General features: G+C 63.7%; 52 protein-coding genes (2 of these 52 running past the window's edge). 30 read left to right on the forward strand and 22 right to left on the reverse strand.

The window, feature by feature from the left end; translation table 11 throughout:
* Positions 1-928, reverse strand: the 5' portion of a protein-coding gene (locus IVB45_RS10700) for an SMP-30/gluconolactonase/LRE family protein (protein WP_247360029.1). The gene continues 41 nt to the left of window position 1, outside the view; only the first 928 of its 969 coding nucleotides appear in the window; it begins with the start codon at positions 926-928; its stop codon lies beyond the left edge, outside the window.
* A gap of 89 nt (positions 929-1,017) precedes the next feature.
* Here IVB45_RS10700 and IVB45_RS10705 point away from each other — a divergent pair, with 89 nt between their 5' ends.
* The gene (locus IVB45_RS10705; RefSeq protein ID WP_247360028.1) at positions 1,018-1,839 is read left to right on the forward strand and encodes an NAD(P)-dependent oxidoreductase; all 822 of its coding nucleotides are present in this window, start codon (positions 1,018-1,020) and stop codon (positions 1,837-1,839) included.
* A 38-nt stretch (positions 1,840-1,877) separates the two neighbouring features.
* Here IVB45_RS10705 and IVB45_RS10710 read toward each other — a convergent pair whose 3' ends face one another.
* The 3 genes from IVB45_RS10710 to IVB45_RS10720 form a co-directional block, all read right to left on the reverse strand.
* Positions 1,878-3,149, reverse strand: a complete 1,272-nt coding sequence (locus IVB45_RS10710; protein WP_247360027.1) for an MFS transporter — start codon at positions 3,147-3,149, stop codon at positions 1,878-1,880.
* A 141-nt stretch (positions 3,150-3,290) separates the two neighbouring features.
* Positions 3,291-4,121 carry a potassium channel family protein gene (locus tag IVB45_RS10715; protein WP_081747937.1) on the reverse strand — a complete coding sequence of 277 codons (831 nt, stop codon included), beginning with the start codon at positions 4,119-4,121 and terminating at the stop codon, positions 3,291-3,293.
* 108 nt (positions 4,122-4,229) lie between these two features.
* The gene (locus IVB45_RS10720) at positions 4,230-5,204 is read right to left on the reverse strand and encodes a transglutaminase family protein (protein WP_247360026.1); all 975 of its coding nucleotides are present in this window, start codon (positions 5,202-5,204) and stop codon (positions 4,230-4,232) included.
* Positions 5,205-5,365: 161 nt separating this feature from the next.
* On the opposite strand from IVB45_RS10720, the gene IVB45_RS10725 reads away from it, so the two are divergent.
* Positions 5,366-5,779, forward strand: coding sequence for a hypothetical protein (locus IVB45_RS10725; protein ID WP_247360025.1), 414 nt, complete (start codon positions 5,366-5,368; stop codon positions 5,777-5,779).
* A 66-nt stretch (positions 5,780-5,845) separates the two neighbouring features.
* Here the strand turns inward: IVB45_RS10725 and IVB45_RS10730 are convergent, their stop codons facing one another.
* Together IVB45_RS10730 and IVB45_RS10735 are read right to left on the reverse strand one after the other, a co-directional pair.
* The gene (locus IVB45_RS10730; protein WP_247360024.1) at positions 5,846-6,262 is read right to left on the reverse strand and encodes a DUF1236 domain-containing protein; all 417 of its coding nucleotides are present in this window, start codon (positions 6,260-6,262) and stop codon (positions 5,846-5,848) included.
* A gap of 180 nt (positions 6,263-6,442) precedes the next feature.
* Positions 6,443-7,144, reverse strand: coding sequence for a GntR family transcriptional regulator (locus IVB45_RS10735; RefSeq protein WP_027568858.1), 702 nt, complete (start codon positions 7,142-7,144; stop codon positions 6,443-6,445).
* A 175-nt stretch (positions 7,145-7,319) separates the two neighbouring features.
* Between IVB45_RS10735 and IVB45_RS10740 the strand changes: the two genes are divergently transcribed.
* The 4 genes from IVB45_RS10740 to IVB45_RS10755 all read left to right on the forward strand — a co-directional run bounded on the left by IVB45_RS10740 (position 7,320) and on the right by IVB45_RS10755 (position 12,164).
* Positions 7,320-9,038: an IlvD/Edd family dehydratase gene (locus tag IVB45_RS10740; protein ID WP_247360168.1), complete on the forward strand. Its 1,719-nt coding sequence runs from the start codon at positions 7,320-7,322 to the stop codon at positions 9,036-9,038.
* Positions 9,039-9,100: 62 nt separating this feature from the next.
* Entirely contained in the window at positions 9,101-10,096 is a 996-nt protein-coding gene (locus tag IVB45_RS10745; protein ID WP_247360023.1) for a TRAP transporter substrate-binding protein, read from the forward strand.
* A 149-nt stretch (positions 10,097-10,245) separates the two neighbouring features.
* Positions 10,246-10,827: a TRAP transporter small permease subunit gene (locus IVB45_RS10750; RefSeq protein WP_027568861.1), complete on the forward strand. Its 582-nt coding sequence runs from the start codon at positions 10,246-10,248 to the stop codon at positions 10,825-10,827.
* Positions 10,824-12,164, forward strand: a complete 1,341-nt coding sequence (locus IVB45_RS10755; RefSeq protein WP_027568862.1) for a TRAP transporter large permease — start codon at positions 10,824-10,826, stop codon at positions 12,162-12,164. Before IVB45_RS10750 ends, IVB45_RS10755 begins: the two co-directional genes overlap by 4 nt.
* A 3-nt stretch (positions 12,165-12,167) precedes the next feature.
* Here IVB45_RS10755 and IVB45_RS10760 read toward each other — a convergent pair whose 3' ends face one another.
* Positions 12,168-12,962 carry an enoyl-CoA hydratase-related protein gene (locus IVB45_RS10760; protein WP_247360022.1) on the reverse strand — a complete coding sequence of 265 codons (795 nt, stop codon included), beginning with the start codon at positions 12,960-12,962 and terminating at the stop codon, positions 12,168-12,170.
* 223 nt (positions 12,963-13,185) lie between these two features.
* Between IVB45_RS10760 and IVB45_RS10765 the strand changes: the two genes are divergently transcribed.
* Positions 13,186-14,406: an FAD-dependent oxidoreductase gene (locus tag IVB45_RS10765; RefSeq protein ID WP_247360021.1), complete on the forward strand. Its 1,221-nt coding sequence runs from the start codon at positions 13,186-13,188 to the stop codon at positions 14,404-14,406.
* Here the strand turns inward: IVB45_RS10765 and IVB45_RS10770 are convergent, their stop codons facing one another.
* Entirely contained in the window at positions 14,407-15,324 is a 918-nt protein-coding gene (locus IVB45_RS10770) for a ribokinase (RefSeq protein WP_247360020.1), read from the reverse strand. It abuts the gene before it with no gap.
* A gap of 18 nt (positions 15,325-15,342) precedes the next feature.
* Positions 15,343-16,236 (reverse strand): sugar kinase, encoded by an 894-nt coding sequence (locus IVB45_RS10775; protein ID WP_007593904.1) that lies wholly within the window; start codon positions 16,234-16,236, stop codon positions 15,343-15,345.
* Between the two features lie 210 nt (positions 16,237-16,446).
* Here IVB45_RS10775 and IVB45_RS10780 point away from each other — a divergent pair, with 210 nt between their 5' ends.
* The 9 genes from IVB45_RS10780 (at position 16,447) to IVB45_RS10820 (ending at position 25,754) form a co-directional block, all read left to right on the forward strand.
* Positions 16,447-17,295, forward strand: a complete 849-nt coding sequence (locus IVB45_RS10780; protein WP_247288531.1) for a VOC family protein — start codon at positions 16,447-16,449, stop codon at positions 17,293-17,295.
* A gap of 220 nt (positions 17,296-17,515) precedes the next feature.
* Positions 17,516-18,175: a TetR/AcrR family transcriptional regulator gene (locus IVB45_RS10785; protein WP_247360167.1), complete on the forward strand. Its 660-nt coding sequence runs from the start codon at positions 17,516-17,518 to the stop codon at positions 18,173-18,175.
* Between the two features lie 241 nt (positions 18,176-18,416).
* A complete protein-coding gene (locus IVB45_RS10790; protein WP_007593901.1) occupies positions 18,417-19,226 on the forward strand; it encodes an ABC transporter permease in 810 nt (269 codons plus the stop codon).
* 62 nt (positions 19,227-19,288) lie between these two features.
* Complete coding sequence (locus tag IVB45_RS10795) at positions 19,289-20,281, forward strand: ABC transporter substrate-binding protein (RefSeq protein ID WP_247360019.1); 993 nt, start codon at positions 19,289-19,291, stop codon at positions 20,279-20,281.
* A gap of 14 nt (positions 20,282-20,295) precedes the next feature.
* A complete protein-coding gene (locus tag IVB45_RS10800) occupies positions 20,296-21,126 on the forward strand; it encodes an ABC transporter ATP-binding protein (RefSeq protein ID WP_247360165.1) in 831 nt (276 codons plus the stop codon).
* A gap of 3 nt (positions 21,127-21,129) precedes the next feature.
* Positions 21,130-22,527, forward strand: a complete 1,398-nt coding sequence (locus IVB45_RS10805; protein WP_247360018.1) for a hypothetical protein — start codon at positions 21,130-21,132, stop codon at positions 22,525-22,527.
* The gene (locus IVB45_RS10810; protein ID WP_247360017.1) at positions 22,524-23,675 is read left to right on the forward strand and encodes a Gfo/Idh/MocA family oxidoreductase; all 1,152 of its coding nucleotides are present in this window, start codon (positions 22,524-22,526) and stop codon (positions 23,673-23,675) included. The genes IVB45_RS10805 and IVB45_RS10810 overlap by 4 nt, the downstream gene beginning before the upstream one ends.
* Positions 23,676-23,685: 10 nt before the next feature.
* The gene (locus IVB45_RS10815; RefSeq protein WP_247360016.1) at positions 23,686-24,891 is read left to right on the forward strand and encodes a dihydrodipicolinate synthase family protein; all 1,206 of its coding nucleotides are present in this window, start codon (positions 23,686-23,688) and stop codon (positions 24,889-24,891) included.
* Positions 24,891-25,754, forward strand: coding sequence for a sugar phosphate isomerase/epimerase family protein (locus IVB45_RS10820; protein ID WP_247360015.1), 864 nt, complete (start codon positions 24,891-24,893; stop codon positions 25,752-25,754). Before IVB45_RS10815 ends, IVB45_RS10820 begins: the two co-directional genes overlap by 1 nt.
* 137 nt (positions 25,755-25,891) lie before the next feature.
* Here the strand turns inward: IVB45_RS10820 and IVB45_RS10825 are convergent, their stop codons facing one another.
* A complete protein-coding gene (locus IVB45_RS10825) occupies positions 25,892-27,112 on the reverse strand; it encodes a cytochrome P450 (RefSeq protein ID WP_247360014.1) in 1,221 nt (406 codons plus the stop codon).
* Positions 27,113-27,219: 107 nt separating this feature from the next.
* Here IVB45_RS10825 and IVB45_RS10830 point away from each other — a divergent pair, with 107 nt between their 5' ends.
* The 9 genes from IVB45_RS10830 (at position 27,220) to IVB45_RS10870 (ending at position 38,698) form a co-directional block, all read left to right on the forward strand.
* Entirely contained in the window at positions 27,220-27,762 is a 543-nt protein-coding gene (locus IVB45_RS10830; protein WP_247360013.1) for a phosphonopyruvate decarboxylase, read from the forward strand.
* Complete coding sequence (locus IVB45_RS10835) at positions 27,759-28,349, forward strand: thiamine pyrophosphate-dependent enzyme (RefSeq protein WP_247360012.1); 591 nt, start codon at positions 27,759-27,761, stop codon at positions 28,347-28,349. Before IVB45_RS10830 ends, IVB45_RS10835 begins: the two co-directional genes overlap by 4 nt.
* Positions 28,350-28,482: 133 nt before the next feature.
* Positions 28,483-29,184 carry a TetR/AcrR family transcriptional regulator gene (locus tag IVB45_RS10840; protein ID WP_247360163.1) on the forward strand — a complete coding sequence of 234 codons (702 nt, stop codon included), beginning with the start codon at positions 28,483-28,485 and terminating at the stop codon, positions 29,182-29,184.
* A 1-nt stretch (position 29,185) separates the two neighbouring features.
* Positions 29,186-30,379, forward strand: a complete 1,194-nt coding sequence (locus IVB45_RS10845) for an efflux RND transporter periplasmic adaptor subunit (RefSeq protein WP_247360011.1) — start codon at positions 29,186-29,188, stop codon at positions 30,377-30,379.
* A gap of 76 nt (positions 30,380-30,455) precedes the next feature.
* Positions 30,456-33,551 (forward strand): MexW/MexI family multidrug efflux RND transporter permease subunit, encoded by a 3,096-nt coding sequence (locus IVB45_RS10850; protein WP_247289093.1) that lies wholly within the window; start codon positions 30,456-30,458, stop codon positions 33,549-33,551.
* A 160-nt stretch (positions 33,552-33,711) separates the two neighbouring features.
* On the forward strand, positions 33,712-36,309 hold the full coding sequence (locus IVB45_RS10855; RefSeq protein ID WP_247360010.1) for a cache domain-containing protein: 2,598 nt from the start codon (positions 33,712-33,714) through the stop codon (positions 36,307-36,309).
* Positions 36,306-36,695, forward strand: a complete 390-nt coding sequence (locus IVB45_RS10860; RefSeq protein ID WP_247360009.1) for a response regulator — start codon at positions 36,306-36,308, stop codon at positions 36,693-36,695. The genes IVB45_RS10855 and IVB45_RS10860 overlap by 4 nt, the downstream gene beginning before the upstream one ends.
* On the forward strand, positions 36,692-37,942 hold the full coding sequence (locus tag IVB45_RS10865) for an adenylate/guanylate cyclase domain-containing protein (RefSeq protein WP_247360008.1): 1,251 nt from the start codon (positions 36,692-36,694) through the stop codon (positions 37,940-37,942). Before IVB45_RS10860 ends, IVB45_RS10865 begins: the two co-directional genes overlap by 4 nt.
* Positions 37,943-37,951: 9 nt before the next feature.
* Complete coding sequence (locus IVB45_RS10870) at positions 37,952-38,698, forward strand: hypothetical protein (RefSeq protein WP_247360007.1); 747 nt, start codon at positions 37,952-37,954, stop codon at positions 38,696-38,698.
* Here the strand turns inward: IVB45_RS10870 and IVB45_RS10875 are convergent.
* From IVB45_RS10875 to IVB45_RS10930, 12 genes are all read right to left on the reverse strand, one after another.
* Positions 38,695-39,582: an ABC transporter permease gene (locus tag IVB45_RS10875; RefSeq protein ID WP_247360006.1), complete on the reverse strand. Its 888-nt coding sequence runs from the start codon at positions 39,580-39,582 to the stop codon at positions 38,695-38,697. The genes IVB45_RS10870 and IVB45_RS10875 overlap by 4 nt on opposite strands.
* Positions 39,583-39,586: 4 nt before the next feature.
* Positions 39,587-40,528, reverse strand: a complete 942-nt coding sequence (locus tag IVB45_RS10880) for an ABC transporter permease (protein WP_247360005.1) — start codon at positions 40,526-40,528, stop codon at positions 39,587-39,589.
* 31 nt (positions 40,529-40,559) lie between these two features.
* Entirely contained in the window at positions 40,560-42,083 is a 1,524-nt protein-coding gene (locus IVB45_RS10885) for an ABC transporter substrate-binding protein (RefSeq protein ID WP_247360004.1), read from the reverse strand.
* A gap of 23 nt (positions 42,084-42,106) precedes the next feature.
* Positions 42,107-43,207 carry a dipeptide ABC transporter ATP-binding protein gene (locus IVB45_RS10890; RefSeq protein ID WP_247360003.1) on the reverse strand — a complete coding sequence of 367 codons (1,101 nt, stop codon included), beginning with the start codon at positions 43,205-43,207 and terminating at the stop codon, positions 42,107-42,109.
* Positions 43,207-44,196, reverse strand: coding sequence for an ABC transporter ATP-binding protein (locus tag IVB45_RS10895; RefSeq protein WP_247360002.1), 990 nt, complete (start codon positions 44,194-44,196; stop codon positions 43,207-43,209). The genes IVB45_RS10890 and IVB45_RS10895 overlap by 1 nt, the downstream gene beginning before the upstream one ends.
* On the reverse strand, positions 44,193-44,903 hold the full coding sequence (locus tag IVB45_RS10900) for a DUF1028 domain-containing protein (RefSeq protein ID WP_247360001.1): 711 nt from the start codon (positions 44,901-44,903) through the stop codon (positions 44,193-44,195). The genes IVB45_RS10895 and IVB45_RS10900 overlap by 4 nt, the downstream gene beginning before the upstream one ends.
* Positions 44,904-44,912: 9 nt before the next feature.
* Complete coding sequence (locus IVB45_RS10905) at positions 44,913-46,718, reverse strand: gamma-glutamyltransferase family protein (protein WP_247360000.1); 1,806 nt, start codon at positions 46,716-46,718, stop codon at positions 44,913-44,915.
* Positions 46,719-46,799: 81 nt separating this feature from the next.
* A complete protein-coding gene (locus tag IVB45_RS10910; RefSeq protein ID WP_027568893.1) occupies positions 46,800-47,789 on the reverse strand; it encodes an oligopeptide/dipeptide ABC transporter ATP-binding protein in 990 nt (329 codons plus the stop codon).
* Positions 47,786-48,772 carry an ABC transporter ATP-binding protein gene (locus IVB45_RS10915; protein WP_027568894.1) on the reverse strand — a complete coding sequence of 329 codons (987 nt, stop codon included), beginning with the start codon at positions 48,770-48,772 and terminating at the stop codon, positions 47,786-47,788. The genes IVB45_RS10910 and IVB45_RS10915 overlap by 4 nt, the downstream gene beginning before the upstream one ends.
* 13 nt (positions 48,773-48,785) lie before the next feature.
* Positions 48,786-49,754, reverse strand: coding sequence for an ABC transporter permease (locus tag IVB45_RS10920; RefSeq protein ID WP_106942637.1), 969 nt, complete (start codon positions 49,752-49,754; stop codon positions 48,786-48,788).
* Positions 49,755-50,735, reverse strand: a complete 981-nt coding sequence (locus IVB45_RS10925; RefSeq protein WP_027568896.1) for an ABC transporter permease — start codon at positions 50,733-50,735, stop codon at positions 49,755-49,757.
* 115 nt (positions 50,736-50,850) lie between these two features.
* Positions 50,851-52,449, reverse strand: coding sequence for an ABC transporter substrate-binding protein (locus IVB45_RS10930; protein ID WP_247288557.1), 1,599 nt, complete (start codon positions 52,447-52,449; stop codon positions 50,851-50,853).
* 305 nt (positions 52,450-52,754) lie between these two features.
* On the opposite strand from IVB45_RS10930, the gene IVB45_RS10935 reads away from it, so the two are divergent.
* The 5 genes from IVB45_RS10935 to IVB45_RS10955 form a co-directional block, all read left to right on the forward strand.
* A complete protein-coding gene (locus tag IVB45_RS10935; protein WP_007593837.1) occupies positions 52,755-53,012 on the forward strand; it encodes a DUF6489 family protein in 258 nt (85 codons plus the stop codon).
* Entirely contained in the window at positions 53,012-53,812 is an 801-nt protein-coding gene (locus IVB45_RS10940) for an alpha/beta hydrolase (RefSeq protein WP_247359999.1), read from the forward strand. Before IVB45_RS10935 ends, IVB45_RS10940 begins: the two co-directional genes overlap by 1 nt.
* Positions 53,813-53,858: 46 nt before the next feature.
* Positions 53,859-55,409, forward strand: coding sequence for a wax ester/triacylglycerol synthase family O-acyltransferase (locus tag IVB45_RS10945; protein ID WP_027568899.1), 1,551 nt, complete (start codon positions 53,859-53,861; stop codon positions 55,407-55,409).
* 10 nt (positions 55,410-55,419) lie between these two features.
* Positions 55,420-56,415, forward strand: coding sequence for an alpha/beta hydrolase (locus IVB45_RS10950; RefSeq protein WP_247359998.1), 996 nt, complete (start codon positions 55,420-55,422; stop codon positions 56,413-56,415).
* A gap of 130 nt (positions 56,416-56,545) precedes the next feature.
* Positions 56,546-57,671 carry the 5' end (the start) of a cytochrome P450 gene (locus tag IVB45_RS10955; protein WP_247359997.1) on the forward strand. The gene runs 2,105 nt beyond the window's last position, so 1,126 of the gene's 3,231 nt are visible here — the first part of the coding sequence; the start codon lies at positions 56,546-56,548; the stop codon falls past the right edge of the window.

The raw sequence follows: 57,671 nt of genomic DNA on the forward strand, positions 1-57,671 counted from the left end.
AGATCGACTGGCTCGCGGCCATGAACAGGCGATTGCGCTTGACGCCACCGAAGCAGAGATTGGCGCAGCGCTCGGGCAGGGCGATGCGGCCGATCATGACGCCGTCGGGCGCGAACACCACGACGCCGTCGAGTTCGGGATCGCCCATGCCCCAGCCGCACCAGAGATTGCCGTCGATGTCGCAGCGCATGCCATCCGGCGTGCCCGGGCCTGCGTCGATGAAGACGCGCTTGTTCGAGATCGTGGTGCCATCCGCCGAGACGTCATAGGCGAGGATCTTGCGGTTCGGCACGCCGCGTGATTCCACGACGTAGAGGATTTTCTCGTCCGGCGAGAAGCACAGCCCGTTCGGCCCGAGCACGCCTTCGGCAACGATGGTCGCCTTGCCGGTCGCGGGATCGAGCCTGTAGACGTTCGGCTCGATCTCGGGCTCGGCCTTGTAGCCCTCGTAATTGCCGAGCAGGCCGAAGGTGGGATCGGTGAACCAGACCGCGCCGTCGGACTTCACCACGACGTCGTTCGGTGAGTTGAGCTTCTTGCCGCCAAAGGAATCCATCAGCACGGTGATGTTGCCGTCATATTCGGTGCGGGTGACGCGTCGCCCGCCATGCTCGCAGGTGACAAGCCGGCCCTGGCGATCCCTGGTGTTGCCGTTGGCGAAATTGGAGGGCTTGCGGAACACTGAGACCGCACCGGTCTCCTCCTCCCATTTGATAATGCGCTGGTTCGGGATGTCGCTGCACAGGAGATAACGACCATCGCCGAACCACACCGGACCCTCGGCCCAGCGCATGCCGGTCGTCAGCCGCTCCACCGCCGAGAGCTTCAACCAGTATTTTTCGAAGCGGGGATCGAGTGCTTTTATCGCGGGATCGGGGTAATAGGTCGCTGGCCGCCAGCCTTGAGTGTGGGACGATGCCTCATTCATGTCGGTTCTCTCGTTTCGTTCCCTCTGGACAATCCAGCTATCATTAGAGACACGTGACGGCAAATCGGTCGCCAAAGACGAGGAATGACATGCGCATCTTGATGACGGGAGCTTCGGGTGGAATCGGCACGCGGCTGCGGACATTGCTGCCGCCGATCTATCCGGACCTGCTGCTCAGCGACATCCGCCCGCCGGCCGACCTCGGCCCCAACGAGCAATTCAAGGCGGCGGATCTCTCCGACCTTGCCCAGTGCGAGGCGATCTGCGAGGGCGTCGACGGCATCATCCATTTCGGCGGCTATTCGGTCGAAGGTCCCTGGAACGACATCCTCCAGGCCAACATCATCGGCGGCTACAATCTGTTCGAGGCAGCGTATCGCAAGGGCGTCAAGCGCGTGGTGTTCGCCTCCTCGAACCATGCCGTCGGATTCTATCCCCGTCACCACAAGATCGGCACCGACGTGACCCCACGCCCCGACGGCCGCTATGGCGTCAGCAAGGTGTTCGGCGAAGCGGTCGGCGCGCTCTATGCCGACAAGCATGGCCTGAAGGTGACTTGCCTTCGCATTGGCAATTTCGGCGACGTACCGCTGGACCTCCGCCGGATCTCGATCTGGCTGAAGCCGGAAGATCTGGTGCAGCTCTGCCGGATCGGGCTCGAGCATCCCGACATTCATTTCGAGATCTTCTACGGCGTGTCCCTGAACGAGCGCGCGTGGTGGGACAACCACCGCGCCTACGAGTTCGGCTACCGCCCCACGGGGCGCTCCGAGGACCACGTGGCGCATGCGATGGCCGAGCAGGCCAAGCTGAAGCCCGATCCGGTCGGCGATCACTATCAGGGCGGCGCGTTCTGCAGCAACGAGTTCGACGGCGACACAAGTCGGATCATTGATTGGAATAAGCGGTAGGAGCGCATTCGCAAATCCAGGGCGTCGGAATCGATGCCCTAGACAACGCGCTTGCCGGCCTGGGCTGCGATGGGCCGCTGCACAAAGTACATCAGGATCAGGGAAATCAACGCAGTCGTCACGACGACGTATCCCAGCCGGTCGAAATGCCGCAGCGTGCCGTCGGCGTCCTGCGCGATCAGCGCGGCGGCGAGCACGGAGCCGAGCCCGCCGGAGAGCTGTTGCAGCGACGCGCCGACCGCGCTGAAGGAGCCGCGTTGCGCCGGCTCGGGGATTGCGGAAATCAGCGCCTGCGACGGGATCATGCGCGAGAAGATGCCGACGAACATCAGGACGTTGACCAGGATCGCGACCGTCAGACTCACCTCGCCGAGATGGGTGTAGATCAGCACCATGACGATGGACATGGCGCTGCCGAAGACGAAGGTCGGGTATTTGCCGAAGGCATCGCTCGCGCGTCCCACCAAGGGGCCGATGACAATGCTGAACAGGCCGGAGACGAGATAGATCGTCGGCAGATGCACGATGTCGATGCCGAGATTGTGCACGGTGTAGGCGCTGCCGAACGGCATCAGCATGTAGCCGCCGGTCGCCAGCAGGGTCGTCACCGAGAACGCCATCCAATAACGCGGCTGCGAGACCGTTGCGATCAGATGCCGAAACGGGTTTCGATCCTGCTTCAGCCCGAGATGGCCGTTCACCGGCTTCATCAGGAACATCACGGCGGCCATGCCGATCACCGACAGGCCGACCAGTGCGCCGAACGCGACATGCCAGTTCCACTGGTTGGCGAGGAAAAGACCGGCCGGGATGCCCAGCACCTGGCTTGCAGCGAAGGCGGTTTGCACGAAACCCATGACGCGGCCGCGCAATTGCAGCCCAAACAGATCGGTGACGATGGCGAGCACGACCGAGCCGATCACGCCGCCGAACAGGCCGGTCACGATCCGCCCCAGCAGCAACAGGTGATAGTTGGGCGCGATCGCGCAAAGCGCCGTGCCAAGCGTGAAGCCGGCGTAGAAGAACAACAGCAGCCGCTTGCGATCGAACCGGTCGGCAAAGCCGGCCGCCAGGATGCCGGAAATTCCCGCGCTGAACGCATAGGCCGAGACCGCCACGCCGAACTGGGCGGCGGAAATATCGAGCGCCGGCATCATGATGGCGCCGAGCGGCGACATGATCATGAAATCGATGATGATCGTGAACTGGACCAGCGCCAGCAGCGCGACGAGGACCGCCTGGTAGCGCGAGAAGCCGCGAGGTGGCGCTTGCCGCTCGGCGATCGGCTCCGTCAGAGTTTGTTCCGTCATGGCATTTCGTTCGGGAGGGAGATGGATGGGGACGCGGGACGTGGCGCCGGAGCCCGGCCCCTATCTATTTCGGCTTTGCGAAATTTCGATGGCTTGACAAACAGTTTTAATGCCTGTCCCGGCACTCGGGCCGGCATGGGCCTAGTCCGCGCCTTCATCGGGAATGTTCAACACGGTCCCGCAGGCCTTGCAATGCACCGCGTCGACATCGTGGCGCTGCAGACCGCAGACAGCGCAGGGGAAGCGTACCTTGGAGGGCGCGAGCAATGCCTTGGCGAGATTCAGGAAAAGGGTCACGCCAAAGATCATGATGACGACGGTTATCAGGCGTCCGACAGTTCCGGGCAGGGTGATGTCACCGAAGCCGGTCGTCGTTAGCGCCGTGACCGTGAAGTAGAGCGCGTCGGCATAGTGGGCGATCTGATTGTTGTGAGACCTCTGGGTCTCGTAGACGATCCCCGTCATCACAAAAATGAACACCCCGAGGTTGGCGACCGCAAAGACGACTTCCTCATTTCGCCGAAAGAAGGGGCTGTCGACCCGCAGACGTGCCACCATTTGGTAGTCGCGCAGCAGTCGCAATGTTCGAAATGCGCGCAGGAAGCCGCCGGCTTCTCCTGTGAGTGGTGCAAGGAACGAAACAATGACGATGATGTCGGTCCAGGTCGAAAGTCGCGCAAGGTCACGCAGCGGCTGACGGCTGATGATCATCCGTGCGGAGAAGTCTGCAAGGATCAAGACACCGAACACAACATCGAGCGACTCAATAGCCCTGTTGCGAGGCAGGAACGACGTCGCAATGATGAATAGAACCGTGACGATATCAAGCACGAGCAAGCCATATCGGAATCTTATGCAGCCGAAAGTGTCGCCTTCATAAAGTTGTCGGATCCTGCTCTTCAGGAGCTCAAATGGGGCGGAGGCAGAGTCGAGCGCCGCACGTTCCCTCGTGTTGTTGCGATCAAGCACCATGGTCAGCGATTGCCGATTGTCTTGCTCGGGCTGTCTGCCCGCCGAGAAAATGAGGTGGTCAAGCAGCGTCAGGAGAGGAAGTGACCGCCGCGCCTATCTCTCGGCATCCTATCCCTCCGAAGGATCGAGCATTTCGCCGATCTTGTTAACGGCGACGTTGATCGACATGCCGAGGTAGTCGCCGGGGTCGCCAAACCACGAGCCGGCCAGCGGCACGGCCTGGCCCGGATGCCGCGCAATGGCCACAGGGATCAGGTCGAAGCCGGCGCTCAGGCTGTTGGTTGGGTCGTAATCCAGCCAGCCGGCACCGGGCAGGAACACCTGCACCCACGCGTGGGTCGCGCCGGAGCCGGTCATGCCGACGGCGCCGCCATCGAGCGCCGCGTCGTAGAGATAGCCGCTGACGAAGCGGGATGCGAAGCCGAGCCGACGCAAGGTCTCGATCATCAACCAGGCGAAGTCCCGGCATGTACCTGATCTCGTGCGCAGTGTTTCGCTCGGGGGTTGGGTGCCTTCGGCCTCTCTTCCGCGATAGCTGAACTCGCTGCGGAACATGCCCAGCATACGGCGCAGCACGTCGACGGTCCGGTCCTGATCGCCGGCGACAAAGCTCTTGGTCCAGCTCGCATGGCTGCCGTCTGCATCGTCAGCATGCGGACGCAGGTAACCTGCAAGGTCGGTCCATTCGTCCGGGGTATACTGCACGGGAACCTCTTCGGCCCGGGGCTCCAGCGGAAACGTCTCCAGACCCTTAATGCCGAAATAGATGCCGCGAACCTTGAACGTGAATGTCAGTTCGCTGCCGGGTTCGCTGAATTCCATCACCGTGACGGCATTGGAGCGGGAGTCGGTGACCCAATGCACCTTTGATGGCAGGCTGGTCCGAGCGGACCAACGAAGCAGTCGGGTCGAGGAGCCGCGCCGCGGCAGGAACATCGCTCGGTGCGTGCCGAACGTAACCGGCTTTGCGTAGCGGTAGGTCGTGGTGTGTGTGATCTCGCCAATGATCGCCATGCATTGATCCGCTTCGATGTCTCGCGCCTGCGAGCTGGCGACGCCGCTTGCTGTGGTGCGGTTGGTCAAGCCAAACGGCGGCTGAATCGTTTTCCCCACAGGGCGAGCGCATACAAGGTCCCGAGCCTTCGCTTTGGCCGTCCCGGCCCATTGATCTAGATCAACGTTGCTCTGGTTATCTGGCTCTCGATCTGCGCGATCGTAATTCGGCATTCGGTGCCTTGATCACAATGAAAATCAAATTGGCAGCCGTCGTACTGCTCGCGCTGATCATGTCGGGACCGGCGCGAGCCGCGATGCTCAGCGACGCCGAGGCGACGTTCCTCGACCAGCTCGTCACCGCGTCCGCGGTGCTCGAACAACGATGTGTCGGCTACGAAGTCAATGGTGCCGGCAGTGTCCAGCTCGGCGCCCGACTTCTCGGCAGCACGGATGCCGCGATGGCGATGATCGAGGCCCATTCTGCGGCCATCAAGGCCCGCGATGGCGAGACCTCCGATCCCGGTAAATTTCGCCCCGAAGTGTCCGACGCGGCCGCCAAAACGTTCAGGCGCGTCCGGACCGATCTGATCAGAAACCCGAAGAGAGCCTGCGTCGACTATGGCGATGCCAGCGTGGATCGCGGTCTGCTGAGGCGGTACTGAACCGGGACTTGAGGGATTTAGATCTGCGCAAACGAAAGGGCCGTCTCGAAAGACGGCCCTTGGTTGTTATTCGACAATCTCGACGACCCGGTGGGTTCGCGGTTCGACCAGAACCGTGCGACCGTTCACCACCGTGTAACGATACTCACGGGCGCCGTACTCGGGTGGCACCTCGTAATAGGTCACGCCCTCCTCCGGAAGAACCGCCCCGACTCTCACATCCTCGCGGTACTGATATGAGGGCCGCCGCTGTTCGACGACGTAGGAGTGAAAGCGAGGACGTTGATCGACGCCAAGGACTCCCGCCACGCCGCCAACGACGCCGCCGACTACGCCACCCACAACTGCACCGACAGGCCCTGCCGCTCGCTCACCATCCCGCGCACCGCGTTCGACGCCTCCGGGAACGCCCTGGGCCTGGGTCGTTACGGGAAGCAGGACGGCGACGGCAACAGCGGCGGCTCCGACTAAACGGCAAATCATGGCAGCTCCTATGGTGGGGGATTGGTGCAAGACCAAGTACCAAGCCGACCATAGGTTCCCCAGAAGTCATGGACTGCGGGCGTTATTGCCCGAATGGGCTCGTGCGGCCTGCAATTGCGGGCAATCCAGCGCGCCCTTACCGCGTAAACTGCAGCACCGCGAGAAGCGAACGTCTCCCATCTATGAACGCGGGCCCTGCTGTTCGGCTTGCTCACCCGCAATCCGCGCCAGGTAATCCTTCTTGCTGAACTGCATGTGATCCACACACAGCTGCGCCAGCGCCCAGCTGTCACGGCCCTTCAACAGCTCGATCATCAGCTCGTGCTGGCGCTGTGATTGCGCGAGGCCGTCTCGGTCGGCGAGGTTCTTGGCGCGCATCGGCAACGTCAGGTTCATGTAGTCCTGCAGCGAGCGCACCAGATAGGGATTGCCGCAGGCCGAGAACAGCGCGAGGTGGAAGGCGTCGTTGGCCTCGTGGATGCCGCGCAGGTCCTGCAAATCCGCTCTCGCGCAATATTGCCGCTGCAATGCGGAGAGCTCGTCGATCAGGCCTTGCGGAGCGGGCAGGGGGATCATCAACGCCGCCTGCCGGGTCAGCATCTCCCGGACCTCGTAGATCTGCCCGACCTCTTCGGCCGAGTAGAACCGCACGGTGGCGCCGACATTCTTCTCGCGGCGGACGATGCCGCGGCGCTCCGCATCCACCAGCGCCTGGCGCACGAAGTGCCGCGAGGTGCCGTAAGCCGACATCAGCGCGTCTTCCGTGAGGCGCGCGCCCGGCGCGAGCCGGCCGAAGATGATGTCCTCCTCGAGCCGCGCGACGATGTCGTCCGGATCGTCGCGCCGGACCGTCATGGCTTCTGCGGTGTGAGTGTCGGACATGCCCTCGGCCTCCCGGCGCTTGGCCGGTCCGTACTGTGGAGCAGGCAAGGCTCAGATTGTCAATAATTTGGTCGTCACCAGGGCGCCAATGGCGAAAATGCCAAGTTTGATGTCTGCCTTATTGACAATCAAGGGGCAGGCTGTACGACAATGACCCGATGATGGGAGTGGTATGATGACGAGTGGGTTGCGCAAAGGGCTGACGAGCTATGGCGATGCCGGCTTCTCGCTGTTTCTGCGCAAGGCGTTCATCAAGGCCATGGGCTATTCCGACGACGCGCTCGAGCGCCCGATCGTCGGCATCACCAACACCTACAGCGACTACAATCCCTGCCACGGCAACGTCCCGCAGATCATCGAGGCCGCCAAGCGCGGCGTGATGCTGTCGGGCGCGATGCCGTTCGTATTCCCGACTATCTCGATCGCCGAGAGCTTTGCGCATCCGACCTCGATGTATCTGCGCAATCTGATGGCGATGGACACCGAGGAGATGATCCGGGCCCAGCCGATGGATTCGGTGATCGTCATTGGCGGCTGCGACAAGACACTGCCGGCGCAGGTGATGGCCGCGATCAGCGCCGATCTGCCGACGGTGGTCATTCCCGTTGGCCCCATGGTGGTTGGTCATCACAAGGGCGAGGTGCTGGGCGCCTGCACTGATTGCCGCCGTCTCTGGGGCAAGTATCGCGCCGGCGAAATGGACGATGTCGAGATCGAGGCGGTCAACGGCCGCCTCGCACCATCGGTCGGCACCTGCATGGTGATGGGCACGGCCTCCACCATGGCTTGCATGATCGAGGCCATGGGCCTGTCGCTGCCTATGAGCGCGACGATCCCCGCGCCGCATGCCGAGCGTTTTCGCCTTGCCGAGGCGAGCGGCAAGGTCGCTGCCGAGATGGCCAAGACCAAGGGACCGAAGCCAAGTGAAGTGCTGACGCCGGCATCTTTCAAGAACGCGCAGGTCGTGCTCCAGGCCATCGGCGGCTCGACCAATGGCCTGATCCATCTCACCGCGATGGCGCATCGCTCGCCGCACCGGCTCGATCTCGGTGTCTTCGACCAGATCGGCCGCGAGGTGCCGGTGCTGGTCGATCTCAAACCGTCCGGCGAGCATTACATGGAGCATTTTCATCATGCCGGTGGCGTGCCGAAGTTGCTGGCGCAGCTTGGCGATCTCGTCGATCTCGATGCGAGGACGATCACGGGCGAGAGCCTGCGCGACGTCGTCGCGAAGGCGGAAGACGTGCCCGGCCAGGACGTGATCCGTCCGCGCGCCAATCCGATCAAGAAGGAAGGCGGCCTCGCCGTCCTGCACGGTAATCTCGCCCCGCGCGGCGCGGTCATCAAGCAGTCGGCTGCAAGCCCGAAACTGTTGCAGCACACCGGGCGTGCGGTGGTGTTCGAATCCGTCGAGGACATGACGCTCCGGGTTGACGATCCCGATCTCGACGTCACCGCCGATGACGTGCTGGTGCTGCGCAACGCCGGCCCCAAGGGGGCGCCCGGCATGCCCGAGGCGGGCTATCTGCCTATCCCGAAGAAGCTCGCGCGTGGCGGTACCAAGGACATGGTGCGCATTTCGGATGCGCGCATGAGCGGCACCGCGTTCGGCACCATCGTGCTGCACGTCACGCCGGAATCCGCCGTGGGCGGGCCGCTGGCGCTGGTGCAGAACGGCGACATGATCCGCCTCGACGTCGCCAAGCGCAGCATCGAGCTTCTCGTCGATGCTACCGAGCTCGAACGGCGGCGCGGCGCGTTGAAACCCGCGGCTACGCCGGACGAGGCGCGGCGCGGCTATGCCTGGCTATTCAACGAGACCATCATGCAGGCCGACGAGGGCTGCGATTTCGATTTTATGCAGAGAACTGGGAAGAAGACGGATAAGGGGTGACCAACCACCCGAACGAACGCTCAGACCGCTAAAGCGGCGAGCGATAAAACAAGGGGGAAACGATGATTGCACGATCCATGCTTGGGCTGGCGGCAACGGCCGCTGTTCTTTTCGTCACGGGCGCATCGGCGCAGGAGGTGAAGCATTATCGCTTTGCCTACGACCAGCCGCGCAATACCGGCTATTCCATCGCGGGCGACCTCTTTGCCGAAAAGCTCAAGGAATTGAGCAAAGGCACCATGATCATCGATCAATATCCGGGTGCGCAGCTCGGGCAGGAACCGCAGGTGCTCCAGCTCGTGAAGGCGGGCGACGTCGAATTTGCGATCATCTCCTCGGCGAACACCGCGACGATCTCGCCGCAAGCGGGCGTGATGTCGTTGCACTTCCTGTTCCGCGACGAGAACCACGTGGTCAAGGGTCTGGCCGATCCAAAAGTGTTCGAGGCGCTCAAGACCATGATCGACGAGACCACACAGGGCCTGCATGTGATCGCGACCGGCTCGCAGGGCGTGCGCCACATGTACTCCAAGAAGGAGATCCACAATGTCGGCGACATCAAGGGCCTGAAGATCCGGGTGCAGGCGACCGCGACCGAGGACACCATGTTCCCGGCCTACGGCGCCCAGACCGTGCACATGCCGTTCGGCAGCGTCTACACGAGCCTGCAGACCGGCGTCGTCGACGTCGCCGAGAACAGCATCAACGTCTACCTCGTCAACAAGCACTACGAGGTCGCTCCGGTCCTGAACATCACCGAGCACGAGGCCAACAACGCGCTGGTATTTATCTCCGACAAGCTCTGGCAGAGCCTGTCGGCCGAGCAGAAGGGCTGGGTGCAGGCAGCGGGGAACGAGGTCAGCTCCAAGGAGCCGCAGAAGGCCTTCGACCTCGAACGCACCGCCGCAGAGAAGCTGAAGAAGATGGGCGTGAAGATCGTCGACAACGTCGACAAGAAGACCTTCACGGCGGTCGCCGATCCCTATCTCGGCAAGCTCGCCAAGGAGCTCGGCCCGCACGCCGAGAAGATCAAGGATTTGATCCGCTCGATCAATTAGGCCGCGTAGCGTTGCCTCCGCGTCGTCCCGGCGAAAACCGGGACCCATACGCCGCGGCGGAGCTTGGGGCAGGATAGCCGCCAGCTTGCTTTGACCACACGCAGCTGGGGGTATGGGTCCCGGCTTTCGCCGGGACGACGGGGATAGTGATGACCATCGCCGACAAACTGCTGGTGCAACGCCAGCGTCACCTCAAATGGCGCGGGCTCGACTGGCTCGAGCTCGCGCTGATGATCCTCTGCGGCGTGCTCTGCTTCGGCTTCTCGCTGTCGGTGACCGCCGACATCGTCACCCGCACCATCGGCCATCCCTGGCTATGGCTCCAGGAAGTCACGTCGACGCTGTTCATCTACGCGATCTTCGTCGGCACCGCGGCTGCGACCCGGCGCAACGACCACCTCTATCTCACCGCAATCTCCGAGGCGATGCACGGCACGCCGCGTCTGATCGTCGAAATCATCATCCGCATCGTGGTGCTCGGCGTCGCCTTCTGCCTGATCTTGTACGGCTATCAGAACTATCTTCGCGGCTTCGGCAGTTTTCGCCTGCCATCGGGCACGCCGATCGCCTCGCTCTACGCGATTATTCCGCTCTCCGGCGTGCTGGTTGGCCTGTTCACCATCGAGCAGCTCGTCAACGGTCTGCGCAACGGCTTTGACCACCCCGAGCCGCCCGAAGAGGATGGCGGGGCACCTGTCATCACCGACGTACAGATGAGGGCGCAGCCGTGAGCGCACCCATCGTTCTGGCGTTGATGACGGTCTGCTTTCTGTCCTTCGGCTATCTCGGCGTGCCAGTGCCGTTCTCGCTGATGGCCGGCGTCTTCATCGGCGCGCTCCTGTCGGACGTCTCGCTCGCCGCTATCATTCAGAAAGTCTTCGACGGCGTCGATTCCGAGGCGCTGCTGGCGATCCCCTTTTTCCTGCTGGTCGGCGAGCTCATGAGCTCGGCCAATGTGGTGGTTCGAATAGCCAACCTCTCGGTGTCCCTGGTTGGCCACATCAGAGGCGGCCTGTCGCAGGTCGTGGTGGTCTTCAGCATGTTCTTCTCGGAAATGTCGGGCTCGACCACCGCCGACGTCGCGGTGATGAGCCGCGCGCTGGGCGGCCCGATGAAGCGCGAGGGCTACGAGCCCGCCTTCATCGCCGCCATCATCGCATCCGCCTCGACGATTGCGGCACTGGTGCCGCCGAGCATCACCGCGGTGGTCTATGGCGCGGTCGGCAACGTCTCGATCGCCGGCCTGTTCATGGCGGGCGTCGTGCCGGGCCTGATGATCGGCTTCGGCTTGATGATCTACTGCTATTTCTTCGGTCCGTCCGGCCTGCGCAAGCCGCGCGCGCCGCTGCGGCAGGTGGTGTTCGCGGCCGGCGATGCGGCGCTACCGCTGATGATCCCGGTGATCCTGTTGGGGGGCATTCTGACCGGCTGGTTCACGCCGACGGAAGCCGGCGTCGTCGCCGTGGTCTGGATTGTCGTGGTCGTGATCCCCGCGCTCAACCGCGGGCATATCAGGAAGATTCCGTACGATTTCTGTCTTGCGGGCCTGATCTTCTCGCTGCCGCTGATCACGATCGGCGCCGCCAATGCCTTCGGCTGGATGCTCGCCTATTTGCGCGGTGCAAGCTACATCGCCGAAGTCATCACCTCGCTCGCCGGCAACGATCCGCATCTGATCATGTTGCTGATGGTACTGCTGTTCACGGTCGTCGGCGATTTCATCGAACCGGTACCGACCATCATCATCTTCATGCCGCTGGTCAACACGCTGACGGAAGCCGGCGACATCAACGCCGTTCACATGGGCGTGGTGCTGATCGCCACGCTCGCCTTCGGACTGATCACGCCGCCTTATGGCCTGGTGCTGCTGATGGCGTCGAAATTCGTCGGCGTCAGTTTCGCAAAGGCGCTACGCGCCGCGTTGCCGATCTATCTGGTCTTCCTCGGGACGATCGCGTTCGCGATCTACTTCCCGAGCGTGGTGCTGTGGCTGCCGCGGCAGGTGCTCCCCGAGTCGGTCGGCTGCTTCAAGTCCCCCGCAGGGACGGGGTACATCTGTCCGCAGTGAGAACTACTTGCTCTTGCTCGTGAACTTCTTCACGGCGGCGCGAAACTCCTCCGTGTTCATCGCCATGATGATCTTGTGCTCCTCGGCGTCGAGCTGCTGCTTCACCGGCGTGGTGGCGGCCTGGTAGATCAGCGATTTGGTGCCGGCAATCGCGGCCGGCGGGTTCTGCGCCAGCCGCACGGCGAGAGTTCGCGTTGCCGCCTTCAGCTCGGCGGCGGGAACGACCTTCGCAACCAGGCCCCATTCATGGGCCTGCTGCGCGGTGAAATTGTCCTCGGCGAGGAAAATCTGGAGCGCGCGGCGCGGGCCGACCGTGTTGACGATGCCGACCGTGGATCCGCCATCCGGCGACACGCCGATCTTGGCGTAGGCAGGCGTGAATTTGGCATCCTCCGCGGCGATGCAGAGGTCGGTGACGAAGGCGAGGCCCATGCCGGCGCCGGCCGCCGAGCCGTGCACGCTGGACAGCGAGATCTTCGGCATGCGCCGGATGATCTCGATGAAGGCATGATAGTGCTTCAACAGCTCGCCGACGACAGGCGTCACCGTGCCAGCTTCGGCCGCGGCGCCGATCGTCTGCAGATCTCCGCCGGCCGAGAAGGCGCGGCCTTCGCCTTCGAGGACCACGACCCTGATATCGTCGGCGCCCTCAAGGTAGGCCGCGAGCTGTTCGAGCTTTTGTGCAATCGCCAGATTGATCGAGTTGAACGCGGCGGGCCGGTTGAGCGTGATGGTCGCGATCGGGCCATCGATTCGCAGCAAGGCGGGATCGTCGGGTCGTGAGACGGGAGCGGTCATCGGAAATCCCCGGCATGAGGTCGATGCACGAACTAAATCGCAGAAGGCGAGGGGTGACAATCCCCGCCTGGTCCTCTTGCGCAAGCGGGAACGATAGGCTCAAATGGGCAGGCCTTCGTTTAGGGACGGACACGAGCGCCGGCTCCTCCTAGGCTAGCAAGCCAAAATCAGAGAGAGGAGACGACATGGGTGACGCTCGTGTCTTGCGGAAATGGGCTGTCCAATGACGGATGGTCCGGTGGTCGTTATCGGTGCCGGCCATGGCGGCTACCAGGTCGCGGCATCGCTGCGCCAGGCAGGATTTTCCGCGCCCATCTGCCTGGTCAATGACGAGGCGCATCTGCCCTATCAGCGGCCGCCGCTGTCCAAGGCCTACATCAAGGGTTCGTCCGGGCCGGAGAGCCTGATGTTCCGGCCGGAGAAATTCTACCAGGACCAGAGCATCGAGCTCGTGGCGGGCCGCGCGGTGTCGATCGACCGCGCGGGGCGCAAGGTGCTGCTCGCCTCGGGCAGGACGCTGCCCTATGGCCACCTCGTGCTGGCGACCGGCGCGCGCAACCGGCTACTCGATCTGCCTAATGCCAATCTCCCCGACGTGAAATATTTGCGCATCCTCGACGAGAGCGAGGCTCTGCGAGAGATCATCCCGTCGAAGACGCGGGTGGTGGTGATCGGCGCCGGCTTCATCGGCCTCGAATTCGCGTCCACCGCGCGCATCAAGGGCCTCGAGGTCGATGTGCTCGAACTCGCCCCGCGCGTGATGGCGCGCGCGGTGACGGCGGAGGTCTCGGAGTATTTTCAGGCGCGGCATCGCGAGGCCGGCATCCGCATTCACCTCGGCGTGCAGGCAACATCCATCGAGGCAGAGGGCGGCAAGGTCACCGGCGTCTCCTTGAGCGACGGAAGGCATCTGCCGGCGGATCTCGTCGTGGTCGGCGTCGGCGTGCTGCCGAACATCGAGCTTGCGGCGGAGGCGGGGCTGCCGGTCGCGGCCGGTATCATCGTCGACGAATATCTCTCGACGGCCGATCCCGATATCTCCGCGATCGGCGATTGCGCGCTGTTCGCAAGCCCGCGCTTCGGCGGTTCGCTGCGGGTCGAATCGGTGCAGAATGCCACTGATCACGCGCGCTGCCTCGCGGCGCGGCTGACCGGCGACCGCAAGGCCTATGACAGCCATCCCTGGTTCTGGAGCGACCAGGGCGAGGACAAGCTCCAGATCGCAGGCCTCACCACCGGCTACGACCGCGTCGTGCTACGCGGCGATCCCGCCAAGAAGGCGTTCTCGGCGTTCTGCTACAAGGGCGACAGCCTGCTCGGCATCGAATCGATCAACCGTGCCGGCGACCACATGTTCGGCCGCCGCCTGTTCGGCCTGGATCGCTCGATCACGCCGGAGCAGGCCGCCGATGAAAGCTTTGACCTGAAGGGCGCGCTGGCGTGATCAGCCGGCGTTGAGGACGGCGGCGACTTCCCCGGCCGTCGGCATTGACGGCCCCGCGCCCATGCGCTGCACGGAGATCGAGGCGGCGGCATTGGCGAAGGCGAGTGCCGCGCGCAAGTCGACGCGGTCGGCAAGTTGCGCCGCGAGCGCTCCCACAAAACAATCGCCTGCGCCTGTGGTGTCGACCGCCTTCACCACGCGGCCGGGCACCGAAATCTCCTCGCGTCCCGCGAGCGCCAGCACGCCGCGCTTGCCGAGGGTCACGCAGATAGTCTGGTCCTCGCGCGCCTGAAGTTTTCGTGCGACGTCGAGGATGCGCGCTGCCTCGTCACTGTCGGACAACTCCACGCCGGCGAGGAGGCCGAGCTCGGTCTCGTTCAGCACGAGGATGTCGACGAGCGCGAGCAATTCGCCCGACATGGTTTGTGCCGGGGCCGGATTGAGCAGCGTCGTGGCGCCAATGTCGCGAGCCTGCTGGAAGAACGCGGCGATCGTCGGCAGCGGGATCTCGAATTGACTGACCGCGACATCGCCTTTCGTCAGCGGGACGGTCGCGACGTCGTCGATGCCGACGAGCGCATTGCTGCCGGGAATGACGACGATGGTGTTGTCGGCGTCTGCGACCGTGATGATGGCGGTGCCGGTGTGCGCCTCGGCCGCCTCCTGGAGGTAGCCGAGATCGATGCCTTGCGCGCCGAGGAACGTCCTCAGCTCACCGCCGAACGAATCCTTGCCCAGCCGGCCGATCAGCGTGGTCCGCGCGCCAAGTCGCGACGCCGCCACCGCCTGGTTGGCGCCCTTGCCACCCGGAAAATAGAGCACCTGCTTGCCGGCGACGGTCTCGCCGACTTTCGGATGGCGATCGGCTGTCGCCACGACATCCATGTTGATGCTGCCGGCGACGAAGACGCGCCCCATGAGATACCTCGGCGAACGCTAGACCCTGACCTCGAACTCGTGCCTGACTTTTGCGATGTCGACAAGCGTCGGCAGGCCGGCTTCGTTGCCAAGGCGCTGGATCTTGAAGGTCGAGGCTGCCCGGGCAAAATCGAAATGCTCGCGCCAGCTTTTGCCGGGATGGGCAAGATAGGAATAGACATAGGCGCCGTGGAAGACGTCGCCTGCGCCGTTGGTGTCGATCACGCGCTCGCGTGGGATCGGCATCGCCGGCATCACCTGCACCGTTCCGGTCTCGTCGTACCAGAGCAGGCCCTTCTCGCCCATTGTGATGCCGCCGATCTTGCAGCCGCGGCTCTTGAGGTAATCCAGCATCTTCTCCGGCGTCAGATCCATCTGCTCGCACAGGCGCTCGGCAACGATGGCGACGTCGATGAATTCCAATAGCTCATGCGTGTTGGTGCGAAGGCCGCCACCGTCGAGCGAGGTCAAGATGCCGGCCTCGCGGCAGACTTTCGCGTAGTGGATCGCGGCATCGGGTTGATGGCCGTCGACATGCAGCGCGCGGCAGCCGCCGAGATTGAGCATCGGGAACGGATGGATGTGGTCGTCGTCGCGGCAGCGGACGATGGCGCGCTTGCCGTCCTTTGGCATGATGAAGGAGAGCGAGGACTGGTTGACCTTCCGCCCATGCAGCGAGATCGCATATTTCGCGCACATGTCCATGAACATGCGGCCGAGCCAGTCATTGGCCGCGGTGGCGATGAGATCGGGCACGATGCCGAGCTTGGCGCAGCAGAACGCCGCGGTCACCGCATTGCCGCCGAAGGAAACCGCGTAGTCGGAGGCCACGTGCTTCTCGTCGCCGGTCGGCATGTGGTCGGTGATGAAGACGACGTCGATATAGGTCTGTCCGATGAAGAGAGCCTGCATTGCTTGTCCGTGATGCGCTTTGTGGTCCCGGCCGGCGTGCTTACTGTAACACCGGTTCCGCCGCGGGACCGCTGAAATTATTCGCAAAACCGCCGCTCGGAGTGCTTGAGGTCGGCATGCGGCCGGAATACGACCATCACCGGGTAATGCCAAGCCCGGACAAACGCCGTCTCTCGGTCCATGGTTCCGGGCCGGTCAACAGGGGGAAACATGATCACCGGCCTCGATCACGTCGTCGCTCTGGTCAGGGATATCGGTGCGGCCAGGGCGGCCTATCAGACACTGCTCGGGCGCGCGCCGGCCTGGCAGAATTCGGGCGAGGGCGCCGACCGTGTGCTGTTCACTCTCGCGAACATGACGATCGAATTGATGGCGCCGAACGGCTTCAGCGTGACCGCCGATCGCATGCGCGCGCTGCTTGGCGACCAGGAAGGCGTGCTCGCCAGCCTGTGCTTTCGTGTCGCGGACATGAGCAAAACGCACCGGCGGCTGGAGCGGGTGGCACTCATGCCGGATCCGGTTGCCGAGGTCGAAAGCAGCGACGCGGAGAGCGGCGCGGTCCTGCACTGGAAGCGAACGCGCGCCGCCACGGAGCTCACGCGCGGCGTGCGCATGTTCTTCCTCGAACTGGCTGATGAGCGCCCGCTTTCGAAGACGACTGATATCGGGCCGATCGATGCGCTCGACCACGTCGTGATCACCACCGAGGATTCCGATCGCGCTGCCGCGCTCTATGGCGCGCGACTCGGGCTCGATCTGGCGCTCGACCGCTCGCATCAGGATTGGGGCCAGCTGATGTTTTTCCGCTGCGGCGATCTCGTCGTCGAGGTGGTGCGCCGCCCCGTTGCGGGCGGCGATTCCCTGCATGACCGCCTCTGGGGCCTGAGCTGGCGGGTGGCCGACATCGACGCCACGCGCGCCCGCCTGATTGCCGCCGGCCTCGACGTCAGCGATGTGCGCAACGGCCGCAAGCCGGGCACGCGGGTGATGACGGTGCGGACCGGCACCTGCGGCATCCAGACGGTCCTGCTGGAGCGCTCGCCCAAGCCGGTGGATTGAGGTTCAGTCCTCCCCTCGTCATTGCGAGGAGTTCTTGCGACGAAGCAATCCAGCTGTCTCCGTGGTGGCAGTCTGGATTGGGTCGCTACGCTCGCAATGACGAAACTATGCGGCGGGCCGAGCGCGTGTTACACGGCATCCTGATAGCACCCAGCGAGCACCCGGTTTGGCGAAAGCAGCGGCAAAGCGAACTCTGAAATGGCAGCGCGATCCCGAGGGGATGCGGCTGCGCATTCTCGAAGCCGCCAAGCAGGAATTCTCGGCGCACGGGCTTGCCGGTGCGCGCGTCGACCGCATCGCGGCCAACGCCGGCGCCAACAAGCGGATGCTGTATTATCACGTCGGCAACAAGGACGAGCTTTATCTCGCGGTGCTCGAAGGCGCCTACGACAAGATCCGCAGCGAGGAGCGCGGGCTCGATCTCGAACATCTCGACCCGCCCGAGGCGATCCGCCGCCTGATCGAGTTCACCTGGAATTACTTCCTGCGCAATCCCGAATTCCTGTCGCTGCTCCAGACCGAGAATCTCGCGCGCGCAAAGCACCTGAAGAAATCGACCAAGGTCAAGTCGATGCACTCGCCCTTCGTCGAGATGATCGGCACCGTGGTGCGGCGCGGTGTGTCCGGCGGCGACTTCAAGGTCGCGGTCGATCCTGTCCAGCTCTACATCTCGATCGCGGGACTGTGCTTCTTCTATCTGTCGAACTCGGCGACACTCAGCGTGATCTTCGGTCGCGATTTGCTGGCCAAGGACGCCAAGGACGAGCGGCTGGACCACATGGTCGGCCTCGTGCTGGCGGCGCTGACGGGACAGTCGGCCGCACTGTTAGCGATGACCAAGGCGCCGAAGTCGCGCGCCGCGGTGGCGCAGACGGCGTAGTCCATCGTCGTCCCGGCGAAGGCCGGGACCCATACCGCGTTATCTATCGATAGTGCGCGGTGGCCGTCCCCGCCAACCAGCCTTCGCCAAATTTTTCCCTGTGGGTGTTGGTCCTGGCCTTCGCCGGGACGGCACGACCTTTGCGGAACCCCCGCCCAAAACGTCGCAGGAAAACCGCTGGACAGTATTTACCCAACGGGTTAATTTCTCGCCCAACGAACAAGACGACCGGGAGTGAGACGTGGCTGAGCTGAAGCCGCAGAGTGCGGTGTCCAAGATGCTGAATGCGGCCTGGATCCGGCCGTTTTTGTTCCTGGTGTTCATCGTCGTGGCCTGGGACCTCGCGATCCGGCTGTTCAAGATTCCCGCCTACCAGATTCCGTCGCCGGGCGATGTCATTGCGGTGCTGCGCACCGATTGGCCGGAACTGCTGCGCCAGTCCTGGCCGACGACTTATGCAACCGTCTGCGGCTTCGCGCTCTCGGCGCTTTTTGGTATCCCCATCGCGATGCTGATCGCGGGCTCCAAGACAGTGGAGAGCTACGTCTATCCGCTGCTGGTGTTCTCGCAGTCCGTGCCGAAGATCGCGATCGCGCCGCTGTTCGTGGTGTGGTTCGGCTTCGGCATCATTCCGAAAGTTATCTCGGCGTTCCTGCTTGGGTTTTTCCCGGTGGTGGTCTCCGCTGTGCAAGGCTTCAAATCCGTCGATCCGGATATGGTCGATCTCGCCCGCGCCATGCAGGGCAGCCGCTTCCAGGTGTTTTGCGCGGTGAACCTGCCGCATGCGCTGCCGGCGATCTTCTCCGGCCTCAAAGTATCGGTGACGCTCGCCGTGGTCGGCGCCGTCGTCGGCGAGTTCGTCGGCTCCAATTCCGGCATCGGCTATGTGATGCAGCGCTCGATCGGAACCTTCGACCTGCCGACGATGTTCGCGGCCCTCGTGATCCTCGCGCTGCTCGGCGTCATCCTGTTCTGGATCGTGGACCGGATCGAGAAGCTGGTCATTCCCTGGCATGTCAGCCAGCGCGAGGACGTGATTTTCGCCTCTTAACAATAACCAAAGCAACGAACGGCCGCCAACGGCCGACGCAACAACGACAAGGGAGAGTGACGATGAAGCGGTGGATAGGAGCTGTCTCGGCGGCGCTGATGATGTTCGCGGCCATGCCGGCGCAAGCGGCCGACAAGGTCGTGCTGATGCTCAACTGGTACGTCTATGGCGAGCACGCGCCGTTCTATTACGGCAAGGCCAAGGGCATTTATGCGGCCGAGGGCATCGACCTCGAAATTCAGGAAGGCCGTGGCTCGGCTGCGACCACCCAGGCGGTGGCCGCCAAGACCGCCGATTTCGGCTATGTCGACGTGCCCACCATGATGCGCGCCGCGATCAAGGGTGCGCCAGTGGTTGCGACCGGCGTGCTGCTCCAAACCAGCCCGATGTCCGCCATGGGTTTCGTCGACAAGAACATCAGGAAGCCCGAGGACATCAAGGGCAAGACGGTCGCGATCACGCCGGCCGATTCCATGACCCAGATCTGGCCGCTGTTCCTGAAGAAGACCGGCCTCAAGGAAAGCGACTTCCAGACGGTGGCGGGCGATGGCCAGACCAAGCTCAACGCGGTCATCAACGGCCAGGCTGACCTATTGCTTGGCTACGTCATGGACCAGTCGATGAAGATCAAGGACGCCACCGGCAAGGACGTCTATCCGATCAAGTTCGCCGACTACGGCATCAACATGGTCTCCTCCGGCATCATTGCCAATACTGATTATGTGAAGGCCAATGCCGATCTCGTCCGCCGCTTCATGTCGGCCACGACCAAGGCGGTCGAGGCCGCTGAGAAGGAGCCGAAGGCGGCAGCGCAGTCGATCCTCGATGCCAACCCCAAGGGCGGCAAGATCGACACGCTGACGCAAGGATTTGAGCTGACCATTCCGCTCTACCGGACGCCCGAGACCAAGAGCAAGCGGCCGTTCCAGGTCACCGACCAGAACATGACGGACTCGGTCAATCTGATGGTCGAATATGGCGGGCTCGATGCCAAGGCCAAGGAGAACCCGAAGGCGTTCTATACCAACGACTATCTGCCGAAGAGCGGCTCGTGAAACCTGCGGCAACCATGAGCGAAACCCTGCAACCGGCCGCGCATCTGAGACTGGTGAGCGACCGGGCTGCCGGCGATGCGTCGGGCATCAAGCTGTCAGGCGTGTCGAAGACCTACCGGACGCGCGACGGCGATGTGCCGTCGTTGCGGCCGCTCGACTTTCACATCAATGACGGCGAGTTCTTCGTCGTGGTCGGCCCATCCGGCTGCGGCAAGTCCACGCTGCTCAAGCTGATCTCGGGACTGCTGCCGCCGACCACGGGCGAGATCCTGGTCGAGGGCGAGAAGGTGACGGCGCCGCATGGCAATGTCGGCATCGTGTTCCAGAACGCGCTGCTGCTGCCATGGCGCAACATCCTGTCCAACGTGATGCTGCCGATCGACATGAAGCGGTTGCCGCGGCAGACATATCTCGACCGCGCCAAGGCGCTGTTGAAGCTGGTCGGGCTCGAAGGCTTCGAGAAGAAGCTGCCGTGGCAGCTCTCCGGTGGTATGCAGCAGCGCGCCTCGATTTGCCGCGCGCTGGTGCATGATCCCCGGATCATGCTGATGGACGAGCCGTTCGGCGCGCTCGACGCGTTGACGCGCGAGCGCATGAATGTCGAGCTGATGCGGATCCAGCGCGAGACCAGGAAGACGGTCCTGCTGATCACGCATTCGATCCCCGAGGCCGTGTTCCTCGCCGATCGCGTGCTGGTCATGACCGAGCGGCCCGGCGCGGTCGCCGCCATCTACGACGTGCCGCTGCCGCGGCCCCGTTCGCTGGACGTGATGGCCGATCCTGTGTTCACCGAACTCGTCCAGCGCATCCGCAAGCATTTCTTTTCGCAAGGTTCGCTGGACTAAACCATGGCGCCGCGCCTGAAGCTGCGAGACATCACCTTCTTCGAACGACCGGTGCATTTCGCGCGGCCGTTCCGCTTCGGCGCGATCACCATCAATGCGACGCCGCAGCTGTTCGTGCGAGTCGAGATCGAGGTCGAGGGCAGGGGAAGTGCCGTCGGCGCCGGTGCAGAGCTGTTGGTGCCAAAATGGTTCGACAAGCGGCCGGAGCTGTCGCCGGCGCAGACCGTCGATGATTTGCGCCGCTCGCTGGAGATCGCGCGGGGGCTTTATCTCGCGCGAACCGGATTTCTGACGGCATTCGATCTGCATGCATCGTGCGTCGGTGCCCAGGTCGCAACCTGTGCGAAAAAGAACATTCCGGCGCTTGCCGCGGCCTACGGCCCTGCGGAAATCGACAAAGCGATCCTCGACGCGCTGCTCCGTGCGGCCGAGACCAATTTTTTCGACGGCATGGCCGGCAACATCGCCGGCATCGATGCGCGGCTTTCGCCCGACCTGAAGGAAACGGATCTCAAGACGTTTCTATCCGGCCGGAAGCCGCTGTCGCGGGTCGCCATCAGGCATACCGTCGGTCTCGACGATATCATCGAGGGTGAGGGCGGGGTTGCCGATGTCCACGAGAACTCCGGTGCAAGATACTTCAAGCTGAAGCTGTCGGGGGACCCCGTCGGCGATGCAGCGCGGCTGGCGCGCATTGGCAAGGAGCTCGATGCGCTGGACCGTGACTACAAAGTGACGCTCGATGCCAACGAGCAATATGCCGATCTCGCAGCCTTGCATGAACTCATCGGCCGGCTCGACCATGACACTGCGCTGCGATCGATTTCATCCAGGCTGCTCTATATCGAGCAGCCAATGCCGCGCGATGTTACGAGGCTGTCGCCGCTCGGCTCGCTCGCTGCGCGTGGCTTCATCATCGACGAAGCCGACGATTCCTACGACACGTTTCCTGCGGCACGGGCGCTTGGCTATCACGGCATCTCGTCGAAATCGTGCAAAGGGCTTTACAAGTCCATCGTCAACGCGACGCGCGCGGCGAAATGGAGCGTGGCCGGCGAAAGAGTCTTCGTGACCGGCGAGGACCTGACCTGCCAGGCGGGCCTCGCCGTGCAGCAGGACCTTGCGCTCGGTGCCTTCATCGGCATCACCCATGCCGAACGTAACGGCCACCACTACGTCGATGGCTTCGTTGATACGCCCGCCGCGGAGGCCCAGGCTTTCGTCGTCGCGCATCCCGATCTCTACGCGGATGCCGGGCAGGGCATCCGCCTCTCCATTCACAACGGCGATCTCCTCACGGGATCGCTCAATGCAACGGGCTTTGCGACGTCGGTTCATCCGGACTGGTCGGCGCTACGCCCGCTCGAACAGCCAAAATCACTCTGGGAGCAATCGGCATGACCACGCAACGCCTCGGCCTCATCATGAACGGCGTCACGGGCCGCATGGGGCTCAATCAGCATCTGATCCGTTCGATCGTCGCGATCCGCGAGCAGGGCGGCGTCCGCTTGAAGAACGGCGACCGCGTGATGCCGGACCCGATCCTGGTCGGCCGCAGCGCCGAGAAGGTCGAGGGGCTCGCCAAGCGCTACAACATCATGCGCTGGACCACCGATCTCGATGCCGCCCTCGCCGACAAGAACGACACCATGTTCTTCGATGCCGCGACCACACAGGCACGGCCGGGCCTTCTGACCCAGGCCATCAATGCCGGCAAGCACGTTTATTGCGAGAAGCCGATCGCGACGAACTTCGAGGCGGCGCTCGAGGTCGTCAAGCTCGCCAATTCCAAGGGCGTCAAGCACGGCACGGTGCAGGACAAGCTGTTCCTGCCCGGCCTGAAGAAGATTGCCTTCCTGCGCGACTCCGGCTTCTTCGGCCGCATCCTCTCGGTGCGCGGCGAGTTCGGCTATTGGGTGTTCGAAGGTGGCTGGCAGGAGGCGCAGCGGCCGTCATGGAATTATCGCGACGAGGACGGCGGCGGCATCATCCTCGACATGGTTTGCCACTGGCGCTACGTGCTCGACAATCTCTTCGGCGAGGTCGAGAGCGTGAGCTGCATCGGCAACACCGACATCCCGGAGCGTTTCGACGAGCAGGGCAAGAAGTACACGGCGACCGCCGACGACTCCGCCTATGCCACGTTCCAGCTCAAGGGCGGCGCCATCGCCCACATCAACATGTCCTGGGTGACGCGCGTCTATCGCGACGATCTCGTCACCTTCCAGGTCGACGGCACGCTCGGCTCGGCCGTCGCCGGCCTTTCCGACTGCATGATCCAGGCACGGCAGGCGACGCCCCGACCGGTGTGGAATCCCGACGAGAAGCGGCTGCACGATTTCTACGGCGACTGGCAGAAGCTGCCTGACAACGTCACCTACGACAACGGCTTTAAGGAGCAGTGGGAGATGTTCATCCGCCACGTCTATGAAGATGCGCCCTACAAGTTCACGCTGCTCGAAGGCGTCAAGGGCGTGCAGCTCGCCGAATGCGCGCTGAAGAGCTGGAAGGAGCGGCGCTGGATCGATGTCGCGCCGATCAAGGTCTGAGGAGGGAATAATGAACAAGCCCGTCCAGCCCAAGCCCGTCCCTTCAACGTCGTCCCTGTCGCTCAAGCTGCCAAAAGCCGATCGCTCGATCGAGACCTACCGGCTCGCGGCCTCGCGGACGTTTCCCGCAAAGCTCGAGGGCCCGCTGAACCGCATCGCGTTCTCGGCCGTCCATACCGTGGTCGATCCCTTCGCCGACAACGATCCGTGGCTCTCCGCCGCCGTCGACTGGGACAAGACCATCGCCTTTCGCGAGCACGTCTGGGACCTCGGGCTCGGCGTTGCGGAAGCCATGGACACCGCGCAGCGCGGCATGGGGCTGGATTGGCCGACCTCGCTGGAGCTGATCACGCGCTCGGTATCTGCCGCGAAGCGACGCAACGCGCTGGTGTTTTCCGGAGCGGGCACGGACCATCTCCCGGTCGAGGACGCCAAGAATCTCGACGACGTCATTCGCGCCTATGAGGAACAGATATCGGCGGTCGAGAAGGTCGGCGGCCGCATCATCTTGATGGCGTCGCGCGCGCTGGCGAAGCTTGGCCGTAACGCCGACGATTACGCAAAGGTTTATGACCGCGTGCTGTCGCAGGTTCGCGAGCCCGTGATCATCCACTGGCTCGGCGACATGTTCGATCCGGCGCTGACGGGATATTGGGGCACCAGCGATCTCGACAAGGCGATGGATATTGCGGTCGCCATCATCAACGGCAATGCTGCCAAGGTCGACGGTGTCAAGGTTTCGCTGCTCGACAAGCAGCGCGAGATCGACATGCGCCGTCGTCTCGACAAGCGCATCAAGATGTACACCGGCGACGACTTCAATTATGCGGAGCTGATCGCCGGCGATGAACAGGGCTTTTCGCACGCGCTGCTCGGCATTTTTGACGCGATCGCGCCGGCGGCGTCCTACGCGTTGTCGCGGTTGGCAGCGGGTGACGAAGCCGGCTTCCACGACGTGCTGGGGCCGACGGTCCCGCTGTCGCGCCACATCTTCAAGGCGCCGACGCGCTTCTACAAGACCGGGGTGGTGTTCATGGCATACCTCAATGGTCACCAGGACCACTTCACCATGGTCGGCGGGCAGGAGAGCACGCGCTCGACGCTGCATCTGGCCGAGCTGTTCCGGTTGGCCGACAAGGCCGGGCTGCTCGCCGATCCGGAGCTGGCGACGCGGCGGATGAAGGCGGTGCTCTCAACGCACGGAATCGAATCCTGATGCGTGATTTCTCGTCTAATCATCGCTGGCTATCGCTCAACACGGCGACAATCCGCAAGCAGGGCGACCTCGTCGAGATCATCGACGCCTGTGCCAGGCACGGCATTCGCGCCATCGATCCCTGGCGCGATCAGGTCGCCGCCGTCGGTCTCGACCGCGCCGCGCGCGCGGTGCGCGATGCCGGTCTCGACCTGTCGGGCTATTGCCGTGGCGGTATGTTCACCTCTGACGCATCGCGGCGGGTCGAGGTGCGCGACGACAACCGGCGCTGCGTCGATGAAGCCAAGGCGCTTGGCGCGCCCTGCGTCGTGCTCGTCGTCGGCGGTCTGCCGCAATATTCGCGGCCTGGCAGCGAGGCGTCGAAGGACATTGCCGGCGCGCGGACGCAGGTCGAGGAGGCGCTCGCCGAAATGCTCGACTACGCCAAACAGGCCAAGCTGCCGCTGGCGATCGAGCCGCTGCATCCGGCCTATGCGGCGGACCGCGCCTGTGTCAACACGACGAAGCAGGCGCTCGACATCTGCGACGGACTCGACCCTGATCGCAGCGGCATGCTCGGCGTCGCGCTCGACGTCTATCACATCTGGTGGGATCCCGAACTGATGGGGCAGATCGCGCGCGCGGGCCGAGATCGCCTGCTTGCCTTCCATGTCTGCGACTGGCTGGTGCCGACCAGGGACATTCTCAACGACCGCGGCATGATGGGCGACGGCGTGATCGACATCAAATCGGTGCGCGAAGCGGTCGAAGCGCAGGGCTTTGCCGGCTATTCGGAGATCGAAATCTTCTCCAACGAGTGGTGGAGTAAACCGATGGACGAGGTGCTGCAAACCTGCATCGCGCGGCACAAGACGGTGGTTTAGGCCTTCCGGAATTTGTTGCGCGCGGCGGCGCCGATGGCCTGAGATGTCAATTGGTTGCGCGGGATCACCGGCACATCGCGCGCCGGTAACCTTCTACTGTGCATGGGGTTGTTTTCGCGCTTTTTTGTTTTGAGGCCTCAGCCGATCGCGCAGGGCACGCTCAAAAAGCCGCGGAACCGCACCCGTCCGCCCCTGACCGGCTGTCCGCTCACGGCGTAGTTCGGGAAGCGCGCCAAGAAGCGTGAGACCGCGATGGCGCCTTCCAGCCGCGCCAGCGCCATGCCGGCGCATTGATGCGCGCCGGTGGCGAAGGCGAGATGCCGGTTCGGCGTGCGCGCGATGTCGAAGCTCTCGGGGTCCGGAAACTGCGCCGGATCGCGGTTGGCCGCGCCGATGCACAGCGTGATCGACGTGCCGGCATCCAGCATGACGCCGCCGAGCTCGACCCGCTCCGTGGTCATGCGGTTGCCGAGTTGGTTCGAACTCTCGTAGCGCAGCATCTCTTCGACCGCAGTCTTGATCAGCTCGGGATTGTCGATCAGCCGCTGCTTCTGATCCGGGTTCCGGTCTAGCGCCACGAGGCCGTTGCCGATCAGGTTCGTGGTGGTCTCGTGGCCGGCATTGAGCAGGAAGATGCAATTGTGCAGCAGCTCCTTCTCTGTCAGCCGCTCGCCGTTGTCCTCGCCCTGGATCAGGCGCGTCAGCACGTCGCGTTCGGGGTTGCCAGGCTTCGCTCGTCGGCGTGCGACCAGCGTTTCGAGATAGGCGAGAAAATCCGCCACGGCCTTGTTGCCGCGGGCAGCGACCTCAGGCGACACGACCGGTTCGAGGGCGCCCAGGATCGCCAGCGACCACTCGCGCAGCGGCGCGCGCTCGTCATGGGGCACGTCGAGCAAATTGCCGATCACCTCGATCGGGATCGATGCGGCGAAATCCTCGATCAGCTCGCAATTGCCCTTGACGGCGATGGCGTCGAGCAGTCCGTCGACCAGCTTGACGATATCAGGCTCCATCCCCGCGATCGCGCGCGGCGACAGCGCGCCCATGATCAGGCGCCGCACGCGCGTATGCGCCGGCGGGTCGTTGAAGACGAGGCTCGTGGTGTGGTGCTCGTAGAGCGGGGTGTCGCCGTATTTCGGCGCGAACTCGCGCTTCTTGTCCGAGCTGAACGACTTTGTGTTCTTGTAGGTCGTGACGAGATCGTCATAGCGGGTCAGGAACACGGTGCCGTTGCGCAGGCGCTTGACCGGCTCGTTCTCCCGCAGTGCACGATAGGTCGGGTAGGGATCGTCGTAGAATTCCGGCGTCAGCTTCTCCAGATCGAAACTGGCCGCCAGTTCATTCGCACTTGCGTTCATGCCGCCATACTCGCCGGTTGAGTCCGATATGCTGTATTCGCTCTTTTGAGCGGCTCGGTTCACCGTCTACAGTCGAGCCGCGATTTGCAAGCCGACCGGACAGGAAAATGCACGCCCGCTCTGACGCTGCCGACACGGCTCCTTCATGGCCAGACGATATCTTCGCGGCCCTGCAACGCTTCGACGTCCGGCAGGTGCCCTACGTGCCCGACGCCGGCCATTCGAGGCTGATCCAGCGCGTGCTGGCCTCGTCCACCATGCGCGGCATTCCGCTGACGACGGAGGAGGAGGGCGTCGCGCTGCTCGCCGGCGCCTGGACGGGCGGCCAGCGCGGCGTGCTGTTGATGCAGTCGAGCGGGGTCGGCAATTGCATCAACATGCTGTCGCTGATCCCGATCCTGCGCTTTCCTTTCCTCACGTTGGTGACCATGCGAGGGGAGTGGGGCGAGTTCAATCCGTGGCAGGTGCCGATGGGATCGACCACGCAGGGCGTGTTCGAGCTCTCGGGTGTCAAGGTGCTGCGGGCGTCTAACCCAGCCGAGGTGCCGGCCGTGCTCGAGGCGGCGGCCGCGCAGGCCTACAACGCCCTCACGCCCACCGCCGTCCTGCTGTCGCAGCGCCTGATCGGCGCCAAGGTTTTCACCAAATGAGCAAGGCCAATCTCCTCGACCGCCGTCAGGTGGTGTCCACGCTTCTCGCGAACCGCAGGGACGTGGTTGCGATCGGCGGCCTCGGCGCCTCCACCAACGACATGTGCGCGGCCGGCGACCATGCCCGGAATTTCTACCTTTGGGGCGGCATGGGCGGGGCGGCGATGATCGGGTTGGGCCTCGCTCTGGCGCAGCCAAAATTGCCGGTGCTGGTCATCACCGGCGACGGCGAGATGCTGATGGGCATGGGCAGCCTTGCCACCATCGGCCTCCAGAAGCCGCCCAATCTCTCGATCGCGGTGCTCGACAACGAGGCCTATGGCGAGACTGGGGGCCAGGCCAGCCACACGGCCGCGGCGGCCGACCTCGTCGGCGTCGCCAGGGCCTGCGGCATCGGGGATAGCCGGTCTGTGACGACAATGGCCGAGGTCGAGGCCTTCGCCAGAGCCGTCCACGACGTCACCGCCGGGCCGCGCTTTGCCAATGTGAAGATCGACAGTGCCAATCTGGAGCGGATTTTGCCGAGCCGGGACGGGACTTACATTCTCAACCGGATTCGCGGCGACCTCGGCTTCCAACCGATCTAGGCGGGCGTTCCGGCGTCCCGTCCTGCACGGGGACCGTGTGGGCGAGGTCAATTTCCACTGGAATTACAACGCACTCAGGTTGCAATGCAGCATAGTGCTTGACTTTTGCGTGGGTGAGTGCTTACTCACTAGCATGAGCTCATTGCGTATGACGAGCGACCTGAGGCGTCAATTGATCCTCGGCGCCGCAAAGCGTTGCTTTGCCCGACACGGCTATACCGGCACCACGACCAAGAGCGTGGCGGCCGCCGCTGCCATTTCCGAGGCGTTGCTGTTCAAGCATTTCCCGTCCAAGGCCGCGCTGTATGCCGAAATTCTCAGCGACGAATGCGAGGCCGACCCGGCGCTCATGGTGCTGCTCGAACGTGAGCCGTCGACCGCCACGTTGGTCGAACTGATCCGCGGTATGGTGGGGCATTTCATGCACATCGCCGACGGGCCCGACCAGGAAGAGGCCCAGCGCCTGCGACTGATGACCACGAGTCATCTGGATGATGGCGAATTTGCCCGTTTGCTATATGCCAAGATCGAGACGCTGATCGGGGCGGCCTTCGTCGCCTCGCTCGAGCGTGCGGTTGCCGCGAGGGACGCGCGGCCATACAACGGCGAACCGCTCAACCTGTTCTGGTTTGCGCATCACACCGTGATGACCGCTGCGCTGACCAGGCTGCCGGCCACGCCGTGTCTCGCTTACGGCAAGGCGAACGACCTCGAGCGGCAGCTCTGTGAGTTTCTCCTGAGGGGTATCGGACTTAACGACGCCGCAATTGCTTCGCATTTGGGCCGCGATCAGGCCGCGTGTGCGGACAAGACGGCGATTGCAGAGAGTGCATGACATGAACATCGTCACCGAACACAAGATTTCGGGCGAACCGATCGACAACAAGGCTCCCAAGCGTCCGGTCCGGCCGGTGCTCTGGTTCATCATCGTCGGCGCGCTTCTGGCCGTGCTCGTCGGTGGCCTCGTCTGGTTCAATTATTTCCGCGGCCAGATGATCAAGCAGTTCTTCGCCAACAACAAGCCGCCGCCGGTCGCAGTCAGCGCCGCCGAGGCGAAGTCCGAGGTGGTGCCGAACCTGCTGACGGCCGTCGGCGGGCTGTCTGCCGTGCACCAGGTCGACGTCAGCGCCGACGTCAACGGCCGCGTCACCGAGATCAAGTTCGAGCCGGGCACGCATGTCGAGGCCGGCACGCCGCTGGTGCAGATGTTCGACGCGCCGGAGCAGGGCGACCTCGCCAATTACAAGGCGCAGTCCACCGTCGCGCAGCTGTCGCTGGACCGCGCCAAGCAACTGGCGTCGCGCCAGTTCGGCCCGCAGGCAACCGTCGATACCGCGCAGGCCGCGTACGATCAGGCGCTGGCGGGTATCGCCAAGACCGAAGCATTGATCTCGCAGAAGCTGGTCCGCGCGCCGTTCTCCGGTGATCTCGGCGTCCGCAAGGTCGAGGTCGGCCAGTATCTGACCGCCGGCACGGCCATCGTTTCGCTGACGGATCTGTCGGAGTTGTGGGCCAACTTCACGGTGACGGAAAAGGACTCGGGCAACCTCAAGGTCGGTCAGCCAGTCCGGTTGAAGGTCGACGCCTATCCGGGCCGCACCTTCGACGCCAAGATCACCACGATCGAGCCGCAGATCTCGGCCGACACCCGCAACATCCGCGTGCAGGCGACCATCTCCAATCCGGAGAAGATCCTGAAGCCCGGTATGTTCGTGACCACCACGGTGGTGCTCCCGGACAAGCCGGCCGTGGTCACCGTGCCGGAGACGGCAGTCGACTACACGCTGTACGGCGACTCGGTGTTCGTGATCACCGAGAAGAAGGAAGCCGACGGCAAGACCAGCCTGAGCGCGGTGCGCACTTTCGTGCAGACCGGCAACCGGGTCGAAGGTCGCGTCGAAATCGTCAAGGGCGTGAAGCCAGGCGACAAGGTCGTCGCGGTCGGCCAACTCAAGCTGCAATCGGGCGCGGCGGTGTCGATTTCGACCGACCCGGCTCCGCAGCTCCCGGCGCAGCCGCCGCGCTACTGACATCGTACACGTTGCAGCATGATCCGGCACGGCCGGGTCATGCGCTTTGCAAGTCAAAGAAATCGAGATCGCCGCGATGCGCTTTACTGATATCTTCATCAAACGCCCGGTCCTGTCGGTCGTCGTCAGCCTGCTGATCCTGCTGATCGGCCTGCGCGCGGCGACGACGCTGCCGATCCGACAATATCCGAAGCTGTCGAACACGGTCATCAACATCACGACCGTCTATCCGGGCGCATCCGCGGACCTGATCCAGGGCTTCATCACCACTCCAATCGAGCAGGCGGTCGCTTCCGCCGAAGGCGTCGACTACATCACCTCGTCCTCGGTGCTCGGCACCTCGACGATCCAGGTCTACATCAAGCTGAACTTCGATCCGAACCAGGCGCTGACCGAGGTTCTGGCCAAGACGAACTCGGTCAAATACCTGATCCCGAAGGAATCCAACGACCCGATTGTCACCAAGACCACGGGCCAGACCACGGCCGTGATGTATCTCGGATTCTCGTCCGAAGAGCTGTCAGGCTCGGCCATCTCGGACTATCTGACGCGCGTTGTGCAACCGGTGCTGTCGACTGTCGACGGCGTGGCCTCCGCCGACATTCTCGGCGGCCAGACCTTTGCGATGCGGCTGTGGCTTGATCCCCTGAAGATGGCTGGCCGCAACGTGTCGCCTGCGGATGTCGCGACCGCGATCACCGCCAACAACTTCCAGTCCGCGGCGGGGCAGACCAAGGGATATCTCATCGTCTCGAACGTTTCGACGAATACGGGCCTGACCGACGTCAACCAGTTCAAGAAGATGATCGTCAAGGCCAAGGACGGCGGCTTCGTGCGGATGGAGGACATCGCCACCGTCGAACTTGCGGCCCAAAGCACGGACGCGAGCGTCGCCTTCAACGGCGAGCACGCAATCTTCATCGGTGTGCAGGCAACGCCGCAGGGCAACCCGCTGACGCTGGTCAAGGGCGTGCGGGCGCTGTTCCCCGAGCTTGAGCGCAATCTGCCACCGTCGATGAAGATGAAGGTCGCCTACGATTCGACCAAGTTCATCCAATCCTCGATCGACGAGGTCGAGAAGACACTGGGTGAAGCCGTGATCATCGTGATCGTGGTGATCTTCCTGTTCCTGGCGTCGTTCCGTTCGGTCATCATTCCCGTCGTCACCATCCCGCTGTCGATGATCGGCGTCTGCACGCTGATGCTGGCGCTGGGCTTCAGCTTCAACCTGTTGACCCTGCTCGCGATGGTGCTCGCGATCGGCCTCGTGGTCGACGACGCCATCGTCGTGGTGGAAAACATCCATCGTCATCTGGAGGAAGGGAAAACGCCGGTCCAGGCGTCGCTGGAAGGCGCGCGCGAAATCGTGGGTCCCGTGGTCTCGATGACAATCACGCTCGCGGCCGTGTACGCGCCGATCGGTTTCCTCGGCGGCCTGACCGGCTCGCTGTTCCGCGAATTCGCCTTCACGCTTGCGGGCTCGGTGATCGTGTCCGGCGTGATCGCGCTGACGCTGTCGCCGATGATGTGCTCGGTGCTGCTGAAGAACACCGAAGAGGGGCGTTTCGCCAAGCTCGTCAACAAGGTGTTTGGCGCGCTGACGCGGTGGTACGGGCGCAGGCTCGACCGCTCGCTCGACTACAAGGCCATCACCGGCCTGTTTGCGGTAACAATCCTCGGGCTCGTCGGCTTCCTCTACATGCACACGTCGAAGGAGCTGGCGCCTGAGGAGGACCAGGGCATCGTGTTCGCGGTGACCAAGGCGCCGAAATACGCCAACATCGACTACGTCGACTTTTACGGCGAGAAGCTTGACAAGGAATTCCAGAAATTCCCCGAGACCGATCTGCGCTTCGTGCTGAACGGCATCAACGGCCCGCAGGGCGGTATCGCCGGCATGCTGCTCAAGCCTTGGGAAGAGCGCAAGCGCTCGTCGATCCAGCTGAAGTCGCTGGTGCAGGCCGAGCTTTCCAAGATCGAGGGCGTGCAGGCGTTCGCGTTCAACCTGCCGCCGCTGCCGGGCGGCCCGGGCGGCCTCCCGGTGCAGATGGTGATCAACTCCACCGCGAGTTTCCAGACTGTCTATGAGCAGATGGAGAAGCTGAAGGCTGCTGCCCGCAAGAGCGGAATGTTCATCGTCTCCGACAGCGACCTTGCTTACAACCAGCCGAACGTGAAGGTGACGATCAACCGCACCAAGGCGCAGGATCTCGGCATCAGCATGCAGAACCTCGGCAGCACGCTCGCGGTGCTGCTCGGCGGCAACTACATCAACCGCTTCAACCTCGAGGGCCGTTCCTACCAGGTCATCCCGCAGGTGCCGCGCGGCCAGCGGCTCTCGCCTGAATCGCTCGCCGGCTACTACGTGACGACCAACACCGGCCAGCAGCTTCCGCTCTCGACGGTGGTGTCGATCGAGACCAAGACCGAGCCGAATTCGCTGACCCATTACAATCAGCTCAATTCGGCGACCTTCTCGGCAGTGCCGATGCCCGGCGTGACCGTTGGTGCGGCGGTCGACTTCCTCGAGAGCGAGGCCAAAAACCTGCCGCAAGGCTTCAGCCATGATTACCTCGCGGACAGCAGGCAATATGTGCAGGAAGGCAACCAGCTCGCGATCACCTTCGGCTTCGCGCTGATCATCATCTTCCTGGTGCTGGCGGCGCAGTTCGAGAGCTTGCGCGATCCGCTGGTCATCATGATCTCGGTGCCGATGGCGATCGTTGGCGCGCTGATCCCGCTGTTCTTCGGCGTGGCGACCATGAACATCTACACCCAGGTCGGCCTGCTGACCTTGGTGGGCCTGATCACCAAGCACGGCATCCTGATGGTGGAGTTCGCCAACGAGCTCCAGATCAACGAGCGGCTCGATCGCCGCTCCGCCATCGAAATGTCGGCCCGTATTCGTCTGCGGCCGATCCTGATGACCACGGCCGCGATGGTGACGGGCCTGATCCCGCTGCTGACCGCGACCGGCGCTGGCGCGGCCAGCCGCTTCTCGATCGGTCTGGTGGTCGTGGCCGGCATGTCGATCGGCACGTTGTTCACGCTGTTCGTGCTGCCGGCGGTCTACGTGGTGCTGGCGACCGACCATCGCGCGGCGGCCGATTCCGAGCGGAACAAGCAGGTCAACGACCTCGACCTCAACGCCAAGGCGCTGCGGCCGACCTGAGGCCACGGATAAAGCGAACCCGAGGGCGGCAGCGGCCAATCCGCTGCCGCCCTTTTCTATTTGCCTCGGGCGCCCCGGCCGCCATTAGAGCGATTTCGAGCGAAGTGGATTCCGGTTCGCGCGAGAGACAAGGTCCGGTCTTCTTGCTAGGTTCGGCGGGATGAGCCTTTCCCTCCATCGCGACACCCCGCAAGCACGGACGCTGCCGAGCGCAACGCCGGATGGCATCGCGTCCGGTACGACCCCGGGGCAGGGGATCAGGACGCGGCTGTTCACCAAATATGTCGCGTTGTTCGTGGCCGTCGTCGCGATCGCGCTGCTGGCCAACGGTCTGTTCGAGGTCCTCTTCTATTATCGCGAGCACAAGGCCGCGCTGATCCGGGTTCAGCATGAACAGGCCGAGGCGGCCGCGGCCAAGATCGGTCAGTTCGTCAAGGAGATCGAGAGCCAGCTCGGCTGGACCACGCAGCTGTCCTGGTCGGCGGGCTCGATCGAGCAGCGCCGGTTCGATGCGCTGCGGCTGCTGCGTCAGGTGCCCGCGATCACCGAACTCGCCCAGGTCGATGCGACCGGCAAGGAACGGCTGCGGGTCTCGCGGCTTGCCATGGACGCGATCGACAGCGGGATCGACCTGTCGGCGGATCCGAAGTTTACCGAGGCGGTCGCTCACAAGATCTTTTACGGTCCGATCTATTTCCGCAGGGAGTCCGAGCCGTACATGACCCTGGCGCAGGCCGGGGCGCGCAAGGATGCCGGCGTCAGCATCGCAGAGGTCAATCTCAAGCTGATCTGGGACGTCGTGTCCCAGATCAAGGTCGGCGAGCACGGACATGCCTACGTGGTCGGTCCGGAGGGACGCCTGATTGCGCACCCCGATATCAGCCTGGTCCTGCGCAACACCGACATGTCCAGGCTCGCGCAGGTGAAGGCCGCGCAAGCCGGCGGCGGCACCATGCCGGACGCGCTACAGGAGGCGACCAACATCCAGGGGCAGAAGGTTCTGACGGCGTCCGCCCCGATTCCACCGCTCGGCTGGACCATGTTCGTGGAATTGCCGGTAGAGGAAGCCTACGCCTCCCTCTACGCCTCGCTGCAGCGGCTCGCGATCGTGCTGCTTGCCGCGTCGATCTTCGCGGTGCTTGCGGGGGTTTTCCTGGCGCGCCGCATGGTCGGTCCGATCCAGGCGTTGCGCAGCGGCGCCGAGCGGATCGGCGGCGGCGATTTCTCGCAACGCATCTCGATCAGAACCGGTGACGAGCTCGAGGGTCTCGCGGACCAGTTCAACCAGATGGGCGAGCGCCTGCAGGAATCCTATGCGGACCTTGAGAAAAAGATCGAGGTGAGAACGGCTGAGTTGACCGAGTCGCTCGAGCAACAGACGGCTACGTCGGAAGTGTTGCAGGTCATCAGTTCGTCTCCTGGCGAACTCACACCAGTGTTCCACAAGATGCTCGAGAATGCCACACGCGTCTGTGGTGCGAGTTTCGGCGTAATGAATCTGTGGGATGGTGAGAGTTTCACGATTGCTGCGGACTACAATGTGCCACCTGCGTTCGCGGCCTCGCGAAAAGATATCGCGATCCGTCCTCATCCGGACAGCGCGCTTGCTGCGGTTGTCAGGACACGTCAAGTTGTCCACGTTGACGATGTGCAGCAAACTCCGGCCTATCTCGCCGGAGGTCCGACCATTCGTGGAATCTCCGACGTCGCCGGCGCCCGGACGATCGTCATCGTGCCCATGATGAGGGAAAGCGAGCTGATCGGAACCGTTGCGGTTTATCGCAAGGAGGTCCGGCCTTTCACCGACAAGCAAATCGCGTTGGTTGAGAACTTCACGAAACAAGCCGTCATCGCGATCGAGAACACGCGACTTCTGAACGAGTTGCGCAAGCGTACGACGGAGCTGTCGCAATCCCTCGACGATCTTCGCAGCGCGCAGGACCGCCTGGTCCAGACCGAGAAGTTGGCGTCGCTCGGCCAGCTCACGGCGGGGATCGCGCACGAGATCAAGAACCCGCTCAATTTCGTCAACAATTTCTCGGCGGTGTCGACCGAGCTGATCGACGAGCTCAACGAGGCCCTGCAAGCGGCCCCGCTCGACGGCAAGACTAAGGAGGAGGTCGAAGAGCTGACCGGGATGCTCAGGAGCAACCTCGAAAAGGTGGTGCAGCACGGCAAGCGCGCCGACTCCATCGTCAGGAACATGCTCTTGCATTCGCGCGAAGGCTCGGGCGAGCACCGTCCGGCCGACATCAATGCCATCGTCGAGGAAAGCCTCAACCTCGCCTATCATGGCGCGCGCGCCGAGAAGCCCGGCTTCAACGTCACGATCGAGCGCGGCTTCGACCCCGCCGCAGGCATGGTCGATATCTATCCGCAGGAGATTACGCGAGTCTTCCTCAATCTGATCTCGAACGGCTTCTACGCCGCGGCCAAGCGCAAGGAGAGCGCGGCAGATGCCTTCGAGCCCACCCTGCGCGCGGCCACAAAAACTCTCGGCGACAGGGTCGAAATCCGCATTCACGACAACGGCACCGGCATCCCGTCCGAGGTGAAGGAGAAGATGTTCAATCCCTTCTTCACCACCAAGCCGGCCGGCGAGGGCACCGGGCTCGGCCTTTCCATGAGCCATGACATCGTGGTGAAACAGCACGGCGGCACGATCAACGTGAACACCGCACCCGGCGTATTCACCGAATTCATCATCACCCTGCCGCGCATGATGGCGGCGGGCGGCACTTCCGGAGGCAAGTCTTGAACGTTTACATCCTGGTCGTCGATGACGAGCCCGACGTCGAGGCGCTGTTCCGGCAACAGTTTCGGCGCGATTTGCGCGCCGGCCGCTTCCAGATGGAATTCGCGTCGTCGGCACCCGATGCGCTGAAACTGGCCGCCGAGGTTCGCGATCCCTCGTTGATCCTGATTTTGTCCGACATCAACATGCCCGGCATGAGCGGGCTCGACATGCTACCGAAAGTACGCGCCGCGCATCCGGATGTTCCCGTCATCATGATCACCGCCTATGGCGACGCCGAGACGCGCCGGAAGGCGATCGAGCGCGGTGCAGTCGGGCTTCTCACCAAGCCGATCGATTTCGCGCTTCTGCGGCAGGAAATCGACACGAGGCTCGGGCAAGCCGCATGACCGCGACCATCCTTTTCGTCGACGACGAGCCGGATCTCGAGGCGTTGGTCCTGCAAAAATTCCGCCGGCAGATTCGCGATGGGTCTGTGACCATCATGTTTGCGCGCGACGGCCTCGAGGCGCTGCAGTCGCTCGAGCAAAACCCGCATGTGGATATGGTGGTCTCCGACATCAACATGCCCCGGATGGATGGGTTGTCGCTTCTGGCGAAGCTCCAGGAAGCCGAAGACAAGAAGTCCACCATCATCGTGTCGGCCTATGGCGACATGAGCAATATCCGCACTGCGATGAACCGCGGTGCGTTCGACTTCCTGACCAAACCGATCGACTTCGCCGACCTGGAGATGACCATCCAGAAGACCATTCGCCACATCGAAATGCTGCGTGAGGTGCGAGGTCGCCAGGCGGAAGCAGAGCGCGCCCATGCCGCGCTCTCGCGTCATTTCTCGCCCGAACTCGCCAAGCGTCTGGCGGCCAGCGGTGAGAGCGAGGGAATCGAAGTGCAGTGGCGCGATGTCGCGACCATCTTCACGGATATTACCGGCTTCACCTCGCTGGTCGAGAGTGCGCCGCCGGAGACGCTGGGCGCGCTTCTCAACGAGTATGTCGGCGGCATGACCGAGATCGTCTTCGCGCACGAGGGGACTGTCGCCAAGATCATCGGCGATGCGATCCAGGTGCTCTTCAACGCACCCGGCGATCAGCCCGATTACGCGACGCGCGCTGTCGCCTGCGCCCACGATCTCGACGCCTGGGCGGAGGATTTTTCCGCGCGCTGGAAGGTGAGAGGCGTGAATTTCGGCACCACCCGCATCGGCATTCACGCCGGGCCGGCTCTGGTCGGAAATTTCGGCGGCAACCGGTTTTTCGACTACACCGCGTATGGCGACTCCATCAACATCGCGGCGCGACTGGAAGCCGCGAACAAGCATCTGGGCACGCGGATTTGCGTCAGTGGCAGCATTGCCGAGGCGGCTGAGAATTTTCGGGGTCGTCCCGTCGGGGAGCTGATGCTGCGTGGACGCAGCGAGCCGTTGCGCGCTTTCGAGCCACTGACGCCAGCCCAATTCGCTGCGCCGGAAACGGCGCTGTACTCCGAGGCGTTTGCCAAGATGGAGGCCGGCGATGCCGCCGCGATGCCGGCCTTCGCCGCGCTGGTCGGCATGCATGCCGGCGATTCCCTGGCCGGCTTTCACCTGAAGCGCCTGCTTAACGGCGACAAGGGCATTCGCATGCAACTGGAATAGGAGTCCGACATGATTGGTGAATTCTCCGCCGGCAACTACCGTTTCATTCCGTCAGTATTCCAATATTCGGCCGGTGCGGCCGCGGACGATGGCTACGAGATCGAGCGCGTCCGCTTCGACCGGCTGGTGCCGCTCGCGGAAGGGTTTGCGCTTGCCGCGAAGTATATTCGGGAGGCGGGGCGGCCGCTGACGGCGTTCTGCGCCTGCGAACTGCGCTCGCCCGCGGCCTTCAGCGAGGAAGGCTTTCGCGCGTTCAACCTGCACTATGTAAAGACGCTGTCCGAATGGGGCATCTTCGACGGCAGCACCAATCCGGTGGCGCGCAGCAATGTCTGTCCCGAGGTCGATCCGCCGGCCGAGCCGTCGTTCTATGCGTTCTCCTTCACGCGGCCGACTAGCTCGAAGACGCCGAGCTTCGTGATATCAGGCGGCGCCGAGGCGCGCGAGGGCGGTGGGACCTATGTCGAGCGCACCGTGCGCTACCGCGACCTCAGCCCGGAGGGCCTTCGGGAGAAGGTGCGCTTCACGACGACGTCCCAGATGGAGAACAGGATGACGGCCTTCGGCTTCGGCTGGAAGGACACGACCGGCGTGCAGGCCTATTCCGTGCACGATTTCCACCACGCGCTGGTCGACGAGCTCGTCCGCCGCGGGGCGTTGCGGTCCGGCCTGACTTGGCACTATGCCCGGCCGCCGGTGGTCGATCTCGAATACGAGATGGATTGCCGCCGCGTGATGCGCGAGACCGTGATCTAGCGCTGGCGCGGATCGAGCGCGTCGCGCAGGCCGTCGCCGAGCAGGTTCAGCGACAGCACCACGAGGAAGATCGCTAGCCCCGGCCAGATCGCCATCCAGGGCGCCTGGGTCAGGAAGCGCTGCGCTGCGTTGAGCATGCTGCCCCAGGATGGCGCCGGCGGCTGCTGGCCGAGACCCAGGAAGGACAGCGCGGCTTCGGCGATGATGGCAGCCGCAATCGACAGCGTCGCCTGCACCAGCAGCGCCGGCAGGATGTTCGGCAGGATGTGCGAGAACGCGATCCGCCACGGCGGATTGCCGAGTGCGCGCGCCGCCTCGACATAGTCCTCAGCCTTGACGTTCAACACCTGGCCGCGGGTCAGGCGGATGAAGATCGGGGTTGCCGAGATGCCGATCGCGATCATGGCGTTGCCGAGGCTCGGACCGAGGAATGCGGCGAGCGCGATCGCCAGGATCAGGAATGGGCAGGCCAGCATCGCGTCGGTCATCCGGCTGATCAGCGCATCGACGAAGCCGCCGCGATAGCCGGCGAGCAGGCCAAGCGGAACGCCGACGCCCAGCGCGATCGCGACCGAGATGAGGCCCGCGAGCAGCGACGCGCGGGCGCCGTAGACGACGCGGCTCAGGATGTCGCGACCGAGCTCGTCGGTGCCGAACCAGTGCGCCGCAGTGGGCGGCTTGCGGACCAGGCTCCAGCTCGTCGCGATGGGATCGTAGGGCACGACGAACGGCGCGAGCAGCGCGATCCCAACGAACAACGTGATCATCACAAGTCCGAACACTGCGGCCTTGCGTTTGAACAAGCGGCGCCGGGCGCGACGCGCCGGGCTGTCCAGCTCGTCAGCCTGCGCGATGGGAGCGGCGGGCAGGGCGGCATCGGTCATGAGTCTAGCCCCGCAGCCGCGGATTGACGAGGATGTAGGCGACATCGGCAACCAGGTTCAGCGCGATGTAGACCGTCGCCGTCACCAGCACGACGCCCTGTACGACGGCGTAGTCGCGGTTGAACACGGCATCCACGATCAGTTTGCCGAAGCCGGGAATGGAGAAGATCTGCTCGGTCAGAACTGCCCCCGACAACAGCGTGCCGAGCTCGAGCGCGCCGAGCGTGATGATCGGCGTGAGTGCGTTACGCATGGCGTGCTTGAGGATGACCGAGCGCTCTGACAATCCCTTGGCGCGCGCGGTGCGGACGTAGTCGCTTTCCAGCACCTGGAGCATGGCGCTCCGGGTGTGCCGCATCAGGACTGCGGAAATCGCGTTGCCGAGCACGAAGGCCGGCATGATGGTGGCGGCGAGGCTCGCACGCCAGTTCTCGGTCAGCGGCACGTAGCCGGACGCCGGCAGCCAGCCGAGTTCGATCGAGAACAGGAAGATGAGCATGATGCCGAGCCAGAAATTTGGCGTCGAGATGCCCCACAGCGCGAACAAATTGGCGCAATAGTCCCAAACGGTGCCCTTCTTCACGGCGGAGACAATGCCGGCGGGAATTCCGATCAGGAGAGCGATCAACATCGCCATCGAGCCGAGCTGGAGCGTCACCGGCAGCTTCTGCGCGATCAGCTCGCGCACCGGCATCTTGTTGCGTAGCGACTCTCCGAAATTGCCGATCAGGACTCCCTTGAGCCAGTAGACGTACTGCACGGGAATCGGCTGATCGAGCCGGTATTGCTGGCGAATCTGCTCGATCACGGCGGGATCGCGCTCCTCGCCTGCCATCACCAGCGCCGGATCACCCGGCAACAATTGCTGGAGCGAGAAGATCAGTACCGACACGAAGAACAGTGTCGGAACGATCTGCACAATGCGGCGGGCGAGGAAGTTCAGCATAGTCGCACGCCTGTTCCGGACGATGTCGCCGTCACTTAAACTTAAGCCCGACCACGCGCACGAGGCCATCTGGCATCTGCTTATAGCCCTGGAGCTTGGTCGTATGCGCGATCAGGAGCGTGCGGTGATAGATGTATATGATCGGCAGGTCGTCGAGCAGGATCTTGTTCAGCTTGGCGTAGATCGCCTTGCGCTCCTCGACGTTGGACGTCGCCCTTCCTTCTTCCAGCAGCTTATCGGCCTCCGGATTCGAATAGACGCCATCGTTCTGCGGTGCCTTGCTGCGCATGAAGATGTAGGAGTTGCCGTCTGGGTCGATGCGGCCGCTCCAGTTGATCTGGAAGATCTGGAACTCGCCGGCCTGGGCCTGCTTGAAGGTGGTCGCGAATTCGACCGCGCGGATCTTGATGTCGAAGCCCGCTTCCGCGGCCATCGACTGGATCACCTGGGCAACCGCTTCGTTCTCCGCGCCTTTGGGAATCATGTAATCGACGGTCACCGGCGAAGTGATTCCGGCTTCCTTCAGAAGCGCCTTGGCCTTCGCGATGTCGCGGCCACGAACCGGAAATGCCTTCTGGTAGTAGGGATGGGTAGGGCTGACCCATTGATTGCCCGGGGTGAATTCGCCGTTGAACACGACCTGGTTGAGAGCCTCGCGATCGATCGACAGATCGAGCGCCTGCCGGACTTTCGCCGATTGGCTCAGCGGCCCCTTGCTCTTGTCGTTGCCGATATTGACCGTGAGGCCGAGATAGCCGAGTTCCGGTGCCGTCGACAGCACGAGCCGCGAATCGGCGCGGACGTCCTTGATGTCGGTCGCGAGCACGCGCTCGATCAGATCGAGTCCGCCGGACTTCAGGTTGGCAAGGCGCACCGTGGCATCGACGATTGGCAGGAATACCACCCGGTCGATATGGATGTTGTCCTTGTTCCAGTAGTCGGCGAATCTCTCGAACACCATGCGGTCCTGCTGCACGCGCTCGACGAATTTGTAGGGACCGGCGCAGACCGGATGCAGGCCGAACTTGTCGCCGGCTTCCTTGGCGGCCTTCGGCGACACCATCATGCCGGAGCGGTCGGTCAGCTGGGCGATCAACGGGGAGTAAGGCGTCTTGAGCACCAGCTTGATGGTCAGGGGATCGACGACCTCGACATGGTCGACGCTGGCGAGCTCGGACTTCCGGAACGAGGTCGGCAACGTCATGTGACGCTCGATCGAGAACTTTGCCGCTTCCGCGTCGAGCGGTTCGCCATCGTGGAATTTCACGTTAGGCCGCAGCTTGATGATCATCTCCTTGCCGTCGGCCGACGTCTCATGGGACAGCGCGAGCTGCGGCACGATGTTGAGCTTCTCGTCGATGTCGAACAGCTTGTCGCAGAAGGCGGAGAACACGATGCGGCCGACATAGGTGCGGCCGATGCTGGGATCGAGGATGTCAGGATCCTCGGCGATGCCGATGCGAAGCGTGGTCTGGGCTTGGGCCTGGGTTTGGGCCGCGCTCACGAGCGACGTCAGCAATGCCGACGCCAGGAGTGCCAAACGCATAGGACTCATCGCTCTCAACCTCTGTTTTGCGGCTATGCCGGGTTCGTCACCAATGAACTAACCCCGCTGCCGCGGACTGCTTCCGGGCCGCCGCTGAAGGCGGCGACCAATTTTTCGAGAACCGGGGAGAAGCCGCCGTCCGTTGGGACTATCGCCTCGGACGACGGCAACTCCGACGTACGGTGGCATGCCGTTGCATGTCCGATGCCATCCGGCACGAGCTGAGGCATTTCGCTGCGGCAACGGTCGACCACGTAGGGGCAGCGGGTGTGGAAGCGGCATCCCGGCGGCGGATTGAGCGCGCTGGGGATCTCTCCCTGCAGCACAATCCGGCTGCGCTTTGCCCGCGGTTTAGGCACCGGGATCGCGGATAGCAGGGCCCGGCTATAGGGATGGCGGGGTGCGGCAAACAGCGCGTCCGCCGCCGCCGTCTCGACGATCTGGCCGAGATTCATCACCGCCACGTGGTCGGCGATGTGCTTGACCACCGCGAGGTCGTGCGAGACGAAAATGTAGGCCAGCCCAAGCCGGTCCTGGAGCTCGCGCAGCAGATTGAGGATCTGCGAGCGGATCGAGACGTCGAGCGCCGAGACCGGCTCATCGCAGATGATCAGTTTCGGCTCGACCGCGAGCGCGCGGGCGATGGCGATGCGCTGGCGCTGGCCGCCGGAAAACTCGTGCGGGTAACGCCGCGCCAGCCGCGGCTCCAGTCCGACCAGCCGCAAGATCTCCTCGACGCGTTCGCGCCGCCGGGCGGGCGGCACCAGGTTGTGCAGCGCCAGCGGCTCGGTCAGGATCTGGCCGACGGTCATGCGCGGATTGAGCGAGGCGTAGGGATCCTGGAAGATGATCTGCGCCTCGCGGCGAAAGGCGCGCAGCGCGCCGGCGTCGAGCGAGAGCAGATCGCGGCCTTCGAACCGGATCGTGCCTGCATCCGGCTCGATCAGCCGCAGCACCAGGCGGCTGACGGTGGATTTGCCGCAGCCGGATTCGCCGACCAGCGCCAGCGTCCTACCGGCATCGAGCGAGAAGGAAACGCCATCGACGGCTTTGACATGCGCCAGCGCGCGGCCGAACAGCGAACGCTCGGCGACGAAATGCTTGACCAGGCCATCGACCTCGAGCAGCGCCATCACGACACCAGACGTTCGAGCGGCGCGCGGATGCAGCGCGAGAGGTGGCCGGGACTGACCTCGACGAGCGGCGGCGGCGCCTTGGTGCAGGCAGCCAGCACGAAGGGGCAGCGCGCGGCGAAGCGACAGCCGGCGGGCGGCTGCGCCATGTTCGGAACCATGCCTTCGATCGTGGCAAGCTGTTCGGCGCGATGGTCGAGCCGCGGGATCGAGCCGAGCAGGCCGACGGTGTAGGGATGTTGCGGCGCCGAGAACAGCTCGTCCACCGCCGCGCGCTCGACGATCTCGCCGGCATACATCACCGCGACCTCGTCGCAGACTTCCGCGACGACGCCGAGATCATGGGTGATCAGGATAATGGCGGCGCCGCTCGCCGCCTTCAACTCGCGCATCAGCTCCAGGATCTGCGCCTGCAGGGTGACATCGAGGGCGGTGGTCGGCTCGTCCGCGATCAGCAGCCGCGGGTCGCAGGCAAGCGCCATCGCGATCATGACGCGCTGGCGCATCCCGCCCGAGAGCTTGTGCGGATATTCGTCGATCCGCCGCTCGGGCGAGGGGATGTGGACGCGACGCAACAGATCGATCGCCCGCTCGCGCGCACTCCTCCGCGAACCGCCGCGGTGGCGCAAAATCGTCTCGACGATCTGGTCGCCGATCGTGAAGCTCGGATTGAGCGAGGTCATCGGCTCCTGAAAGATCATCGCGAGCCGGTTGCCGCGAAGGTCGCGCAGCGTCTGGTCCGACGTCTTAAGGAGGTCGAAACCGTCGAAGCGGATCGCGCCGGAGATCTCCGCGCTCTGCTTCGGCAGCAGGCCCATGATCGCCAGCGACGTCACGCTCTTGCCGCAGCCGGATTCGCCGACGAGGCCCAGCGTCGCGCCATTGGCGACGCTGAGATCGACGCCGTCGACCGCATGGGTAACGCGGCCGTCGTCGCCGTGAAAACGAATGTGCAGATCGCTGATCTCGATGAGGGGGCTCGGGTTCATGAGCGTTTTGCGCGCGCTGCGGCAATGCTGGCGTCGATGACGCTGCGATCGGTGTTGCCGGCCGGGTTCTGCCGCGTCGGCATGGAGGCGCGGAAGTGGACCCAGAGCTCGTGGCTGACCCGTTCGAGCCGCTCGAGCTCACCGAGCGGATCGGGATGATCGTCGGCGCGCAGGTCCAATGCCGGCCATTCCTCCTCGCCGTGGATCAGGAGCGCGGCGGACTGCTTGCCGCGCTTGTCGCCGCCAGCGGCTTCACCCGCGCGCATCGCGGCGAGCAGGCGGCGCGGAAACGGCAGGCTGTCATTGGCGATATAGGTTTTTGCGGTCTCGTCGAGCACATCGGCGCCCGCGAGCATGTTGCCGGCGATCGAGAAGCCGCTGCCCGCGATGTGCCCGCACCAATCGACGCAGTTGCGCCCGGTATGCGCGGCAATCGCGCCACTGGCGTCCATGATGTGGATCTGGCGGCTTTCGCGGCCGTCGTCGGTCGCGAGCACGGCGGCCAGCGCGTCGTGCGCGTTGAGACCCTGACGCAGCAGCTTGACGCCGTCGATCCCGTAATAAGGATTGACGAAGGCCTGCGTCGCGATGGCGCCAAGGCCCGCAGCGATGTAAGGCACTCGCGCGCCGACGGCGAAGAAGCGCGTGGCAACGGCGATGCCAAACTGGCCGGTAGCAGAATCGCGCGCGATGATCGACCAGGTCATGTGCTGCCTTTAGCGCCCTGCGGCGTAGCCCTGCATGCCGCGTGGATTGGCGGCGGCGCGGCGACGCGGACCGACGCGCGAGGCCGCGGTGAGACGGCCTTCCGACCAGTCCGGTCCGACCTCGACGATATGTCCGCGTTCGCGAAGATTTTCGATCGTCGCCTTCGGCACGCGGTTCTCGACCACGAGCACGCCGGGGCGCGCGGTGCGGGGCCAGAACGAGATCGGGAAATGCTCGGAGTGCCAGGCCGGGGCGTCGATCGCTTCCTGGAGATTGAGGTTGCAATGGACGTGCCGCAGGAAGAACTGCGTGATCCACTGATCCTGCTGGTCGCCGCCGGGCGAGCCCCAGGCGAGATAAGGCTCGCCGTCGCGCAATGCCATGGTGGGGGACAGCGTGGTGCGCGGCCGCTTGCCGGGCGCGAGCGAACTCGGTTGGTTCTCCTCCAGATCGAACATCTGCGCGCGGCTGCCGAGGCAGAAGCCGAGCTCGGGAATGATCGGCGATGATTGCAGCCAGCCGCCGGACGGCGTCGACGACACCATGTTGCCGGCCTTGTCGATGATGTCGAAATGCACGGTGTCGCCGCGCACCTCGCCGAAGCGGCCCACCGTCGGTTCACCGGCGCCGAGCGCGCCGACAGCCTCGCGCTGGCCCTCGGCGCGGCGCAGCTTGACCACGCCGCCAAAGCCCTCGATCGCACCGGGCCGGAGATCGAGCGAGGCGTTGTCGGTGACGAGCTTGCGGCGCTCGTTGTTGTAGGCATCCGACAGCAGCGTTCCGATCGGGATCTCGCTGAACTCGGGATCGCCGTAGAATTTCTCGCGGTCGGCGAAGGCGAGCTTGGCGCATTCGATCTGGAGATGGATGAATTCCGGCCCGGTCGGGTCCAGCCCATCGAGCGCAAAGCCCTTCAGCAGCGCGAGCTGCTGCAGCGTCACCGGACCCTGGCTCCAGACCCCGGCCTTGCAGACAGTGTAGCGGCCATAATCGTAGGTGAGCGGGGCCTCGACCTTCGGCTGCCAGCGCGCCATGTCATCGGCGGTCAGCACACCGCGATGTGGCGAGCCGCTGACGTCCATCACGTCCTGCGTCCGGCAGAATTTGTCGATGGCTTCCGCGACGAAACCCTGCGACCACGCCTTGCGTGCGCGCTCGATCTCGGCGTCGCGGCCGCCGCCGCCACTTTCGGCTTCGCTCAGGATTCGCGCATAGGTCGCCGCAAGTGTCTTGTTGGTGAAGAGCGTGCCGGGCTTTGGCACTTCGCCGTTCGGGAGATAGACGGCGGCTGACGTCGGCCAGTGCTTGCGGAATAATTGCTCGACAGTCTGGATCGTGGCGCAGGCGCGCTCGACCAGCGGATAGCCGTCGCGCGCATAGGAGATCGCGGGCTCCAGCACGTCGCGCACGCGCATCGTGCCGTAGTCACGCAGCAGCATCATCCAGGATTCGAAGGTGCCGGGGACGCAGGCTGCGAGCAGGCCGGTGCCGGGCACCATGTCGAGGCCTTCGCTCTTGTAATGCGCGATGGTGGCGCGAGCCGGTGCCGGACCCTGACCGCAGATCACCTCGGTGCGGCCGCGCTTCACGTCGTGCACGATGATCGGAACGTCGCCGCCGGGGCCGTTCAGATGCGGCTCGACCACCTGGAGCGTGAAAGCGGTGGCGACGCCGGCGTCGAACGCGTTGCCGCCCTTTTCCAGGATGGCCATGCCGATGGCGGTCGCGATCCAGTGCGTGGTCGCGACGACCCCGAAGGTGCCTTCGATCTCGGGGCGTGTCGTGAAGGGATCGGGATTGACGATGCTGGCCATGGACTACCTCATTTGCGGCGCGCGCAATTGATCACAGGGCCAGGCCGCCGCCAAATGCGCAGGCTGCATGGCACGCGCGCGTCACGCCGGCACCGGCGCGGTGTTGACCGCATGGCAGGCGACGCCGTCGACCAATTCAGGTGCTTTCTTGCGGCAGAGATCGAACGCCAGCGGGCAGCGCGGATTGAAGGCGCACCCGGGCGGCGGATTGATCGGGTTCGGGATCTCGCCCTTCACGGGAATGCGCTGGCGGCCGCTCATGGCGAGATCGGGCACGGCGCCGAGCAGCATCTTGGTGTAGGGCATGCGAGGACGAGCAAACAGCTCACGTCCTTCCGCGATCTCGACGATGCGGCCGAGATACATCACGCCGACGCGGCTCGCCATGTGGCGAACGACGGCGAGGTTGTGGCTGATGAACATGTAGGTCAGGCCGAACTTGTCCTGGAGGTCGCGCATCAGGTTCAGGATCTGCGCTTGCACGGAGACGTCAAGCGCGGAGGTTGGCTCGTCGCAGACAATGAACTCCGCGTCGGAGGCGAGCGCGCGAGCGATCGCGATCCGCTGGCGCTGGCCGCCCGAGAATTCGTGCGGAAATTTCAACCTGTCGTCGGGATGCAGGCCGACAAGGCTGAGCAACTCGCCGACCCGGGCCTGGATGTCGCGCTCGCCCTCGATCAGGTCGAACGCGCGGATCGGCTCGGAGATGATGGCGTCGACCCGGAAGCGTGGGTTCAGGCTCGCATAGGGATCCTGAAAGATCATCTGGATGCGGCGGCGCAGTTTCCGCCGCGCCTGGGCCTGCCGCGGATCGGTCATCGAGATGCCGTCGATCAAGACGTTGCCGGAGCTTGGCGGCAGCAAGCCGACGACCATCCGCGCCACCGTGGTCTTGCCCGAGCCGGATTCGCCGACCAGTGCAAAGGTCTCGCCCTTCCTGATGTCGAAGGTGACGCCATCGACGGCCTTGAGATATTCGAGCTGCCCGCCTTCAAGCATGCGGTTGAGCCAGGGTTTCGAGACGTCGAAGACGCGGCGCAGATTCGTGGCCTGGACGAAGGGAGTGCTCATGCCGCGCTCTCCGCCGGCACGCTGTCATAGAGATGGCAGGCGACCGATTGCGCGCCCCGTGGCAGCGGCTCCGGCCGCTCGACACGGCAGCGATCGAACGCCAACGCGCAGCGCGGATTGAACGAGCACCCGCGCGGAATCGCCGACAATCGCGGCATCGAGCCGGGAATTTGCACCAGGCGCTTGTCGTCGCCCGCGAGCGTCGGGATCGCGCCCATCAAGCCCTTGGCGTAAGGATGCAGCGCGTTCTGCACGACATCCTGCACCGGACCGATCTCGGCAACGCGGCCGGCATACATCACCGCGACCCGGTCGGAGGTCTCGGCGATCACACCCATGTCGTGGGTCACCAGCATCACCGCAGTGCCGTGGTCGCGGCCGAGACGCTTGATGAGCGAGATGATTTGCGCCTGCACGGAAACGTCGAGCGCGGTGGTCGGCTCGTCGGCGATGATCAGCTCCGGTTCGGCGCAGATCGCGAGCGCAATCACCACGCGCTGGCGCATGCCGCCGGAGAATTCATGCGGATAACCGTCGATGCGCTTTTCCGGAGCCGGGATCCCGACTTCGGCGAGCAGGTCGATGGCGCGGCGACGGGCGGCGGTCTCGGACAGGTTCAGATGCGTTCTGATCGTCTCGATGAGCTGGTCGCCGATCTTGTACAGCGGATTGAGCGAGGTGAGGGGGTCCTGGAAGATCATGCCGATACGTTTTCCACGCACGCGGCGCATCTCTTCCGGCGGCAGATTGTCGATGCGCAGGCCGGAGAGGCGGATCTCGCCGCCCGAGATGCGGCCCGGCGAATCGATCAGGCCAATGACCGCGAGTCCGGTGACCGATTTACCGGCGCCGGATTCGCCGACAACGCCGAGCACCTCGCCTTTGGCGATGTCGAAGGAGACATTATCGATCGCGCGCAGCGTGCCCCGGCGGGAGGCGAACTCGACCTGAAGATTACGAACGGAGAGAACGGGCTCGGTCATGAACGCTGCATACTCATCGGAGTTTCGGGTTAAGCGCATCGCGCAGCCAGTCGCCGAGCAGATTGATCGACAGGATCAGCGCCGCGAGTGCGATTCCAGGGAAGGCGACGATCCACCATTCGCCCGCGAACAGATAGTTGTTGCCGATGCGGATCAGCGTGCCCAGCGATGGCATGGTCTCGGGCATCCCCGAGCCGAGGAACGACAGCGTCGCTTCGGTGATGATAGCGAGCGCGAGATTGATGGTGGCGATGACGAGAATCGGCCCCATCGTGTTCGGCAGCACGTGGCGCAACATGATCACCGGGGCGGGCAGGCCAATGAGCTGGGCGGCGGCGACATAGTCCTTGTTCTTCTCGACCATGACGGAGCCGCGCACGGTGCGGGCATATTGCACCCAGAAGCTCAACCCGATCGCGAAGACCAGGACAGCCAGCATGCTCATCTCGTCGAGCTTGTTGCCGAAAACCGATTTGGCGATGCCGTTGATCAGCAGCGCGATCAGGATCGCCGGGAATGAAAGCTGCACGTCGGCGATGCGCATGATCAGCCCGTCGACGGCACCGCCGAAATAACCGGCCGTCAGCCCGAGCAGGATGCCGATCGCGCCGGAGAAGACGACGCCGAGCACGCCAACGAGAAGCGAGATGCGCATGCCGTAAAGAATCGCGGACAATACGTCCCGGCCTTGTTCGTCGGTGCCGAGCAGGAACGGGCTCTGGCCGTCTGAGGTCCATAATGGCGAGATGCGCGAGTTCATCAGCTGGAGCTGCGCCGGGTCGAAGGGATTTTGGACCGATAGCACCGAGGCGAGGATCGCGAGCAGGAAGAACAGCAGCGTCACCGCCGCTGCGACCATGGTGATTTTGGAGCGGCGAAATGAATAGAACAGGTCGCTGTCGAGCGCGCGTTTAAACCAACCCGGCGCGTCGGCGCGCGGGCCGCGTTCTTCGACCTTGTGCGGGACGACGGCTTCGCTCATTCAATGTGCCCGGCTGATCGTCGAGCGCAGCCGCGGATCGACGATGGTGTAGAGGATATCAACCACGAGATTGATGGTGACGAAGATCAGGGACACCATCATCAGATAGGCGGCCATGATCGGGATATCGACATTCTGCACGGCCTGCACGAACAGCAACCCCATGCCGGGCCACTGGAACACGGTCTCGGTGATGATCGCAAATGCAATTACCGAGCCAAATTGCAGGCCGGCCACCGTGATGACCGGGATCATCGTGTTGCGCAGCGCATGACCGTAATGGATGGCGCGGGTGGTGAGGCCGCGGGCACGGGCGAAGCGGATGTAGTCGGTGCGCATGACTTCGAGCATCTCGGTGCGGACCAGTCGCATGATCAGCGTCATCTGGAACAAACCCAGCGTGATCGAGGGCATGATCAGCGCCTTCAGTCCTGACAGCGTCAGCAGACCCGTCGTCCACCAGCCGATATGCACGACGTCGCCGCGCCCGAACGAGGGCAGCCAACCCAGCGTCACCGAGAACAGGTAGATCATGAGAATGCCGATCAGGAAGGTCGGCAGCGAGATGCCGATCAGCGAGATAGCCTGGAACGCGTGTGTGAGCCAGCTGTCGCGGCGAAGCGCCGAATAGACGCCCATCAGGATGCCACAGAGCATCGCGAAGATGGTGGCGCAGATCGCGAGCTCCAGGGTCGCGGGCATCCGCTCCATCAGAAGATTGGAGACAGGCAGGCGGAACTGGTAGGAGACGCCGAACTTGAACTGCGCAGCGTTGCCGATATAGCGGCCGAACTGCACGATCACGGGATCATCGAGGCCGAGCGATTTGCGGATAGCGGCGCGTTCGGCGCCGGACGTGTCCATCCCAACCATCTGGTTCACGGGATCGCCGGCGAAACGAAACATCGAGAAGGAGATGATCCCGACGGCGATCATGACACCAATGGCCTGAATGGCCCGGCGCAGTGTGAAAGCGAGCATCTGTTCCTTTCACATATCTTCAGTGGCACGCATCATTGCGTTAGCCCGAAACAGCAAGTCCCGGAAGCCAGATCTTGAAAACGATGGCTTCCGGGACTTCACAACTTGTCGACGCCTACTCGTCCTGCTTGGTCGCCCAGTAGAGCATGACCATGTTGTCCGCACGCTGGGTCAACTTCACCTTCTTCGAGACGCCCCAGGCGAGCGCCTGCTGGTGCAGCGGGACGTAGGCCCAGTCCTTCATCGAGACCTCGAAGGCCTGCTTGATCAGGAGATCGCGCTTGCCCGTATCGGGTTCCACGAGAACCTTGTCGGCGAGTTCATCGAACTGCTTGTTGCAATAGCCGGCGAGATTGGCTTCGCCGCGGTTCGGATCCTTGGGATCGTCCCGGCAGCCCATGATGTCGTGCAGCACGTTGTGGGAGTCGAGGGTATCCGGGGTCCAGCCCAGCATGAACAGCGAAGTCTTGTAGCCGCCGGGCTTCAGCACCTTGGCGAAATACAGGGCCTTGGGTTGCGCCAGCAGCTCCACTTTGAGGCCGATGCGGGCGAGCATGCCGACGACCGCCTGACATATCGCGGCGTCATTGACGTAGCGATCGTTGGGGCAGTCCATCGTGACTTCGAAACCCTCGGGATAGCCGGCGTCAGCCAGGAGCTTCTTGGCGGCGTCGGGATCGAGCTTCGGCCGGGTGAAATCCTTCGAGGCAAAGATCTCTGGTGCGACCATCAATGCGGACGGCGTAGACAGTCCGCGCATGACGCGATTCTTGATCAGGTCGATGTCGATTGCCCGGTAGACGGCTTCGCGGACGCGAACGTCCTTGAATGGGTTCTTGCCCTTGACGTTGGAGTACAAGAGCTCGTCACGCGCCTGATCCATGCCGACAAAGATGGTGCGGAGTTCAGGTCCCGTCAGCACGGTGGCGTTCGGACTCGCTTTCACGCGCTCGATGTCCTGGACCGGAACGGGCTCGATCACGTCGACCTCGCCGGACAACAGCGCCGCAACACGCGTGGCGGGGTTGGCGATCGGCGTGAAGATGATCTCCTTCAGATTATGTTCCGGCTTGCGCCACCAGTTCGGATTGGCCTTGAAGACGGTCTTCACGCCCGGCTGATGGCTGTCGATCGTGAAGGCGCCGGTGCCGTTCTCATGGAGCGAGGCGTAGCTCGGGGTCGTCGCGGCGGCGGGCGTCGGTGCCACCGCATCGTTCGCCTCTGCCCATTTCTTGTCCATGATGTACCAGGTCGCCCACAGCGCCGTCAGAATGGGATTGGGCGAGGTCAGGATGAAATCGACGGTGTAATCGTCGATCTTGACCACCTTGGCATCGGCGGGAACGCGGCTCTGGAAATTCGAACCTTTCGCCCGCACGCGTTCGGCCGAGAACACCACGTCGTCCGCAGTGAACGGGTCGCCGTTGTGGAATTTGACGTCCTTGCGCAGGTGAAAGCGCCAGCGTGTCGGCTCCGGCGTCTCCCAGCTTTCGGCGAGTGCCGGGACGATCTTCAGGTCCTTGCCGCGGGCAACCAGGCCCTCATAGACATGACCGAGATGCGCACTGGTGGTCGACTCGTTCAGCGTGTACGGGTCGAGCGACTTGAGCTCACCCTGGTTGGCATAGCGCAGCGTCTGGCTCGACGCCGGCGAGACCGCCAACGCAAGCATACTGGCGAGCGTCGCCGCAAACAGACTTCGTCCGACTGACATTCTTGACCTCTCCACTCGCCCGCACCGTCATTTTTGATTGTTCGGCGGAGCTGATCGAACCATGTTGCCCAGAGTTCTCGACCCGTGCAAGCGCCATTCCAGCAAGGAACGCGCCAAGTTGCACTGCTGTGCAGCAATGCTGACCGGCATTGACAAGCCGATGGGCGAGGGCGCCAGCGTTTTTGATTGACCATATCCGCCGATCGCGGAAGCCGGAGCGCCGCGACCGGCCTCAGGTCGCTTGCGTTGCACACCGTCTCGCGGCGATACTGTGGCCGGGCGCTCGAATCTCATCTGGAGGGGACATGAAGGTTAATATCGAAATCGACTGCACCCCCCTCGAAGCCCGTCAGTTCATCGGATTGCCCGATCTGGCACCGATGCAGACGGCGGTGATGGACAAGCTGCAGCAGCAGGTCTTGAGCAACATCGACAAGGTCTCGCCGGAGTCGCTGATCCAGAGCTGGTTCACCTTCGATCCCAAGCTTGCCGAGCGGTTTCAGGACATGTTCGTCACCATGGCCGGCCTCGGCGGCACGCGCAGCGGCGACAAGAAGAAATAATGCCGCCCGGTCCGGACGGGCCGCAGACCCCAGGCCGGCTTCGTCCGCCCGGCCTTGCTTTGCTGCTCGCCGAAGCCCGAGGGTTGCTCGAACTCAACGCCAGCCTGCTGCTGTCGCCGGTCCTGATGCGGGCGCCCAAAGGCGATGGCCATCCGGTGCTGGCGCTGCCTGGCTTCCTCGCCAGCGACCTCTCGATGGCGCCGATGCGGCGCTATCTCAGCGAGCTCGGCTATGAGGCACATGCTTGGCGGATGGGCCGCAATTTCGGCGGGTTGGGACGGATGCGGGATTCATTGCGCGCCCGTCTCGCCGAAATCCATGCTGCGAGCGGACGCAAGGTCAGCCTGGTCGGCTGGAGTCTCGGCGGCGTCTATGCGCGCGATCTCGCGCTGCAGGCGCCCGACTTGGTCCGCAATGTCATCACGCTCGGCAGCCCTTTTGCCAATGACATAAGAGCGACCAATGCGACGCGGCTCTACGAAATGATGTCCGGCGAGCGTGTCGAGGATTTCGCCGAGCTGCGTGAGGCGATCGCCGGCGATCTTCCGGTGCCGGCGACGTCGATCTATTCGCGCGCCGACGGCATCGTGAACTGGCGGACCTGCCTGCTGCGTCCCTCCGACCGCGCCGAGAACATCGAGGTGCACCTGGCGAGCCATATCGGGCTTGGGGTGAATCCCGCAGCGCTATGGGCCGTGGCGGACCGCCTTGCGCAACCGGAAGGGGAGTTCTGGCCATTTGACGGGGCAGGGCCGTTTGCCATTGCATATGCCCCGCCGGAACAGGCAGTATCGGCCTGACGAGAAGCGCCGCCTAAGGCGCCAGTCAAATACTCGGGAGGGAACTATGGCTGACGGTAAGAAACTGTCGTCGCTGGATGCGTCGTTTCTCTATCTGGAAACGCCGGAAATGCCGATGCATGTCGGGAGCATGGCGATCTTTCGCCTGCCGGACGACTACAAGGGCGACTTCTTCGAAGATTTCAAGGCGATGATCGTCTCGCGCCTGCACATCGCGCCGATCCTCAAAGCGCGGCTGGAGAAGGCGCCGCTCGACATCGATCATCCCTCCTGGGTGGAGGACGACCAGTTCGACATCGACCGTCACATCTTCCGCGCCAGCCTGCCGCAGCCGCGCGACCGCGCCACGCTCGAACGCATCGTGGGCTGGATGCACGCCAAGCTCTTGAACCGTGCCCGCCCGCTCTGGGAGTTCTACGTGTTCGAGGGCATGAAGGACAATGAGGTCGGGCTTTATTCGAAGATGCATCATGCCGCCATCGACGGCGGTGCCGGTGCGGCGCTGACCAACATGATCTACGATATCTCGCCGATCCCGCGGAAGGTCGATCCGCCGACCGCGGGAGCGAAGCCCGGGCAGGAGCCGCGCGACATCGCAGCGAACCTGGTCGATTCCTACCAGCAGCTCTTCACCCAGCCGCTCGATGCATCGGCCGCCGCGAAGAACCTGCAACTGCCGCGCACCGGCAAGAGCGACATCGGCTCGATCCTGTTCGACAATGCGATGTACCAGATCGAGAGCGCGGTGCGCTTTGCCGGCAACATCCCGACCATGGTCAAGAGCGTCTCGGACGTGCTCGGCAAGATATCCGATCCAAAATCGCGCGAGAGCCTTGCCAGCATGGTGTCGCCGCCGACCATGCTCAACAAATCGATCTCGTCCGAGCGCAGCTTCGCCGGCGTCTCGATTTCGCTGTCGCGATCCAAGGCGCTGGCCAAGCAGGCCGGCGGCAAGCTCAACGACGTCGTGCTGGCGCTCGCCTCCGGCGTGGTCCGGCGCTACCTCCAGCAACACGGAACGCTGCCGGCGAAGTCCCTGACCGCTGCCGTGCCGATCTCGCTGCGTGAGGAAGGCAACACCGAAGCCAACAACCAGGTGTTCGGCATGATCTGCTCGATCGCGACCAACATCGACGATCCCAAGGCGCGCCTGGAAGCCATTATCGCGCAATCGACCAAGTCCAAGGAGATGTCGCATCCGCTGCGGGCACTGATGCCGCAGATCTCCAATATCTCGATGCTGGGCGCGCCGATCGTCGTGCAGATCATGGCGCTGCTCTACAGCCGCTCCGATTTGTCGAATGTGCTGCCGCCGGCTGCGAACATCACGGTGTCCAACGTGCCGGGGCCGCGGCAGACGCTGTACGCCGCGGGCGCGGAGCTGTTGCACATCTTCCCGGTGTCGATCTCGACACACGGACAGGCGCTCAACATCACCGTGCAGAGCTATCGCGACCAGCTCGATTTCGGCTTCATCGTCGGCGCCAACATCATTCCGCACGTGCAGGTGATGTGCGACATGCTGCCGGAAGAATTCGCCGCGCTGGAGGCGTCCTATGCTTTGCCCGCTGCGGACATCAAGGGCGCCGCTGAGTAGGAATGTTCCGATGATTGAAATGCCGCCGCTCAAGTTCGTGCAGACGAACGGAATCCGCATGGGCTACTATGAGGCGGGCCCGGTCACAGACAAGCCGCCGATGGTGCTGTGCCATGGCTGGCCCGAACTCGCATTTTCCTGGCGCCACCAAATCAAGGCGCTCAGCGAGGCCGGTATCCGCGTGATCGCGCCGGATCAGCGCGGCTACGGCGCGACCGACCGGCCCGAGCCGGTCGAGGACTACGACATGGAGCATTTGACCGGCGATCTGGTCGGGCTGCTCGATCATCTCGGGATCGACAAGGCAATCTTCGTCGGCCACGACTGGGGCGGATTCGTCGTCTGGCAGATGCCGCTGCGGCATCCTGCGCGCGTCGCCGGTGTGGTCGGCGTCAACACGCCGCATTGGGACCGCGCGCCGATCGATCCGATCGCGCTGTTCCGCCAGCGCTTCGGCGATCAGATGTACATCGTCCAGTTTCAGGATCCCGCGCGTGAGCCGGACAGGATATTCGGCAGCCGCGTCGAGCAGACGTTCGACGCGTTCATGCGCAAGCCGCTGGCGCGGCCGGCGGTGAAACCGGAGGAGCCGCCGATCGCGGGTGTCGGCGCCTCGTCAAAGACCAATCTGGCGTTCCCGCAGATGATCGCGGCCTATGATGCAAAGCACGATCCCCGGATTCCGATCCTGTCGGCCGACGAGAAGAAGGTGTTCGTCGATACGTTCACGAAAACCGGCTTCACCGGCGGCATCAACTGGTATCGCAACTTCACTCGCAATTGGGAGCACGCGAAAGGCCTGGACCATCAGGTGCACGTGCCGTCATTGATGATCATGGCCGAGAACGATGCCGTGCTGCCGCCGTCGGCGGCCGACGGCATGGAGACGCTGATATCTGATCTGGAGAAACATCTTGTGAAGGACAGCGGCCATTGGACGCAACAAGAGAAGCCGGAAGAGGTCAGCGCCAAACTGATCGAATGGCGTAGAAGGCGGTTCGGCTAGCTGATCATTGCGAACTCGTCATTGCGAGGAGCGAAGCGACGAAGCAATCTAGGCTGCCTCCGCCGACATATTTCTGGATTGCTTCGCTTCGCTCGCAACGACGACATTGAAGCAGGGGGACTACATTTCGATGTCATCCAAGAATCGTCTGGACCCGATCCCGCAGCCGCCGACCAAGCCGGTGGTCGGCAACATGCTGTCACTGGATTCGGCCGCGCCGGTGCAGCATCTGACCCGGCTTGCCAAGGAGCTGGGGCCGATCTTCTGGCTCGACATGATGGGCTCGCCGATCGTGGTCGTCTCCGGCCACGATCTCGTCGACGAGCTCTCGGACGAGAAGCGTTTCGACAAGACGGTGCGCGGTGCATTGCGGCGGGTGCGCGCAGTCGGCGGCGACGGCCTGTTCACGGCCGACACGAGGGAGCCAAACTGGAGCAAGGCGCACAACATCCTGCTCCAGCCCTTCGGCAACCGCGCCATGCAGTCCTATCACCCGAGCATGGTCGACATCGCCGAGCAGCTCGTCGGCAAATGGGAGCGGCTCAACGCTGACGACGAGATCGACGTCGTCCACGACATGACGGCGTTGACGCTGGATACGATCGGCCTGTGCGGCTTCGACTACCGCTTCAATTCGTTCTACCGGCGCGACTACCATCCTTTCGTCGAGTCGCTGGTGCGCTCGCTCGAAACCATCATGATGACGCGCGGCTTGCCGTTCGAGCAGCTCTGGATGCAGAAGCGGCGCAAGACGATGGCTGAGGACGTCGACTTCATGAACAGGATGGTCGACGAGATCATTGCGGAGCGCCGCAAGGGAGGAGAGGCGACCGACGACAAGGATATGCTTGCGGCGATGATGACGGGCGTCGATCGCTCGACCGGCGAACAGCTCGACGACGTCAACATCCGCTATCAGATCAACACGTTCCTGATCGCAGGCCACGAGACCACCAGCGGCCTGTTGTCCTGCACGCTCTATGCGCTGCTCAAGCATCCCGAGATTCTCAAGAAGGCCTATGACGAGGTCGACCGCGTCTTCGGTCCCGACGTCAATGTACGGCCGACCTATCAGCAGGTGACGCAGCTCACCTACATCACGCAGATCCTGAAGGAGGCCCTGCGGCTATGGCCGCCAGCGCCGGCCTATGGCATCTCGCCGCTGAACGACGAGACCATCGGCGGCGGCAAGTACAAGCTCAGGAAGGGTACGTTCACCACCATCCTGGTGACCGCGCTGCATCGTGATCCATCGG

This window comes from Bradyrhizobium sp. 4, from assembly GCF_023100905.1.
Lineage (GTDB): Bacteria > Pseudomonadota > Alphaproteobacteria > Rhizobiales > Xanthobacteraceae > Bradyrhizobium.

Bases quoted from the DNA above. Each gene is read 5' to 3' on its own strand.
- IVB45_RS10705 (WP_247360028.1), top strand. From the start codon at position 1,018: ATGCGCATCTTGATGACGGGAGCTTCGGGTGGAATCGGCACGCGGCTG.
- IVB45_RS10710 (WP_247360027.1), bottom strand. From the start codon at position 3,149: ATGACGGAACAAACTCTGACGGAGCCGATCGCCGAGCGGCAAGCGCCA.
- IVB45_RS10715 (WP_081747937.1), bottom strand. From the start codon at position 4,121: ATGGTGCTTGATCGCAACAACACGAGGGAACGTGCGGCGCTCGACTCT.
- IVB45_RS10725 (WP_247360025.1), top strand. From the start codon at position 5,366: ATGAAAATCAAATTGGCAGCCGTCGTACTGCTCGCGCTGATCATGTCG.
- IVB45_RS10730 (WP_247360024.1), bottom strand. From the start codon at position 6,262: ATGATTTGCCGTTTAGTCGGAGCCGCCGCTGTTGCCGTCGCCGTCCTG.
- IVB45_RS10735 (WP_027568858.1), bottom strand. From the start codon at position 7,144: ATGTCCGACACTCACACCGCAGAAGCCATGACGGTCCGGCGCGACGAT.
- IVB45_RS10740 (WP_247360168.1), top strand. From the start codon at position 7,320: ATGACGAGTGGGTTGCGCAAAGGGCTGACGAGCTATGGCGATGCCGGC.
- IVB45_RS10745 (WP_247360023.1), top strand. From the start codon at position 9,101: ATGATTGCACGATCCATGCTTGGGCTGGCGGCAACGGCCGCTGTTCTT.
- IVB45_RS10750 (WP_027568861.1), top strand. From the start codon at position 10,246: ATGACCATCGCCGACAAACTGCTGGTGCAACGCCAGCGTCACCTCAAA.
- IVB45_RS10760 (WP_247360022.1), bottom strand. From the start codon at position 12,962: ATGACCGCTCCCGTCTCACGACCCGACGATCCCGCCTTGCTGCGAATC.
- IVB45_RS10765 (WP_247360021.1), top strand. From the start codon at position 13,186: ATGACGGATGGTCCGGTGGTCGTTATCGGTGCCGGCCATGGCGGCTAC.
- IVB45_RS10770 (WP_247360020.1), bottom strand. From the start codon at position 15,324: ATGGGGCGCGTCTTCGTCGCCGGCAGCATCAACATGGATGTCGTGGCG.
- IVB45_RS10775 (WP_007593904.1), bottom strand. From the start codon at position 16,236: ATGCAGGCTCTCTTCATCGGACAGACCTATATCGACGTCGTCTTCATC.
- IVB45_RS10780 (WP_247288531.1), top strand. From the start codon at position 16,447: ATGATCACCGGCCTCGATCACGTCGTCGCTCTGGTCAGGGATATCGGT.
- IVB45_RS10785 (WP_247360167.1), top strand. From the start codon at position 17,516: ATGCGGCTGCGCATTCTCGAAGCCGCCAAGCAGGAATTCTCGGCGCAC.
- IVB45_RS10795 (WP_247360019.1), top strand. From the start codon at position 19,289: ATGAAGCGGTGGATAGGAGCTGTCTCGGCGGCGCTGATGATGTTCGCG.
- IVB45_RS10800 (WP_247360165.1), top strand. From the start codon at position 20,296: ATGAGCGAAACCCTGCAACCGGCCGCGCATCTGAGACTGGTGAGCGAC.
- IVB45_RS10805 (WP_247360018.1), top strand. From the start codon at position 21,130: ATGGCGCCGCGCCTGAAGCTGCGAGACATCACCTTCTTCGAACGACCG.
- IVB45_RS10810 (WP_247360017.1), top strand. From the start codon at position 22,524: ATGACCACGCAACGCCTCGGCCTCATCATGAACGGCGTCACGGGCCGC.
- IVB45_RS10815 (WP_247360016.1), top strand. From the start codon at position 23,686: ATGAACAAGCCCGTCCAGCCCAAGCCCGTCCCTTCAACGTCGTCCCTG.
- IVB45_RS10820 (WP_247360015.1), top strand. From the start codon at position 24,891: ATGCGTGATTTCTCGTCTAATCATCGCTGGCTATCGCTCAACACGGCG.
- IVB45_RS10825 (WP_247360014.1), bottom strand. From the start codon at position 27,112: ATGAACGCAAGTGCGAATGAACTGGCGGCCAGTTTCGATCTGGAGAAG.
- IVB45_RS10830 (WP_247360013.1), top strand. From the start codon at position 27,220: ATGCACGCCCGCTCTGACGCTGCCGACACGGCTCCTTCATGGCCAGAC.
- IVB45_RS10835 (WP_247360012.1), top strand. From the start codon at position 27,759: ATGAGCAAGGCCAATCTCCTCGACCGCCGTCAGGTGGTGTCCACGCTT.
- IVB45_RS10840 (WP_247360163.1), top strand. From the start codon at position 28,483: ATGAGCTCATTGCGTATGACGAGCGACCTGAGGCGTCAATTGATCCTC.
- IVB45_RS10845 (WP_247360011.1), top strand. From the start codon at position 29,186: ATGAACATCGTCACCGAACACAAGATTTCGGGCGAACCGATCGACAAC.
- IVB45_RS10850 (WP_247289093.1), top strand. From the start codon at position 30,456: ATGCGCTTTACTGATATCTTCATCAAACGCCCGGTCCTGTCGGTCGTC.
- IVB45_RS10855 (WP_247360010.1), top strand. From the start codon at position 33,712: ATGAGCCTTTCCCTCCATCGCGACACCCCGCAAGCACGGACGCTGCCG.
- IVB45_RS10865 (WP_247360008.1), top strand. From the start codon at position 36,692: ATGACCGCGACCATCCTTTTCGTCGACGACGAGCCGGATCTCGAGGCG.
- IVB45_RS10870 (WP_247360007.1), top strand. From the start codon at position 37,952: ATGATTGGTGAATTCTCCGCCGGCAACTACCGTTTCATTCCGTCAGTA.
- IVB45_RS10875 (WP_247360006.1), bottom strand. From the start codon at position 39,582: ATGACCGATGCCGCCCTGCCCGCCGCTCCCATCGCGCAGGCTGACGAG.
- IVB45_RS10880 (WP_247360005.1), bottom strand. From the start codon at position 40,528: ATGCTGAACTTCCTCGCCCGCCGCATTGTGCAGATCGTTCCGACACTG.
- IVB45_RS10885 (WP_247360004.1), bottom strand. From the start codon at position 42,083: ATGAGTCCTATGCGTTTGGCACTCCTGGCGTCGGCATTGCTGACGTCG.
- IVB45_RS10890 (WP_247360003.1), bottom strand. From the start codon at position 43,207: ATGGCGCTGCTCGAGGTCGATGGCCTGGTCAAGCATTTCGTCGCCGAG.
- IVB45_RS10895 (WP_247360002.1), bottom strand. From the start codon at position 44,196: ATGAACCCGAGCCCCCTCATCGAGATCAGCGATCTGCACATTCGTTTT.
- IVB45_RS10900 (WP_247360001.1), bottom strand. From the start codon at position 44,903: ATGACCTGGTCGATCATCGCGCGCGATTCTGCTACCGGCCAGTTTGGC.
- IVB45_RS10905 (WP_247360000.1), bottom strand. From the start codon at position 46,718: ATGGCCAGCATCGTCAATCCCGATCCCTTCACGACACGCCCCGAGATC.
- IVB45_RS10910 (WP_027568893.1), bottom strand. From the start codon at position 47,789: ATGAGCACTCCCTTCGTCCAGGCCACGAATCTGCGCCGCGTCTTCGAC.
- IVB45_RS10915 (WP_027568894.1), bottom strand. From the start codon at position 48,772: ATGACCGAGCCCGTTCTCTCCGTTCGTAATCTTCAGGTCGAGTTCGCC.
- IVB45_RS10920 (WP_106942637.1), bottom strand. From the start codon at position 49,754: ATGAGCGAAGCCGTCGTCCCGCACAAGGTCGAAGAACGCGGCCCGCGC.
- IVB45_RS10925 (WP_027568896.1), bottom strand. From the start codon at position 50,735: ATGCTCGCTTTCACACTGCGCCGGGCCATTCAGGCCATTGGTGTCATG.
- IVB45_RS10930 (WP_247288557.1), bottom strand. From the start codon at position 52,449: ATGTCAGTCGGACGAAGTCTGTTTGCGGCGACGCTCGCCAGTATGCTT.
- IVB45_RS10935 (WP_007593837.1), top strand. From the start codon at position 52,755: ATGAAGGTTAATATCGAAATCGACTGCACCCCCCTCGAAGCCCGTCAG.
- IVB45_RS10940 (WP_247359999.1), top strand. From the start codon at position 53,012: ATGCCGCCCGGTCCGGACGGGCCGCAGACCCCAGGCCGGCTTCGTCCG.
- IVB45_RS10945 (WP_027568899.1), top strand. From the start codon at position 53,859: ATGGCTGACGGTAAGAAACTGTCGTCGCTGGATGCGTCGTTTCTCTAT.
- IVB45_RS10950 (WP_247359998.1), top strand. From the start codon at position 55,420: ATGATTGAAATGCCGCCGCTCAAGTTCGTGCAGACGAACGGAATCCGC.